Source organism: Paenibacillus terrae, from assembly GCF_005217525.1.
Taxonomy (GTDB): Bacteria; Bacillota; Bacilli; order Paenibacillales; family Paenibacillaceae; genus Paenibacillus; species Paenibacillus terrae_C.
In genome coordinates this window covers 243,400-299,697 of sequence record NZ_PNXQ01000001.1, presented here as the reverse complement: position 1 = coordinate 299,697, position 56,298 = coordinate 243,400, and the positions used below count along the sequence as shown (strand labels likewise).

Below are 56,298 nucleotides of genomic sequence, written 5' to 3'. Positions count from 1 at the left end.
GGCTTTCATGTTATAATGTATGGCAATGACAGCCCAAGCTTATCAGAAAGAAGGTCTATGCCATTGTCTAGAAAAGTGAAGGAAGCCAAGCCCGACTGGATTCGTATTAAACTCACGACAGGCGATAATTATCAGGAAATCAAGAGCATGATGCGTTCCAAGACATTACATACCGTATGTGAGGAGGCGCGATGCCCTAATATATATGAATGCTGGGCTAACAGGACAGCTACATTTATGATTTTGGGTGATATTTGTACGCGTGCGTGCCGTTTTTGCGCAGTGAATACGGGAATGCCTACGGAACTGGACTTACAGGAGCCTGAACGCGTCGCGGAAGCGGCTGAAAACATGAACTTGAAACACTGTGTCGTAACCAGTGTGGCCCGCGATGATTTGAAGGATGGGGGAGCCACTATATTTGCAGAAACGGTGCGTGCGATTCGCCGCCGATTGCCTTTTTGTAGCGTAGAAGTGTTGATTCCCGATTTTATGGGCGATATCGAATCGCTGCGTATAGTCATGGATGCCAAGCCAGATATTTTGAATCATAATATTGAAACGGTAGAGCGGATGTCCGATAAAGTTCGGGCCAAGGCTAAATACCGTCGCTCCCTGGAGCTTCTTCAAAATGCAAAGCAATTAAATCCGTCTATCCCTACCAAATCCAGTATCATGCTGGGTGTCGGAGAAGAGTGGAACGAGATCTTACAAACCATGGATGATCTGCGTAAAGTCGATTGCGATATTATGACAATTGGACAATATTTGCAGCCATCCGAGAAACATTTGTATGTGCAAAAATATTACCCACCGGAAGATTTTGCGAAGTTAAAGGAAGAGGGATTACAACGGGGGTTCAGCCACGTGGAATCAGGTCCGTTGGTCCGCAGCTCCTACCAAGCGCATGAGCAGGTGAAGTCTGCCGCTCAGCATAAGGAAGAAGGCGCCCTTTCGCAGGCTTGATCCGGGAAAGGCGGTTAGATTAGCTTGTTTCATATCGGTGGTAAAAACTATGAAGTGTTGCAGGATCACAAGAACGGGTGGAATCCCGAGGCTTTTCGTGACCGGTATAGTGAAGTGCTGGAGCGCTATGATTATATTATTGGTGATTGGGGCTACAATCAGCTACGTCTAAAGGGCTTTTACCGTGACGGGCATCCCAAGGCCAACAAAGATACATCCATAGCAGTACTGGACGATTACATTAATGAATATTGTAATTTCGGTTGTGCTTATTTTGTACTGCTTAAGAGCCGCGAAGTGCTCAGCAAGAATGAAAACAATGATGAATCCGTATCGTCAGATTATCAACAGTTGGCGGAACCTCAAGCGGAACCAACGGAAACGGCTGAAGCCGGCGAGCTGCAAGAAGTGCTGCACCCCGCAGACGAAGAAGAACGGGAATGGCCGGAGCCACGACCGCGTGAAGCTCAGGAAATTCGGGAGTCACGGGAGCTACAACAACCGGAACCAAGGGAAGTTCAGGAACTGCGTGAGCGACAGCCACGGGAACTCCGTGAAAGCCGTCCGACCAGAGAAGGACGCGAAGGGAATCGGCAGCGTGAGCCACGAGAAGCACGTGATTCGCGTCAGCCGAGGGAACCGCGTGAGGCAAAGGAGGGACGAATTTCCGGTGAAGGGCAGCAAGCCCGCGAACCACGGAAACAGCGTAATCAGCAAGGGAATTTCGAGAAAAAGGAATCCCATGGCCCACGCTATGAGCGTCAATCGAAGGAAAACCGGGAGGGACGGCAAGTCCGCGTCTCACGTGATTCCAGAGGCCAGCGTCAGACGCAGCCTGCTGCCAAAGCCGAAAGAGCTGAGGAAAGCAAAAAGAATAAAACAATTACAGCTCCACAACAAAACGGTTCCTGAATTTCAGGAGCCGTTTTTGTTGATCGGTGACAAGATCAACTATGGATTGAGTTGGCCCTATCATACAAAAAAAGAGCCAAGGTTGGCTCTTTTGCATGTTCTAGTGCTTTTCAGTTCTATGTGTATTTCAAAGCAGCTTGCCTAATTAAGAAAGGCAATGCGTACCCGATCCCAAAATGGAAAGGGACGATAACGAGCGAAGCTGACTTTGTGACTGGAGACCTGACAACGAACAGAGATCAAATCATCCACAGGGAAGTTCAGATGATCTACCGTCAGCAGAAGACGCTGATCTTTTCTCGAAAAAATATCACAATGATGGTGCTTGGGTAGCAACAATGGCGATCCAAGTGTCCGATACACCCGGTTGTTAATGGAGGCAATCTCAGTTAATTGCAACGCTTCAATAGTGGGGTGAACCATAGCTCCGCCGAGTGCTTTGTTATAGGCAGTCGTACCTGAAGGGGTAGAAACGCATATTCCGTCTCCACGGAACATTTCGAAAGTGACATCGTTAATATCCACTTGCGCAACGACAGTGCCATCGACCCCTTTTAACGTAAATTCATTCAACGCAATAAAAGAGGCATTTCCAGACTTCTTGTGAATCTCCAGCTCGATCAATGGATACTTGACGATTCTCGGTTTAAGGGGTCCCTCAGCTCCGCTTTGGCTCATCAGGTGGATTAGCTCCTCCAGCTCGTCCGCACGCCAATCGGCATAAAAGCCCAGATGACCGGTATGTACACCAACAAAGGCTATATCCGAAAGTCGGTCGATGAAGGTATGAAACGCATGAAGCATAGTACCGTCGCCTCCAATTGACACGACGATTTCCGGCGATTCGGCATCCAGCTTGAAATTCTTTTCTTGGGCAAGACGGTGAAACTGCTGACTCAAGTCCATGGAGTGCTGATCCCCGCGATCCAGAACATAATATCTCAAGATGAAAAGCTCCTTTGTCATGGGTATATACCGATCATAATCAATTATGAGCAAGAACACAATCGTTCATTCCCTGGACGCTCCCCTCAGACGTGCGAATAAGCGGCTTGTGCCTACACTCAACCAAGAGAGACAGAGCATTACTGTCAGCAGGCAGGCAAGGAATAGCAGGCTTTGCCACAGCACAGTGGGTGAAAAGCCGGGAGACCAGGTGATAACATGTATCGGAGAAAAGACTGGCGAGCTTCCCTGACCCATGAGCGGACGCCATAGCACGAGAGCTAGCAGAGCAGAGATGATGCCGTGCGCAGCGCGGGCCAGCACAAACGGCAGGTACCGGAGATTCGTCGTATTCAAAATGCTCGCGACCTGAGCATGAACCGATAGTCCGCCCCAGGAGAGGACAAAGGCTGCTGCGGCTACCTTGAACGGCAAAGCCGCTCCCGTGGCTTTACCAGCGGCTTGTGCCCCCAAAGTGACCTCGAAAATACCGCCTACAATGGAATCGGTTAACGTAGGAGGAAGGCCGCAGGCGGACAAGAAGCTTGCTGTAAGCAGGCGAAGCCCGCTCATTAAACCGGAGTTCGTCAAAGCTTCCAGAATGACGCAGAAGAATACAACCAGTCCCCCTACGACAATAATAAGACGGAGAGAGGAAGCAATGGCTTGACTAAGAAGCTCGCCAAACGGACGCCCATCTTCCAAGCGTGCTGTATGCATGGCATATAACGCTTGGCGCAGTCGTCCACTTCGTTGTGCAGAGGACATATCTAATTTGGAATTTGCAGCTACAGCGAGGGATGTTGGTCTAGGCTGCCCGGTGTGGCCTGCTGCGGTTGCAGCAGACTGGAGACGGTTGCCGTGAATATCAGCGTCCCCCGAACGGGAACCGTGAAAGCGCATGAGCAGGCCGATGATCAGCACGCCACCATAATGGGCAGCGCCTAGCACCACTGCAATTTCAGGTTGATGGAAGAACCCGACGGAGACGGCACCGATGAGGAATATTGGATCAGAAGAAGTTGTAAAGGCGACCAGCCGTTCTCCTTCGATGCGGGTGATCCATTTTTGCTCCCACAGCTTGGCCGTTAATTTGGCTCCAATCGGGTAGCCGGATGCACAACTGACGGCGGCGACAAAGCCTCCGCAACCGGGTACACGGAACAAAGGCTGCATGAGCGGGTCCAGCAGTGCCCCCATAAAATGAACGATGCCAAAACCGAGCAGCAGCTCGGAAATAACGAAAAACGGGAATAAAGACGGAAACAGTACGTCCCACCAAATGGCTAGACCACGAAGTCCGGCATTCACAGATGATTGTGGGTGCGCCGCCATAAGTATGAATAGGAATAGCAGCATAAGAATGAACAAAGGGAGTGAGTAACGGCGGTACAGCGGCATAGAGGCCCCTCCTTTGGAGTTCTACTTTTATTTCTATGGACGAGGATGGACAAAGAGTACCAAAAAGTTAAGAAAGCGTTTGCGCGAAATGCTGTATTTTTGTAAAGATTATGTTAAAATCAAAAAAACAACGATCCATAACCTTAAGGATGGAGTGATCAGGATGAGTATCGTTGCCGGTCTACTGGTGTGTGCTTTTGTGTATGTTATTCGTGCCTCTCTCGTCCATCCCGGTGAAGAGGATTGGCGGAGTTATTAGGTGTGCTTGAATATTGCGGACCTGTTTGTAAGTCGTGCAAGCTTGTCTGTATATGTGAAATGATGAGATGACGCTTATTCTTAGCGTCATTTTTTGTTTTTTGTTATAATACGGGTGTATATTTATTACCATAGCACAGAAAGTTGGGGGAAAAGTGAATCCTAGCCTGAGCATTTATGACAATCTTGGGGGTGCGGAAGGTGTTCGTGCTATTATTGAGGCCTTCTACCCGAGAGTTTATAAAGATCCGTTGTTAAGTCCGCTGTTTCCTGAAGACATAGAGTCGGTCAAGGAAAGACAGTATATGTTCCTGAGCCAGTTTTTTGGTGGACCGTCCCTGTTTTCAGATGCTTATGGTCACCCAATGTTACGTGCCAGACATATGAAGTTTCCCGTAACGGAGGAGCGAGCAGAAGCGTGGTTGTCCTGTATGGCGAGTGCCTTAACGGATACGGGCATTGAGGAGCCGCTTCGTTCATTTATACTTAATCGATTGTCTGGTCCTGCGCATCATTTTGTAAATACCCCGTAAGCTTGCGGGGATTGCCGAATTTTGGAGAGGGTTGTAAAAACATTGGAACTTGAACCGTTATATCAGATTAAAATCTCTTGTCCTCTTTGTGAAGAAGAATTTCAGACATCTCGTGTCAGACCGAGCCTAAAGAAGGCAATTCGTACGGATTCAGACTTCTGCGCGTATTACAAGAATGAAAATCCCGATTTTTATGTCGTACGGGTTTGTCCTCATTGCGGATTTACCTCAACAGAGCATTCTACCATTCAGTTAAGCGATCAGCAGAACAAGCTGTTTAAGGACAAAATTGGTAATCGATGGCAATCCCGTGAGTATGGCGGACATCGCAACTGGGAAGAGGCGCTGGAAACGTACAAGCTGGGTTTACTGTGTGCGCAGGTCATCGGGGAAAAGGAACGGGTGATAGCCAGCCTGTTACAGCATATCGCGTGGATGTACCGATACCAGGGGAACGAGGAGCAGGAGCTTCGATTTCTAAAGTTTAGTCTGGACTCCTATATTCGAGTCTATGAGCTGGAAGGCGTCGGGGCGAATAATGCCAAGCTTCTCTATCTGATAGGAGAATTGTATCGACGTACAGGCAACTTTAACGAAGCGGTTCGCTGGTTTTCACGTGTCATTAATGACAAGAAAATTATGGACGCGGCTATGATTCGGGCTTCTCGTGAACAATGGGCTGTATTAAGAGAGCAAATGCTGGCTAAGGATATTCAACTGCCTGAGGAAATGCAGGACGTAAGCTCCTCCTGATAAAAAAGGTGTGCACTATGGCCAGCTTAGGCTCATGGTTCACACCTTGTTTATCAACAACGGCTACCTTTTTCTAAACAGACTCATCAATTAATGATGGCGCAGGGTGGTATCTGACAGCAGATAATCGTTGTCACAATCCACCAAAGTAATCCTGCTGTGGCAGCATGGGAATACAAGCAGCTTTTTCATGCCTTCATGTATAAGCTTAAGTTCTTTGGGCTTTAGGGGGAGCAGGACGTTCTCTTGGTCGCAAAACGGACAAGATTGTACATAAACGTCCCCCATGACAATGTCATAAGGCCAGGTTTTGTGAAAAGGGATCATGATTTGTCCGATTCACCGCCGTTCGGGTCAGCGGTTTCTTCTTTGGCCAGCTCAGCCAGCTTTTGCATCAAAATATGCTGGGGTGTATGCATGAGATGTTCCAGCGGAATGCCAAGTTTTTCGGATAATTTCACAGCCGTTTCCGGCGAAATTTGTAAAGGTCTCATCCTGTATTCCTCCTAATTGTAGTGATTTTACCATCACGATGTAGCTTTATTGTATATGAAACCACATGAATTCGCCAAAAGAAAGGTGGAACTGCTATGAAAACACCGTTGAAGCAAACATGGGATTTGGAATCCATATTTAGTGGGGGGTCTTCCTCTCCCTCATTTAAAGCATTTTTGGAGGAGCTGGAGAGCAAGGTTCAACAATTGCAGTCTCAGCTTAAATCAGCCAAAGTACCGCAAACGGTATTGGATACCGAGCGTCTGGATAGTGTGCTGAATGCTATGCAAGAGATGTTTAACGGAGCATCGCAAGCAGGTTCTTTTGTTTCCTGTCTAACCGCTCAGAACCAACATGACAAGCAGGCTGTTGAACTGGGCGCACGCATAAATACGCTGTATGCACAGGGGAAAAGTACTTTGGTATCCTTCCAGAACTTGCTGGCACAAACGAGTGAAGACATTTGGCAGAAGTGGATGGAACGGGAAACGATTAGGCCGATCTCTTTTGTCCTGAATGAATATCGGAACGAGGCTCGTGAGAAAATGGCACCTGAGCTGGAAAGTCTGGCATTGGATTTGGCTGTGGACGGCTACCACGGTTGGGGTGATTTTTATGACACGATTGTCAAAAATATGACGATCCCTGTTCCAGAGAATGGAGAAATCGTAAATTTGTCTGTAGGGCAGGCTGCCAACAAGCTGGATGAACCGGATCGTAGTGTGCGTCAAGAAGTGTTCACGCGTTGGGAAGAAGCATGGACCAAGGTTGAGGACTATTGTGCGGATACACTTAATCACTTGGCAGGCTTCCGTCTCAAGCTGTATGAAAAACGGGGCTGGACTGACGTGCTTAAGGAGCCGCTGGAAATCAGCCGGATGTCGGCACAGACGCTGGATACCATGTGGCAGGTCATTAATGAAACGAAGCCTGTACTGGTTAAATATCTGGAGCGGAAGGCGAAGCTACTGGGCTTGGAGAAACTGTCGTGGCATGACGTTGAGGCCCCACTGGGAACGTCTACTACTAAAATCCCATACGACGATGCAGCCGTAACGATTGTTGAGCAATTCGGTAAATTCAGTCCAAGAATGGCCCATTTTGCTGAAATGGCTTTTGAGAAAAGCTGGATTGAAGCAGAAGATCGCCCTGGCAAACGTCCTGGTGGATTCTGTACTTCTCTTCGCCTTAGCAAAGAGACCCGTATTTTCATGACCTACGCCGGATCGCCTTCCAACGTTTCGACACTGGCCCATGAGCTTGGACACGGTTACCACCAGCATGTGATGAATGAATTGCATCCATTGAATCAAAATTATGCGATGAACGTAGCTGAGACGGCTTCAACGCTGGCAGAGCTGATTGTATCAGATGCTTTGCTGGAGGCTGCGGAGGGGCAGGAGAAGGTTGCTTTGCTGGAGGATAAAATTCAGCGCGGCGTAGCCTTTTTCATGAATATCCATGCCCGCTTCCTGTTTGAAACCCGTTTTTACGAGCTACGAAAAAACGGAGTTGTAGGAGCGCAGCAACTGGGAGAATTAATGGAGCAAGCACAGCGTGAAGCGTTCAGCGGCGTTTTGGATGAGGCTCACCCTCATTTTTGGGCATCCAAGCTGCATTTCTATATTACGAACACTCCATTCTACAACTTCCCATATACGTTTGGGTACATGTTCAGTGCCGGGATTTACGCCTTTGCGAAGAAAAATTCACATGGCTTTGCCGAACAATATGATGCCTTGCTGCGTGATACGGGTCGCATGACGGTGGAAGATTTGGCTTCCAAGCATCTGGGGATCGATTTAACACAGGCTGACTTCTGGCGTAATGCCGCGCAAGTCACAGTTCAGGATATAGAGCAATTTTTGCAAATGACGGAATAACGGATATACACTCCAATCAGGTCTCCCGCAAGGGGGGCCTTTTTTGTAATTCTTGCAGATTATGAGGAATGAAGTCATAATGTGTCGAATTAGAGTTGGTATTACCTGTTGGTGAAATTTAAATTGATGGATATACTTAGAAATTAGTTATAAATGCCCATTTATGTTGTATATGATTGTAACGTTAAAAAGCTTCGCATATAATTGAGTCATAAGACCTATTAATGGTTTTGAAACAGGTATATAGGGGGATTTTTGTAATGAATGAAGTAGGTCAATTGTCGTTAGTAAGACAGATGGATATCGTATTTAAAGAACTGGATGATGAACTTGCGGGTTTGTCGTCAGGAACTGTATTTGTACAAATACGTAACAATGTGGTTGGAAAATTTGGTATCCGTCATAATCCGATTGCAGGTAAAGGAGGTACTTTTGGTGCAGTGGAGCCGGGGCTGTCTGTAGATCATCGGGCGGACTTCCGTCGTATGGCGCTGGACACACTAAATCACAAGCGGAGTTGGACTCATGGTGAAATTGCTTTCGATTTTGCTGTCAGACAGGGAACTATTCTGGTGGATGCTACGCTGGAATCGAACTATAACATGGCGAATCTCATGATCCGATATAATAAGCCTACATACCGAGCGGCTAATTCTGAATAATCATCCATAAAAAAAGGTAAAGAAAGGCGGCCTTCCTGGGGAAGACCGCCTTTGTTATATGCCCGAACTATCGTATTTTGGTTCATTGCGATGAACGGGATGCTTCATGTGGAATAATGACGCTTATTGACCTGAACGACCTGATAATTGCTGTTCGGCCAGCTGTACCAAGCGTTTAGTGATATAACCTCCCAGAGAACCAGCCTCACGGGATGGCATGTCACCATAATAACCGTCTGCCGGAATGGTAATGCCCAGTTCTTGTGCAGCTTCGTATTTCAATTGTTGCAGTGCATTGTTGGCTTGAGGTACAACCAGGTTATTACTACGGCGTCCTCTGCCTTGATTAGCTTCATACATGTGTAGTCACCTCCTTCGGCTGTGATGAGGTTATTATGCGACAGAGTTATGAAAATATGCGCCGAAGGAAGGAAAATGAATAGAGGGAAATTACGGATATATCATATGAACCTGAGTTTTCAAGTTAATGGACTGCTGAGGCTCCAATCGAATCAGTCCGCCCGTTCGCACAGGATCGTGCATATTGGGTGCATTAGGCAACAAGGTATAAGGCTCGATGCAAAAATACTGATCGCATTCCCCCTTGGTATACAACACCCAATACTTAAAGTATTGCTCATCTGCTGTGTAGCGAATCTGATAACCGTCATCACGGGTCAATATGGCCTCAGCAGGTCCTTCCGATGCTCGCAGCAGCGTATCCAGATTCGTTCCTTTCAGGGAAAGTCCCGTAGAAAGCGGCTCCAAGTCATTTAAAGGGGTGATTATACCTGTTGGGAGCTGTTCAGCGTCCTGCTCATATATGCCATTCACAGGCAGCTTCAGGCGCCAGCGCTCAGGCTCTCCGTCCACCATAAACCAGGTGTGGTATCCCAAGCCGAATGGGGCTGCTTTGTCACCCAGATTCGTTACACGCAGCGTTTGACTCAATACAGGTCCCTGCAAGCGGTAAGTCATCTCCAGCCGTAGGGGAATAGGAAATTGTTCCATCCAGTGCGGATCACTTTCCGTCAATAGCTCGGTGGTCACGCTGCAGCCTTCCTCATCTTCTTCAATATCACTGCAACGCCAGGATTGATTTCGGTGCAACCCATGTATATGATTGTCGTTGGCTGTATTCCGATCAAACTGATAGGGAACACCGTCAAACTCGAACTGTCCTTTGCGGATTCGGCCGGGAGGGATCAGAATCGGCAGGCCAAAATGATACGGCTTTTGCAAATAAAAGGCCAGTTCTTCCTCGCCAGGTCGCCGTACGATATCCCGGTCCAGCTTCAGATCACGCACCGAGATAATATTATTACCGAGGCGGGGGATCATCGTAACCTCCAGTTCAGGGCTATGTAAAACATACGTGTCGTAACCATTCCAATGTTCTTTGGTCACTTGTTTCATATCCATGCTCCTTTGTCCACTATAATCGGTTGAAGCTTCGTGTCATTATGATAACAGATTTTTGACCGCAGGGCACAATTGTCATTTGACAATTACAGGATGCGGAATTATCATAAATGTAGTTTACGATGTAATGACATGGATAATGCGATGATGAGGACAAGTAAGCCTTCGCATACGCTCTTCAGAAAGCCGGTGGTAGATGCGAACCGGTGAGCCTGCACTGCTGAATGGACCTTGGAGTGCCGTACAGAACAGGAAGCATTCTTCCTCAGTATGACGGCCGATTGCTCCCCGTTAACGGAGCTATAAGATTGCAAGCAGCCACGGGGCATGACTCCGACAAGTAACAGGCTGAAGGCAATGAATAAGGGTGGTACCACGGTCTCGCGTCCCTTGAGGATGCGGGGCCTTTTTGCGTTCAATTGTTTAAATAAATTTCAGGAGGAATGATAAATATGAAAACTGTACTTTCAGGTATTCAGCCCAGCGGACAGCTTACTTTGGGCAATTATATCGGTGCAATGAAAAACTTTGTCAAGCTGCAAGAGGATCATCGCTGTTACTTTATGGTTGTAGACCTTCATGCCATTACCGTGCCGCAGGAACCTGCTCAATTGCGTGAACAGTCGGAGGCCGTGGCGGCATTATTTATTGCAGCAGGTATTAACCCCGAGCAATCCAACGTCTTTTTACAATCCCATGTACCTCAGCATGCGGAGCTGGGATGGTTGATGACAACCCTGACCCATATGGGCGAGCTGGAACGCATGACCCAGTTCAAGGACAAATCGGAGGGTAAGGATTCGGTAGGTGCGGGATTGTTCGTATATCCAGCGCTGATGGCAGCTGATATTTTGCTTTACAATGCAGATTTGGTTCCGGTAGGTGATGATCAAAAGCAGCATTTGGAGCTAACACGTGATTTGGCTGGTCGTTTCAATCACCGCTACGGAGATTATTTCACTGTTCCCGAGCCGTATATCCCTGAGGTGGGCGCACGAATTATGTCATTGGATGATGCCTCCAAAAAAATGAGCAAGAGCAATCCGAATGCGGGCAGCTATATCGCTCTGCTGGACGAACCGAAAGTCATTCGCAAGAAAATCAGTCGCGCTACCACTGATTCCGGCAGTGAGGTTAAATATGACCCGGCAGGCAAACCGGAGATCAGCAATCTGATGGGCATTTACAGCCAGTGCACCGGCTTGTCGCTTCAGGAAGTGCAGAATCGTTATGAAGGTCAAATGTACGGTACGTTCAAAAAAGAGCTGGCAGAGGCGGTTGTAGCCACCCTGGAGCCTATTCAACAGCGTTATCGTGACATCCGGGAATCCGGTGAGATTGGACGCATTTTGGCCCAGTCCGCAGAGCGGGCGCAAGAGGCGGCTGAAATCACGCTGGCCGCGGTCAAAGAACGTATGGGGTTTCTGCCCCGCAAGCGCTAAGACAATCCGCAGGCCAACGCAATCAGGCGTTTGACAGGGAATGTCTTAGGAGCGACGTTGTTTGGCCTTGATAACAAAGCCCCAGCCGATGTTGCCGACAGAGAGAAGGCCCAGTAAAATGGCAAGCCAAGCGGAATAACTGATGGAAATGGCGGCTGCCGTCAGCAGGACAATAGATGAAACGGCAAACCACAGTGATAGACCTTTGCTCATGGAAAAAACCTCCAGCGTTCGAATGTAGAATTTTAGGGATAAGCAGGTGTAAGCGAGCCATAATAATCTTGCAAGCTTGCAATGAACCTCACTCACAAAGAACTGAAAGGAGATTCAAATATGAGCAGACGTCGTTCAAACAACCTGCAAGTACCGCAGGCCAACGCCGCTTTACAACAATTAAAATATGAGGCCGCTCAAGAACTCGGCATCACAATCCCTCAGGATGGTTATTACGGTAACGTCGTTTCCCGCGAAACAGGCTCTCTCGGGGGATACATCACGAAAAAGCTGGTCCAACAAGCAGAGCAATCCTTGTCGGGCAGTGGCCGTATGCAGTAATACACATAAACAACTCCATCTTGGAAGCTGTATTATGAGCAACTGTGATGAAGAAAATCCGGAGCAATCATGCTCCGGATTTTTTGCGCGCATGGCTTATGACCATTGTGAATCACACAAGTCCGCTTCGTCAAGAGGGCGCTTTCATGCAGCTCTTTATGGAGGGATGTTTTTTTTGGTGAACGGCAAAAGAATAGCAAGTTCCGGGGTCAGGGGAGACTTGCTGTTTTTTTGTCGTTCGCGTTGCTTGCTGATATGCTTTTTTAATTCGTATGCAGGGAGAGGCGTTTCTGCATCTTTTCATTACTGAGCCAGCCGATGTAGCTGTTGATCAGTCCAAACTGCTTATCCATGGCGACCACGGCCACGAAGGGATATTGCCTCCGATGCCGATACCGAACATCCGCCCAGCGTACAATGTAGCCCCATTCCAGCTCTTCCACCTCCGCAACAGCAAAGGAAGAAAAATAGCGGAATGCCTGCACGTCACGGTACGATTTGGATGCTTCTACGGCCGGATGTGTGGACGGAACCGCATGTTTTGTCCAAAAAAGATGCTTTCCGTTCAGTCCACCAATGTGATAACTTCCATTCTGATGAGCTTTTACCACATGCCACCGATTCCATGAAACCGTGGGAATGATATAATAGATATCGTCAGGCTGACGCTCGGTGTCCATATTACCTACCGCATTTCTGGTACGGAAATGACTCCAGCTGCGCCAAATATAGTACAGGCCTGTAATGATATACAACGTAATAAATAAGGGAGCTGGTGAAACCAGTCCAGTGATCCACAGTAGAATAGCAGCAACATGGGTGCCGAATATAAAGGGATCAAAGATGTGAATAATATTCCATGATATCCATTGGGGCGTAAACGGTCGAAATGCCTGTGTCCCGTACGTATTGAACAAATCTACAAACACGTGCAGGCAGACAGCAATCGTGACCCACAAAGCGACATGTTCGATAGGTACATCCCTGAAAATAAGGCCAATTAATCCTGTTATAGACAAGATCCATATCAACCAGAAGGGGATGGAGTGCGACAGTCCGCGATGATTGCGGATGTAGGCTGCATTGTTTCTTAATCGAAGCAAGGTGTCAAAATCCGGTGCCTGTGACCCTACGACCGTGGCGAGCAGTATGACCCCCGCCAACTTTGGATCTGCGGCGACGGCAGGATCGGTGTAGGCCAGCCCCGCCAACCCGACCCCCATGACAAAGTGTGTGGCTGTATCCATATCTGTCGCTCCTTTTTGTATTGTATCCTGTATTTATTACTACCCCAAATTACTGTAAACGATCAGCAAGGTCGATTCGTCATCGAAATTGTGAACGTTTTGTGCGTTTTCTGTCAAACTTTTTACGGGTACTATATGATAAAATTTATATCGGAGTTCAACTTACTCCCGAATTCATATATCTCTAAGGGGGAGTTACTCACTATGGACAATATTAGTTATAAGGCTACTTCAGATACGGCTACCTATTCGGCTAAATCCAAACCACCCGGTAAGGCGGGTACATGGAAAGATTTTATAACAGTCACTAAGCCAGGCATTCTCCGCACTAATCTGGTTGCGGCATTTGGTGGTTTTTGGTTGGCCTCACAATGGGACGTTGACTATATAAAGCTGATTCTGACGTTGCTAGGTACCATGCTGGTTATGGCGTCTTCTTGTGTTTTTAACAACTATTTTGATCGTGAACTGGATTTAAAAATGGAGCGTACACGCAATCGCTCACTGCCAACAGGGCGTTTGACTCCCACAACGGTATTGTCATACGCTATTATTTTGGGCGCTGTCGGGCTGGCTGTACTATTCCTTTTCTCTGGTATCAAGGCAGGTTTGCTTGGTGTACTCGGCATGTTCGTATACGTCGGTATTTACACACTTTGGCTGAAACGATCATCCACATGGAGTACATCCATTGGCGGTATTTCGGGCGCAATGCCTCCTGTGATCGGCTATGTGGCTGCTTCGGGCCGTATTGATATGGGCGCATGGCTCTTATTCGCTCTTTTGTTCCTGTGGCAGCCGCCTCATTTTTGGGCACTTGCAATCCGCAGGGTCGAAGAATACCGCGCAGCAGGATTTCCATTATTGCCTGTCGTGAAAGGTATTCAACGTACTAAAATTCAAATGATTCCTTATATCGTGTTGCTGATTCCGGTACCGATCCTGATGTATGCTTATGGATATGCTGGCATGATTTTCATGATCGTTTCCGTGCTACTGTCTGTGCTCTGGGCATTTTATGCCTTTAAAGGTTTTACCATTAAAGAAGAAGAGACGGATTCATGGGCTAAAAAAGTATTTTTCTTTTCCATTAACCATCTGACGCTCAGCTTTCTGCTGATGATCGTGGATACGGTTCATAAGTTCTAAGACCAAGACATTTTCAATAAAATTTGTTACGTGTAACATTTAGCTGTCCATCAGGCATAAAGCGGCCTGGCGGATAGCTTTTTTTGTGAATGGTTTTCATAACTGTGGTTTTCATAACTAGGGAACAGGCGGGTATAAAATATATTCTTCCAGTCCTGCTTTTTCCAATTGTGCGATGACATATTCATCTGGAGTACCTTCGACTCCTGCGTATCCTTTGCGAGTATACATATGATGCGCATCTGGAAAAGAGTCGGCAAGCACACCACGTATTTTTTTGCCTGAGCTGTCATTGTCCATAAACAAGTATATTTCGTCATGCTTGACCTGCTTGCGGAGGGACTCCAGTTTTACTGAGTTTAGCGTGCCGAAGGTGCATAAGATATGAACTTCGGGATCAAGTAAACGACGAAGTTTACTGCGGTCATTTTTCCCTTCAACGATAACGGTAATCGTCATCTTGCTCACCCCCTGCTTAAAGCCTGTGTTCGAAATTCCCCGGGAAATGAAAGAATATGTGTATAGTGTAGCTCCAAACAGGGTTCTCATGCAAAAAAGCAACAAAACAGCCTGCCGGGAGTGGCAGGCATGGGTACAGGGCGGCATGTTAGGGCAATTCAGACATTAAATCCAGCAAGTACGGAGAATAATGACGAGCAGGATATAAAGAACGAGAATGGTGCCGGTCGAAGTCCCAAATCCACCACAAGAAACAGGGCTTACAGGATGACAGTGGCTCACGGAATGCACCTCCCTTCATACATAAATGTTCAGTCAAACCAGTCTATGTTGATAAGGGATTTAAGTACTGTGCATTCGCCTTCTTGTAAGGTACTTTGGGCGTTAAAGGGGGAGCATCTCAAACGATCTAGGAATGATACGGCCCTGAAGTAGACAGCGGGGGTGCCGGGAATAACCGTTGAATGGGTATGAACAGCAGGCCGGTCATCAAAATCAGAAAAGCGATAAAAAAAGGTGAAAAATGAACGGGGAGCTGGCCTGCCAGCACCGGCCCGACAAAGGAGCCGATAGATGTTGCAATGGATTGCAGCGCAAAGGTTTTGCCCAAACGTTCTCCTCCAAGCCGTATAAAGAGTGAGGCCAACGCTGGAAAGGTGATGCCTTTGGCTGTTCCAAGTATAAAGAGTACGATTCCAATCATGGACTCGGGCAATGTGGCGAGGGCATAAAAGCACAGCGACATCAGTATGATGCCGCAAATCAGCCGTATCATCGGTGAATACTTGTTTAGAAAAAGCAGACTGAGTGTACAGAGCGCTCCCAGACTGATAATGGAAAAGAGCAGTCCTGTGGACATCATGGACGCAGTACCATTGTTGCGCAACGGGATGACATAAAATAAAATGCCTTGTCCGCACGCCAAAACAAAAGGCACAAGCAGGTAACGCCAATTAAATGGTAAAAGCGGTTGTGCCCCGGTCAGTGGAGCGGGTGCCGCATGTCCGTCAGATCGTTGAGCCTGGAGAGCGGGTGCTGTTTTAGGCAATGTAAAATAAGCCATGAGTCCTGTAATCACGAGAATGATGCCGAGGGAACGGAATGTTCCGCTAAAGCCAAAGCTGGCTACAATGAATGCGCCTGCCGCTGGAGACAGGACAGAGGCTAGCGTGTGAACGACGCCATGTCCCGACATATATTTGCCCTGCGTAACCGGATGATCGGATAGCTGGGCGAGCATAGTCATGCAAGCAGGGGACAAAAAGGCCAGCACAAAGCCGCTGATGGCACGAAGAAAAAGCAGTTCCCATGGCGTATGAATGTATGCCTGAATAATCAGGATGAGCCCTGCGGCTGTCAGACTGAACATAATATATCGGCGGCTGCCGTGTTTATCTACCCTTGGCCCCGCCATTAAATTACCGGGCAGATGAGTCAGGGAATATATGCCCAACATCCAGCCGATAAAGGTGGGTGCTGCACCCAGAGAGATGGCGAATGGTGTGAGAATAGGATATTGTGCATGCAGATCAAAAAAAGCGATGAACAAAAACAAATACAGCCAGAGAGCTGTTTTCAAGTAGATGACCCCCTTTCCCTAAATAGACTTTCTATGCTGCTAGTGGTATTAGCTCTTTCTAAGTTGTACGCTGGAGTGGACGAACATAGACCCTTTTTGTGCGAACAAGACGCGGAACAGAGCTAAGCTGACAGGGCGTTATGTAATCATGTATAATTACAGAGATGATTTTAGAATTCGAAAGATGCAGTTGAAAACGGGAGTGTAGTGAAATGGATAAGAGTGTCTGGACAGAGTTTTTAAAACATAACTGGCAGATCGTTCAGGATAACTGGCTATATATTTTAATTGGGCTTGTCCTATTGCTTGTTATATTGAAGATTGTGAGAACCCTTGTTAAATGGCTGCTTGTCATTGTGGTGGTTGTGGGCTTGCTAATCTACAGCGGTATTTCCTTTGATCAGGTCGGCAAGGTAGTTACCCAGGCGAAGGATGATGCAATTAACAAGTTTCAGAGCGAGGCCCTGAATATGATGATCAAGGAAGGACGGGATGCGAAATATACCTCTAACGGAGACGGTACGTTTTCGGTAACCAGCTCCAACCTGGAGGTAAAAGGCCCGTTCGATGGAGATAAGGTCAAGGTATGGTTTCAAGGCATGCCGCTGGGCGAGTGGAGCATGAGCGACACCGTCAAAAAATATATCGAAAGTGCAAAAGGCTCGACTGTAACACAACAGTCGCCGCAATCGCCGTAAAGACATGGGGAGCATGATGAAACCATCCTGGCTGGAGCCTGTCCTTCATTGGAATGGCGTGACGGTGTTGTTGATCGCTATCGTTCTTGTGTCGTTAATACAGGGCTGGCGGCGGGGAGCTTCCAGATCTGTAGGTGCGCTATTCGGTCTCATCGTGGATGGCATACTGACCGTTGCCGGAATTTTGTGCTCATTAGGGTTGGCTATGTGGCTTTCACCGAAGGTGCAGCAATGGCTGACCGCTTATATGGAGCATTTGCCGCAACGTGGACTGAGCGGAATTGAGCAATTTTATTATACGCTTGTAGCAGGGCTGGAGGGCTTTCCGCTGCTGCGTTTTGCCGTATTGTTCATGCTCAGCTATGCTGTCGCGCAATTTGTGCTGCGTGCAATTTATGTGATGGTGGTAGGGGGCAGATCGGATAACTCTCTACGTGAGCAGGAAAAGAAATCGGGCTTTTTCAGCAGGCTGGCGGGGGCCGGAATTGGTACCCTCATCGGTGGAGCACGCGCTGTGATGGTCATAGCCTTGCTGTTTATAGGTGTAAGCTTATACCCGGACAGCGGGTTTAGCAGCTATGTCCAAGCTTCACCCATTTATAAACAAGGAGCGCAATCGGTCATTGAACCTTTGTCCGGTACGCTGATTAAGGATAAGCTGCCCGTATTTACGCAGGCCGTCACCAAGGAATTGAACGGCATTTTGCAGCGTAAATATGAAATGATTGACCGGGATATTCCGAACGACATTGAGCAGGCGGCGACCAAGATTACAGAGGGGGCAAGCGGCGATGAGCAAAAGGCCAGAGCGTTGTATCAGTGGGTAGGCACGCGTATCAGCTATGATTACGGCAAGGTGGACGCCTATGAGCGGCGTGGTGACTGGCATGAGCAGACTCCCAGAGATACGTTTGATACACGCAAGGGTGTCTGTATTGACTATGCCCGCCTCTATGCAGTGATGGCCCGTTCTCAGGGACTTCAGGTCAAGGTGGTGACCGGGCTTGGCTACAACGGTCAAGGAGGCTACGGTTCACATGCCTGGAATGAAGTGTACTTGAGCGGGCAGCATCAGTGGGTACCGTTAGACCCGACCTGGGCACAGAGTGGAGACTGGTTTAATCCGCCTGGTTTTGCCCAGACACATATCAAGGATAAAGTGATTTAAAAAGGAGTGGAAAAGGGCACATGAGAAAGATGGACCACGAGCAAGGAAAAGACAACGAGACGTCCGACCGAAAAAGATTCAGCTTCCGGATCAATCTGTTCTTTTTCAGCTCCTTCATTATATTTACGGTCATTATCGTAAGACTGGCGATACTTCAATTTGTGGAGGGCCCTCAGCTTAAGCAGCAAGAGGCTAGTAATGTCACTAAAAATGTACCGCTTACACCGATTCGCGGAACGATCTACGATTCAACCGGACAGAACAGGCTAGCATATTCTACACCAGTACAATCGCTATATATCACGCTTTCCAAGAACTACAGTGACAGCATGGAAAAATTGCGTGATAATGATAAAAAAATGTTGCCTGAGCTGGAAAAAATGACGCAAAAGCTGGCAAATCGATTTGCCGAATATGGCGATAAAAATGAGCCCAAAATGACGGCAGCGCAAATTATGGATGCTATGGACCGTAACTATCAACGGTTTAGCGGTTTTACGCCCCGCCTGATTAAAACCAACCTTAATAAAGATGAAGTTGCCTATTTTATGCAGCATAAAAGTGAGTTTCCAGGGGTAGATGTTGTGGAGGAAACCGTACGTCATTATGATCCTGATACGGTGGCTGTTCAAACGGTTGGTTATATTAAAAGCTATAAAAGTGCCCGTGAAAACCTGGGTAAATATAAAGACATTCAAAAATCCATGTCAGCGGAAAATGATCCCGGACTCATCTATATGGATAACGAATCCGTTGGTTTTGATGGATTGGAATTTCAATATCAGGAGCAGTTACGAGGGAAAAATGGCTACAAAACGGTCCCGATTGATCCGCGTAATATGCCAGAGGGTGTAGATTCCGTTACTCCTCCGCAAAAGGGAAACAACATTTATTCCACCATTAACAAAGAGATTCAGGTTAAAACAGAAAACGCCATTATGGATCAATTGAGATGGCTCCATTCCCATGCTGTATCTGGCAAGACTCATCCTTATGCCAAGACAGGCTTTGCTGTAGCCATGGAAGTGGACACAGGGAATGTAGTGGCGATGGCCAGTATGCCGGACTATGATGCGAACTATTGGCAGACCGGAAATATATCATCAGATAACTACAAGAAAATTCAAAATGTATATTTGAATGGTACTATACGCTCCTTCGGCTCCGGTCAATCGGGTCAACATCCAGAGTCGGTTGTATTGCTCGGTTCCACGATCAAACCGCTATCTGTGTTGGTGGGCTTAGAGGAAGGGCTATTCAGTACATCGTCCTATTATCAGGATACCGGAGCGGCTTATTTTGGACGTAATAATTCGTCACGGGTTCAGAACTCTTCAGGACATGTGTATGGCGGGCTGGACCCGGCATCTGCCATTCGACATTCTTCGAATGCATTCATGGTCGACATGGTAGGCAAAAGACTATACAACAAATACATTAATAATGCCAAGGAAGATCAAGGTGTGAATGTATGGGACCGTTACATGAAGGAGTTTGGACTAGGCGTGTCTACGGGGGTAGATTTGCCAATGGAATATCCTGGGTTAAGAGAGTATGGACCTAGAAGCAAGGAGTCGTCACTGTCCAAGTTGGCGTATGCTTCTTTTGGTCAGCAAGGGAAGTATACAGCACTCCAGCTTGCACAATATACAGTGGTGTTGGCTACCAAGGGCAAACGGATGGAGCCACATTTGGTCAGCCAAATTAAAGATACCAACGGCAATGTAGTCCAAACGATTAAGCCGAAGGTGCTGAATGAAGTGAAATTCCCGGATGCTTACTGGAATGAAGTCATACGCGGGATGGCTACAGATGTCAGCGCATTTAATGGTTTCCCGTATGACTATGCACGTAAAACAGGGACATCACAGCAAAGCGTAGGCGGAACACTAAAGGATAACGGGGTATTTATTGCCTTTGCGCCACGCCAGAATCCCAAGCTGGCTGTAGCGGTTGTCATTCCTGAAGGAGGCTTCGGGGCCTGGAGCGCGGGACCTGTGGCACGTAAAATCTTTGATGCCTATGACGAAGTGTATGGATTGGACGGTGTTCCGAAGAAAAAGGATGCTACAACATCTGATTCCAATGTAGTCAAGCAGCCATAATAACATACTACGTATAATTTCATTAAAGCTTCTCTTAGCCTTAGGGCTGAGGGAAGCTTTTTTATGCTTTTTCTACGTTTTCTTACAAAATTGTCATCTTGGAATTCATCGTTTATTGCTTTGGATATGGTAGGATCAGGGATATGATAACCCGGTGAAAGGAGTAATGACCTGCTAATATGGACAGAGGCAGTTTGGATAAGAAGTTTTCATTCAAAAAGAAAAGCCATGAAGAAAATGAAGAGGCACAAAAAAAGCGGACGGTTTTTCGGACTAATCTTCTTTTTTTCAGTGTTTTTGTGTTATTTGCCATTATCTTTATCAGACTGGCGGTCTTACAGTTTGTGCAATCGGCAGAGCTGAAAGAGCAGCAGCAATCCATAAATACGAAAAATGTCCCGTTAGCCCCGAGACGCGGCACGATTTATGACTCTTCGGGTCTCGTCAAGCTGGCGTATTCTACTCCGGTACAGTCGCTGTATGTGACCTTACCCAAGGATTATAGCAAACAAGCAGAAAAGGACCGCAAGCCGGAAAAAAAGCTGCTCCCAGAGTTTAATGCTTTTGCTGAAAAGCTTGCTGTCAAGCTGAATGAGTTAGGCAGTACAGAGGGCGAGCAGCTTGATGTAGAGAAAATTAAGGAACGGCTGGACAAGGACTACACTCAATATAGAGGCTTTACTCCGCGCCTGGTCAAATCTGACTTGAATCGTGAGGAAATCGCATATTTTTTGGAGCATCGGCAGGAGTTCCCCGGGATTGAGGTTGTAGAAGAAAGTGTGCGCCATTATGACCCGGATCGGGTGGCGGTGCAAACGATTGGATATATGTACAAGTTTAAAGGAGCGCGCATCAATCGGCCAAAGTACAAGGAGCAATATGAAGCCAATTCGGAGGTCCAAAGACCCGAACAGGTTTACTCGGAAAGTGAGACCGTAGGATATGATGGCTTGGAGCTTCAGTATCAGGATGAGCTGAGAGGAAAAAACGGCTATAAAACGGTAGAGGTAAATCCGCGCAGCATGCCGGAAGGCATAGAATCCATTACTCCTCCGAAAAAAGGATACCATCTGTATTCCACCATTAACAAGGAAATTCAGCAAAAAACGGAACAAGCGATTGTTGATCAGCTTCGTTGGCTTCATACCCATCCGGTATCGGGTAAGCTCCACGGTGATGCCACTACCGGCTTCGCTGTAGCGATGGAGGTCGAGACAGGGAATGTCGTAGCGATGGCCAGTATGCCGGACTATGACTCCAATGTATGGAAGACGGGAAGTACATCGCCTTCGGTATATGACGAAATTCAGCATAAAATGGGGAACGGAACGATTAAATCCGTACCTAGCGGAAAAGCGGGTCCGCACCCGGAATCCTCGGTGCTGCTGGGTTCAACCATTAAACCTCTAACTGTGCTGATCGGGTTGAAGGAAAACTTATTTTCTCCCGGACAAACTTATCTGGATACGGGGAGCGCATACTATGGTAAAAATCGATCAAGTCGGGTCGGTAATTCGAGTGGACATGTATATGGTCCTCTGACACCTAGCAAGGCAATCGAGTTCTCGTCGAATACTTTCATGGTGGATATGATCGGCAAGCCGCTGTATGACAAATACGGAAGTAATGCAGGGGTGCATCAGGGAATTGATGTATGGGACAAGTATATGAAGGAATTTGGGTTAGGCGTACCGACTGAAGTCGATCTGCCAGGCGAGTGGGCAGGCAGACTTGAGTATACGAGCAAGCATGAAAGTGCGCTGACACGCTTGGTACAGGCTTCCTTTGGTCAACAGGGGAAATATACGGCGATGCAGCTTGCCCAGTATACAACTGTGCTGGCAACGAAGGGCAAGCGTATGCAGCCGCATTTGGTCAGTAAAATTGTGGATGATCAGGGCAACCTCGTGCGTGAGTTCAAGCCCAAGGTGCTGAATGAGGTCGCTTTTTCAGATATGTACTGGAATACGGTGATTCGCGGTATGGCTACGGATGTTAAAGCATTTAACGGGTTTCCGTATGATTATGCCCGTAAAACGGGGACTTCCCAGCAGGTGGTAGGGCGTGCGGTTAAAGATAACGGGGTGTTCATTGCTTTTGCTCCACGTCAAAATCCGAAGCTGGCCGTTGCGGTCATTATTCCCGAAGGGGGCTTTGGCTCGACGAGCGCTGGACCTGTGGCGCGTAAAATATTTGACGCTTATGACGAGGTTTACGGGTTGGATGGTACTCCAAAAAAGCCGCAGGCAGCGAAGTGAGGACTTGAATTCTTTTGTGGGCTTCTCTTTTTCATGGTAAAATGTCGTTGGACATAAGGGACATACAGGAGGAAGAGAAACCATGGGAGAAAACCAATATAAATACAAGCTGCTTGCGCTCGACATGGATGGAACTTTATTGAACGACAATCAGGAAATTACGCTGGAAACGATCAACTGGATTAATAAGGCGATTCAAGAGGGGATTCACGTGTGCTTGTCTACCGGACGGGCGGCGATGCATGCCTTGCCTTACGGGCAACAGCTCGGCCTGGATACGCCTATGGTAACGGTAAATGGCAGTGAGGTATGGAAATCCCCGCATGAACTGTGGCGCCGTTATTTGCTTGATAAGGAGCTAGTTCGGAAAATGCACCAGATTGCTGTAGAAACAGATTCCTGGTTCTGGGCTTACTCGACGGAGGAATTATATAATAGAGATCGTTGGCCGGATACGTTGGATACACAGGAATGGCTAAAATTCGGTTATAACACGGAAAACGACGAAATTCGTCATCAAATTTTGCTCAAGCTTCAGGACATGGGTGGACTTGAAATTTCCAATTCATCCATGACGAACTTGGAAATCAACCCGGTTGGTATATCGAAGGCCAGTGGGATTGCTGAAGTATGCGATTTGCTTGGAATTACAATGGAACAGGTAGTTGCAGTGGGTGATAGTTTGAATGATTTGGCTGTGATTCAAGCGGTTGGACTGGGTGTTGCGATGGGTAATGCACAGGATACGCTAAAAGAAGCGGCTGATCTGGTCGTCGCTTCGAACAATGAAGATGGCATCGTTGAAGTTATCCGCGATTACGTACTTGTCTAAGAGAACGAATGATGAAGCATATAGGATAATTGGACGAGAAGGAGGGAGCCAATGGACATTGTAGGCTGGATTGTTATCGTTGCGCTGTTCATTGTTGGCATGGCCGGGGCAGTATATCCCGTATTGCCAGGGGCGCTCGCCATCTACTTTGCATTTTTTGTGTACGGCTGGTTTTTCTCGTTTGCTCCATATAATGTATGGTTTTGGATCATACAGACACTAATAGTAGTTGCACTATTTGTTGCAGATTATGCCGTCACTGCGTGGGGGGTCAAACGATTTGGAGGCTCGCGTCTGTCCACGATTCTTAGTACCATCGGGATTATTATCGGCCCTTTTGTTATTCCGGCGTTTGGTCTGATTTTAGGGCCGTTTATTGGCGCTGTGCTGGGTGAACTAATGAGCAAGGCCCCGCTGGATCGGGCGATTAAAGTGGGCTTTGGTTCTGTATTAGGGCTGTTTACCAGCACCGTGATGAAAGTAATTTTACAGCTTGTCATGATTCTTGTATTCTTGATTTGGGTGTTCTAGTTTAACATCCTATGCTTGTGTTTTGCAGAGACAGAATCGACATGCGGCTCCGCACCGGTGATGGCTCAGGCCATGACTGCTTTGCGGAGCTTTTGCATGCGTGTCAACAGCAAGAAAGAAGGGAACGTATTTTGTCCAATAAAGAAACATTTCTTAGAGGCACGCTTATTTTGGCCGCTGCTGCGCTGGTGGCGAGAGTGCTTGGTCTGGTGCAGCGTGTTCCGTTAGAGCATCTGCTCGGTTCTGTGGGGAACGCCTCGTTTACGATAGCGAACAATGCCTATTTAATGTTGCTCACGGTGGCTACAGCGGGTATTCCAAGCACGTTGAGCAAAATGGTCTCCGAACGCTACGCGCTGAATCGACCTTCGGAAGCACGACGTGTATATCATGCGGCGTTGTTGTTTGCGGCGGCGGCGGGCATTATCATTACGGTGGTGCTATATTTTGGTGCGCCTTATTTTGCCGAGAAAGTGGCAGGGGTTCCGCAATCGGCTTTGGCTATTCAGGCATTGGCTCCAGCCTTGCTGCTGTTTCCCGCCATTGCCATGATGCGCGGGTACTTCCAAGGGCGAGGCAACATGACCGCAGGTGGTATTTCACAAATTGTGGAGCAAGTCGCACGGGTGGCTACTGCTATTTTGCTCGCCTTTATTATTTTGAAGCTCGGTTATGGAGATCGCGAGGTTGCGGCCGGGGCATCGTTCGGTGGGGTCATGGGAAGCATTGGCGCACTTGCCGTTATGCTGTATTATACGTTTAAAATGCGTCGCCAGGATCGACAAGATCGACAAGAGCAATTCCAGGAGGAAAGCTCCGCGCTGCCGATGATGCGCATTTACAAAGACATTTTTACGCTGTCTATCCCAATTGTATTGTCTTCTTTGACGGTCCCGGCCGTTAACTTTATTGATACGTCGATTGTGGTCAGATTGCTATCCGTCCAAATCGGCTTGGATCAGGCGACCACCCAGTTGGGTTATTTGGGAGCACGTGCGCAGAGTGTCGCGGGGATTCCGCCGATTTTGGCTATCGCCCTCAGTCAATCGCTCATTCCGATCATTTCGGCGGCTTTTGCCCGCAAGGATGAACAGCATTTGCAAAATCAGATGACGCTGGCCTTGCGGATCTCTATTTTGACTGGAATGCCGATTGTGCTGGCCTTGTGTGTAACCGCCTATTCCATCAATGGCTTACTGTTCAGTTCGCTTGGAGGCAGCGGAATAATCGCTGTTCTGACACTCGGAACGATATTCCAGATCACGATGATGACCTCTAACTCGATTTTGATCGGTATGGGCAAACCGCGTATTTCAATGGTTAATGTCTTGGTCGGTATCGTTGTTAAGCTGGCTGCGAGCTGGTTGCTGGCTGGTTGGCTCGGGATTTACGGCATCATTGCCGCAACCGGATTATGTTTCCTCGTGATTACGCTGCTGAATTTGCATGTGCTTAAAGGCATCGTATCCTTCTCCATCATGGGTCGTCGCTGGGCGGGTTTTCTGACCGCAGTCGTGCTTTCGGGAGCCATTGGATACGGTGTGAATGAGGCTTGTATTCTGCTGATTCATATTATGCCTGCACGTGTGGCCTTCTTCATCGCGTGCTGTATTGCCGGGGCGGCTGTACTGGTATGCTATTTGGTGCTGCTGGTTGTGCTGCGCGTACTGCGCAGGGACGAGTTGGGTAACTACCCGCGTGTGTTGCAAAAGGTACTGCGTCCACTGATGCGTCTCCAGCGTGAGTCCACAGGGCAACGAGGCTAAAAGAAACATAGGCAGCCCTCCAGCTTTTTTAGTGGAAAGGCCGGAGGCTGGCATGGGCATCATGGGCCATCGCTGTTTTTTGGATGCCATGGCGGTGCTCATGGCGCATGGCAAATAACAGCGGTCGTCTTGGTTCGCTGAGATGTCCAAGCGTAGATCCGTCATGAAACCAGTCGTAACGGGGGATCGGATCATAAGCCGTATCCGACCAGACGGCGTTCAGCTCGGGGCTGTACAGGCGTTGTCCTTGCGGCAGCCATTCATGCGCCAGGAGCGCTGCACTCTCTTCAGGGGAGCGCAGCGCTTTTTGTTTGTCCGAAGTGAACAGTCCCGGCCAATAGTCGCTGCGTGAGCCAGTGTGGGGCACGCTGGTAGCGAATGCTGTTACTTGATCCAGCACCTGCTGGTGTCCGAACAGCATGGCATACAGGCTTTTACCAAAGCCGATACGCTCATCCAGATGGCCAAAGCGCTCCATCACAAGCCCGGCGAGGCCACCATTCAGCCCGAGCGGAAATATGATCTGATTCAACTGGAGCCAATCGTGCAAATAAAAGCCCGGCTTGTGCGTCACAAATTTCTGGAAATACGGATCTTTCACCACTCGTCCTTCAATATAGTTTTGTTCATTGATGATGAGGGCTATGCTTAAGAGAGAGCTGTCCCGCCAAGCCCAGAAACGTTCCCAGAAGGGTCTCATGAATGGTGATACATGAAAATGCGGCAGCAAATGAAAACAGCTTCGGCCCAGATGACGGCTGTGCATGTATAGCTGCAGTTGAGGGTAGGCGTCCTGAAAAATAAGGGCATTACAGCGCTCCAGCAGCCGATATAACCATTCCTTCTCCTGTTCGCCGAACAGACTGTCGATCAGACCGCCCTTCAAATCGGTCATGTTATATCCACCATTGCGAGAAACCAGGTGAGCCAGCAGCGCCCAATGTAACTCGGGATAGCCATGATAGCACTCCAGGTAAGCGGCTGTACGGGTGATGTTGCTGCGATTTTCCTGTGCCGTATCGTTCTTGATCCGCTCAACTAGCTCGCAGTCCGTTTCACATAAGGGCATATTCAGAGAAGAGGGACGGGTTGCAGGTCCATTCACCAGCATCAGCGCTTCGGCTTCATCCATAGCGGCTTGCGCGGTATGATAATCCCACGGTAACTCACGTAGCGGATAGCGCAGTTTGCGGGACTCAGTCCAGGCCGCCCGCTTGCCTTCCCAAGCTTCCTCCGCAGCACGTGGTACGGAACCGAGCAGCTTTAGCCCATCCTGAAGCTGACGTGATGCCACATGGAACCATTCGGTGAGAGACATACTTGATAACCTCCTTTCAAAAATGAGAACACTTCGTACCCGTAAAGTACATGGGGATGCTCTAAGTGTGTTCTTAGGTTATATGGTTAGTATGTCTCGATGGATGGGCTTCCAATCGGTGATACGGGAATAATAGGGGAGTGTGCAAAAGCGCCGCTTGGCGTTACAATAGAAAGCACAAACTCTTTTTACAAAACAGAATTCAAGGAGGAATTATCCATGCAAAAGATCGTCTCTCATGAAGACTTTAATAAGGCAATATCCGCTTCTGGCGTAACGGTGGCTGTGTTTAAGGCAGACTGGTGTGGGGATTGTCATTTCATTGATCCATTCATGCCTGATGTAGAGCAGCAATATGCAGACAAGCTTACATTAATTGAGATTGATGTAGAGCAGGCGGAGAGCGTTAGCCAGGAGCAAAATGTACTGGGTATTCCCAGCTTTATCGCTTACAGTGAAGGCCGCGAGCTGGTGCGTCTGGTGAACAGATTGCGTAAATCTCGTGAGGAAATCGAGCAGTTTTTGGACCGGGCTGTGGAAGTACACGCCAGCTTGGCTAAATAATTGATGTTGTGCATGGCATGAGGGTTCCGAGGGGAATTCTATTCATATGGGTATTCAGAGAGCCGCTTCCTTCCAAAGGGGGCGGCTTTCTAACGGGACACGTTCACATTTTGTCAACAAAGCGCGTATGTCAAGGAACGATATATCAGTTATAATTATTTTAAGTGATCATTTCACAACATATAAGGATAATAAATATTTTATCTGGAAGGATATGGTGAGTTCGTTGAACAACAAAATTAGAATATTAAAGTGGCTTGCACTCGTAACATGTATTGTCATGTTTCTGGCTACCTTTGGCGGAGGTGTCGTGACGCGGACGGACTCGGGGCTAGGCTGCGGACGTGAGTTCCCGCTGTGTAACGGTAAGTTGGTTCCAGCACATACGATTGCATCCATTATCGAGTTTACCCACCGCTCCGTCAGCACGATGGCCGGGTTACTTTCTATCGCCTCTTTTGTTGGCTTTCTGCTGTATATGAAGCATCGGAAGGATTTGCAGCTGTTCTCGTTGCTGACGCTACTATTTGTCATTATACAAGGAGCGATGGGGGCTTTAGCTGTGGTCTTTTCCCAATCTGCTCCGGTCATGGCGCTGCATTTTGGCTTTGCTCTGATCGCCTTTGCCAGCGCGACTATGATGACATTGGGAGCCTGGAAGGAGCATGCGGATTCGCGCTTTAACCCGCGTTTGCCCACCGTGCCTGTCAACCGGGGCTTTCGTAATTTTATATGGTTGTCGACGATCTATACGTATATTGCGGTTTACTCGGGCGCACTGCTCAGTCACTCGGTCATTCAAAAAGTTGTAAATCTCGGCGGTATTATATCTCCGTTGTTGCTTCACCAGCTTTCATCGGGATTGCTGTTCGTGGTCATTTTGGCCGTGGGGCACTATTCTTATCGCTATCATCCAAATCATCGGGATATTCGTGTACTGGGTGTCGTTGCGGTGGTATTGATTATGCTTCAGGTCGTTATTGGCATTAGCCTGTTGTACGTCACCAGACCGGAAATTTACATGTTTGTAGTACTGGCACACATGCTGGTCATTGCAACGCTGTTCTCCATTTTGTGCTACATGAGCTACCGTGTGTGGCAATTGTCACCAGATCGCAACATCGTTCGGACACGCACACAGCGTACCTAAGCATTTCATTTGTGATGAACGAAGCTGTGATGAGTTCAACGGATATTTTGCCCAAGAGACGCTTAAGCACGTATAATAGCATATAAGGATTTTGCAAAATCCGGTATAAGAAACAAACCTGGCCCGCGAGTTACTCGAGGGCTTGATTTGCTTAGGAGGAATCGTCCAGTTGATCTACCAGAATTTGCGCCAATTTATTGAAGCGCTGCGTAAAGAAAATAATCTTCAAATTATAGAAGCACCCGTCGATCCTTATTTGGAGCTGGCCGAGATTCATCGGAGAGTTATTGAGGAGGAAGGCCCCGCATTGCTGTTCACCAATGTAAAAGGTACCCCGTTCCCTGTAGCCAGCAATCTGTTTGGCACAAACCGTCGTGTGGACATGGCCTTTGGCCCTCGCCCGGAGCAATTGATGGATGCGATTGTAGGGGCGACCAAAACATTGCTTCCACCCACACCCAAGGCATTGTGGAATGAACGTGGGCTGATTAAGGACATGCTAAAAGTAGGGCTGAAAACGGTATCTCATAGCGAGGCTCCTGTATTGGGAGTTCGCCGTACGGATGCTCCGCTGGCTCCACTCCCAAGAGTGACGAGTTGGCAGGACGACGGGGGGCCGTTTATTACGCTTCCGCTCGTATATACCGAGAAGCCGGGTCAGTCCAAGGATCATAATTTGGGCATGTACCGTATCCAGATTTATGATGATCAGACGACCGGGATTCATTGGCAAATTCATAAGGGCGGCGGCTTTCATTATCATGAAGCTGAGCTGCGTAATGAGCCGTTGCCAACGACAGTTATTATCGGCGGGCCACCAGCCCTGATTGCGTCCGCAATTGCTCCGGCACCGGAAAATCTGCCTGAGCTGCTGCTTGCCTCGCTCATTATGGGCGGCAAGCTGCCGATGACGGAGGACCCGCTCGGCGGTCACCGGATTCCGGCAGAGGCCGAATTTGCGATCAGCGGTTATGTGCCGCCTCATGAACGCCGTCCGGAAGGACCGTTTGGCGATCATTTTGGCTACTACTCCTTACAGCATGATTTCCCTGTATTTCATGTCAAGCATATGTACCACCGCAAGGATGCCATTTATCCAGCAACCATTGTAGGTAAACCACGGCAGGAGGATTATTATCTCGGCGAATTTTTACAACGTCTGCTGTCACCTGCCTATCCGCTTGTAATGCCTTCCGTCAAGTCGCTGTGGGCTTACGCAGAAACGGGCGTACATGCGCTGGCAGCGGCAGTTGTTCGTGAAAGCTATTCCCGTGAAGCACTGGTCTCAGGCTTTACCATTTTGGGACAGGGCCAATTGTCATTAACCAAATTTCTGATGCTGACAGATCGGGTGATTGATTTATCCGACTTTAACCTGCTGCTGGAAACCATTCTGGAGAGATTTAATCCAGCGACAGATTTGTTTATTTTCAATCATACGTCTCACGATACACTTGATTACACGGGCCGTAAGCTGAATCACGGTAGTAAAGCGATCCTGATGGGTGTAGGTGAGCCTATACGTGAACTGCCCCACGCCTATGAAGGAGGCGACCTGCCGGGTATCCGCGAGATTGAGCCGTATTGCGGAGGTTGTCTCGTCGTATCGGGTGCGTCCTTTGAGCAGGAGCCTGAGCTGGCGGCGCGTGTATTGGAGCGTTTGGCTGCGGGTGAGCAGGAATGGCCGCTTGTCTTTATTGTAGATGATGCCAAGGAAGTCGTCCGCTCACAAGCATCATTCCTGTGGACGGTGTTTACGCGATTTAACCCGGCTACGGATATGTACGCAGACAGCGAGGTGCGTTTGCATCATCTGAACTACAAGCTGCCAATTGTGGTCGATGCACGCATGAAGCCGGGCTACCCGGATGAAGTACTGCCGCGCGAGGATATTGTTAAGCTTGTAGACCAACGGTGGACGAGTTATTTTGCCTGACGCCCTGACCAACCCAACAACCTGATTTTACATTATAAAAGGAGGCGTTAGCATGATACGCAATCTGCTAGGCGAGCCGCCGCGTGTGAACAAGGGCATTCTACTCGATGCTATGAATAGCATGTCAGACATGCTGAAAATGCTGGAGCGGCATATTCAGGCCAGCGGAGATCCGACTCATGATTTTCGCAAAGCGGATATTTTGACACGCGGCCTGATGTCATCTCTGGATGAGCTGGAGCAGAGCCATCATGCTGCCGCCTTTTTCCGAACGAAGGTCAAAGCCGGTTATGCCGAGGATATGAGCGTTGATGAAAAATCGGATTACGCGCTGTACGTATTCTTTTATAAGGATGGGTTTGTGAGGGTATTTTCCATTTTGGATAAGCTCGGGAATTGGCTCAATGATCTGTATGATCTGAAAACAGGCGAGTATAAGCCGCATTATTCTTATTTTACAGTGCTGCGGCAATTCAAATATTTGAAGATGCATCCTGTAATGACGGACAGCTTAAATGATATCAAGGACTCATACACTGACGCGATCAATCGGCTGCGCAAGCGTCGGAATACGGAAATACACTATATGAATACGGAGATGCAGGATGATCTCTGGCAGCGGCATCGCGCTTTGTACGGCAAGATACAACTGGAGGATTTGGATCATCATTTGGAGGATCTGAAGCAAGGACTGGAAATGGTGAATCGTTCCTTGGCAACAGCCTTTCGTTATACGGTCAAACATTGGGAGAACCGGGCAGTCCGTCCATAATTATGTTAGAAAATATCCTTTGACAAAGCTATGTAAACTATCTATACTGAAATCTAGTTTCAGAAAAATGCTTGAATTATGATTTTAAATATAAATTTAACGGACAGCTAAAGCTGGAGTTTAACATATTTTTCTTATCCAGAGAGGTGGAGGGACTGGCCCGATGAAGCCCGGCAACCCGTTCTTTTCCGGTGTGGTACATCGGAAGGGAACGTTATGGTGCTAATTCCTACAAAACCGCTAGAGTTATAGCGGTTTTGACAGATGAGAACAGGTTCGTATGATGGGGGCCCTTTTCATTCTGTGAAAGGGGCTCTTTTTGTATCATCATAGAGATGAAAGTCGCTTAAAAGGGTAAGGAAGAGTGAAGGGGGTCGCAGCACGTTGATAGAGCTTAAACAATTAACCAAGCATTATGGCAAAGGCAGCCGACGCGTTAGTGCGCTGTCCGGTTTGAATCTTTCCATAGAGCGTGGTGAAATATTTGGAGTCATCGGTCATTCCGGAGCGGGTAAAAGTACGCTGATCCGCTGTATTAATTTATTGGAACGTCCGACCTCGGGCGAGATATGGGTAGATGGCGTGAATCTCGCCACGGTAAGCCAATCCCAGTTACAGAAACAGCGTCGTAAAATCGGAATGATCTTTCAGCATTTTAATTTATTATCCTCGGCGACGGTGTATGACAATATTGCCTTTCCGCTGCGTCTGGTGAATACGCCGAAGCAAAAGCTGGACCAGAAGGTTCGTGAACTGCTGGAACTGGTCGGTCTGGAAGAGCACAGCGCTAAATATCCGTCACAGCTCTCGGGCGGACAGAAGCAACGGGTAGGTATTGCACGGGCGCTTGCCAGTGATCCTCATGTACTTCTGTGCGACGAGGCGACCTCGGCGCTTGATCCACAGACGACAGGGTCCATCCTCAAATTGCTGTTGGACATTAACCAGCGTTTTAATTTGACCATCGTGCTGATTACGCATGAAATGCATGTCATTCAAAGCATCTGTGATCGTGTTGGTGTCATTCATCAGGGCGACATCGTGGAGCAAGGTCCGGTGGCAGAAGTATTCCTCAAGCCGCAGCATCAAGTAACCAAGGACTTTATCCAGCGGGAGTCTGAGCATCCCGAGGAGCTGCAAGCAGCCATTGCAGCTGCGGGTGGCGGCGAATCGGCGCATGTTGTACGGATTTCATTTTTGGGCAGCAAGACATATGATGCGATTCTGTCACGTACAGCCCGTAGCACCGGGGTTGATTTTGCGATCTTGCAGGGAACTATCTCCACGATTAAAAACGTACCCTATGGGCAGCTTATCGTCCGTTTTGAAGGAAATCAGGAGGATATTGAGCACACGCTGCGCGAGGTGTCCGGTCAGGGACTTGATGTGGAGGTGATCGGACAATGAGTGAACTTGATTTTTCGCAAGTGAGTTGGGAAGAACTAGGTAACTCTACTTTAGAGACACTCCAGATGCTCGGTGCATCTGCGTTGTTCACTCTTATTATTGGTCTGCCGCTTGGGGTTTTATTATTTCTGGCAAGCCGCTCCTCATGGAGTCTGATGAAGGTGATATACGTTGTACTTTCCTTTATCGTTAACATTTTGCGGTCCGTACCGTTTATTATTTTGATTGTTGCACTGATTCCTTTTACACGGTCGCTGGTGGGGACTTCCACGGGAGTGCTGGGTACGATTCCACCGCTGGTCATTGGTGCTGCGCCATTCTTCGCCCGTCTCGTGGAGACGTCATTGCGCGAAGTGGACAAAGGTGTTATCGAGGCTGCACAAGCCATGGGCGCCTCTACAGGGCAGATTATCCGTCGGGTGCTGCTGCGTGAGGCCCTGCCGGGTCTGCTCGCCGCATTAACGATTACCGTCGTTACGCTGGTATCCTATACAGCAATGTCCGGTATGATTGGGGGCGGTGGTTTGGGTACACTAGCTATCAACTACGGATACTACCGTTATGAAACGGCTGTCATGATCGTTGCGGTCATACTGATGGTCGTACTGGTGCAATTGCTGCAAATGGCGGGAGACCGTCTGGTGCGGCATTATACTCGAAAATAGGGAAACCATATAGAAATCCTTATTGATCAGGGCGTCTGAATCCTGAACATTACAATTCATTGGAGGGGTAATAACATGAAAAAATGGGTATTGGCCGTATTAAGCTTGACATTAATTGCGGTACTGGCAGCTTGCGGTACGAAAAGCACGACATCCGATACAAACAATGCGACCCAAAATACAGGCGGGTCACCACGCGAAGTTGAGCTGAAAGTTGGCGCTTCTCCTGTACCGCATGCGGAAATTTTGGAAGCGATCAAGCCACAGTTGGAAAAAGAGGGCGTTCGTCTTCAAGTCGTTCAGTTTAACGACTACGTACAACCAAACGTACAATTGTTCGACAAGCAACTGGATGCTAACTTCTATCAACATGTACCATACATGGATGTTATGAACAAAGAGCGCAAAATGGATCTGGTATCTGTAGGCGCGGTTCATCTGGAGCCATTCGGTATCTACTCGCAAAAATATAAAAAGCTTGATGAAATTCCGGATGGTGCAACAGTTGCCATTCCTAACGATGCTACCAATGGAGGACGTGCATTGCTGTTGCTGGAGAAACAAGGTCTGATCAAGCTGAAAGACGCAAGCAACATCGAAGCTACAGTAAAAGATATTACAGAAAACCCGAAAAACCTGAAATTCAAGGAGCTGGAAGCGGCTATGCTGCCACGTCAGTTGCCTGAAGTGGATATTGCTCTGATCAACACAAACTATGCTCTGGAAGCGAAGCTGAACCCGACGAAGGATGCACTGGCACTGGAAGACAAGGATTCCCCATATGCCAATGTTTTGGTAGCGCGTCCTGATAATAAAGATTCCGAAGCGATTCAGAAGCTGATCAAGGCTTTGCAATCCCCGGAAACTAAAAAATTCATCGAAGACAAATACCAAGGCGCGATTATCCCGGCATTTTAAGCTGGACACAAGAACGCATTGAACCCAAACCCCGATTCTCTTGAACAAGAGGATTTGGGGTTTCTTTTTACTTGGAGTTGTAGGCGAAGCCTAAATATTTTATACTTGGGGGTGACCGTTCTCTGTGAAGAGGAGGAAAACTGTTGAGACACAAAGTCGCGCTTATAACGGGCAGTGCCAAAGGATTAGGTAAAATGACCGCTCTGCGTCTGGCTGATGAAGGTTGTGACATTGTACTAAACTATGTGCATAGCCAAACTGAAGCCGAAGAGCTTAGGCAGGTGATTGAAGCCAAGGGAGTACGCTGCCTGTCTTTGCAAGGAGATATTTCGATTCAGGAGGATATTACAAGGCTGATCAGTGCAGTACAGGATCGGCTGGGCGGCGTAGATATTATGGTAAATAACGCCGGACCGTTTATTCGGGAACGTCGCTTGTTTGCAGATTACAGTGTAGCCGAGATTCATACCATGATTCAGGGGAATCTGGTGGGTACGATGCTGCTGGATCATCTGGTATTGCCTCATATGCGGAACCAGCAATGGGGACGTATTATTCATTTTGGCTTTGGTCATGCTGGAGAAGCACGAGCTTGGCCGCATCGCGCCGTGTACGCAGCCGCCAAGGTGGGGCTGGTTTCCTTTACAAAGTCACTGGCTGTGGAAGAAGCTCCTTATGGTATCACGGTCAATATGGTTTGTCCCGGGGATATCCGGGGGGCGAACAAGGAAAAGTCAATTGCCGACGTCATCGGCTTGCAGGATAAAGAGACACCTCGTGGACGTCCAGGCAGTGGAGAGGACATTGCACGAGTGATTGCTTATTTGTGTGATGAGGATTCGGATTTTATCACAGGCAACATTATGGATGTGTCAGGAGGGCTGGACCCGATTCGGCCGATCATATAAGGGATTAAGATCGAGTATGCCTCGTCACACAAAAAAGAGTCTTGAGCTTCGTTATCGAAGTCAAGACTCTCATGATCATTATGCATCAAGCATTAGAATACTTGTACCACTTCTTGGACGCCGTCGACTTCTTCGAGAAGAGCGCGTTCAATCCCTGCTTTCAGCGTGATTGTGGAACTTGGGCAACTGCCGCAAGCGCCTACCAGCTTCAGCTTAACGATGCCGTCTTCAACATCAACCAGCTCAACGTCGCCGCCATCGCGTTGCAGGAACGGACGAAGCTTATCCAGTACATCTGCTACTTCATCATACATTTGAACGCTTTGTGTTTCGCTCATTAGAATTCAACTCCTTTCCTATACCTTTTTATTATATTACAAAGCGGGCCAAATTAAAATGCCCGTCGTCCAAAGCAGGTGAAAAAATGTTAAGACCCATCATTGAATTTTGCACCAGCAATATGCATTTTGGAACCGATGAGATCATGTCCAGACTGGAGCAAAATCCGGATTATGACGTCATTGAATACGGCTGTCTCAGCAATTGTGGTCAGTGCAATGCAGAACCGTATGCGATGGTCAACGGCGAGATTGTATCTGCCGATACAGCCGAGCTGCTGTACGAAGTGATTATGAACAAAATCAAAGAAGCCGAGGCGTGGGATAACCTTGATCTCGACTAAGATGTAATCCTTTGTCAGCCTGCTTTGTTCTGGCTATGATATAACGAGCCTTCCATACCATGCCCAAAACAAAAAAGAACCGCTCCCAGAGCGGTTCTTTTTTGTTTGTTATACCAACAGATTATCCAAAATGCCGTTTGGACTTCCAGAGCACACCGCTTTTGAGCAGGCGTGGTACTCGTCCACGCAAAGATGTACTGCCCATAAAGCCGTAGCCGAATCCAGCCTTCTTGCCAAGCGCACCCAATGTACCACGCAGCTTCAAAGGATGCGGGTGAGGCGTGTGGCCTTTCCACAGGTCGTGTACAATGTGTGCAATCTGTTCACCTTGCACCTCCGCTGCCTGGGCACTTGGAGAGTAGGGGAGACTGGCACAGTCTCCGACCACGTACACCTCGGGATGATCCGGGATTTGGTAATATTCGTTTAGTACAATGCGGCCTTGAGGGTCTTTGGGCACAGCTAAATCCTGCACGATTTTCACGGGTTGAATCCCGGCTGTCCATACAACCGCATCCGTCACAATTTCTTCATCATGATTGTAAATAGCACCCGGCTCAATGCGGGAAACCCCGACATGATTCAATGCATCGACTTGATGCTCCTTAAACCAGGCATGCACATAGGCAGACAAACGCTGCGGGAATGCCGACAGCACCCGCTCGCCCCGATCCATAATTGTAATATTCAAATCTGTGCGGCTTTCGCGCAATTCCGCCGCAATCTCAACACCGCTCAGACCGCCACCTACAATATGCACATGTCCGTAAGGCTTGATTTCATTCAGGCGCAGATACGTTTGACGTGTATTGTTAAAGGACTGGATGGTACAGCTATGCTCTTCGGCACCTGGAGTATTGTGAAAACGGTCAGTACAGCCCAGTGCAATCACAAGCTGCTCATAGGGCAACGGCTCGCCATCCTGAAAATGTACGATTTTATTTTCCAGATCCATTAAAGTAACTTCCCCATATTTGCGAATGAGCCGTTGTTCATCGGGAAAATGCACACGTAAATCAAAATCAGATACCGTCCCGGCCGCAAGGGCGTAGTATTCTGTTTTCAATCCCTGAAAGGGCATCCGATCCACTAAAATAACTTGGACATCATCGGGAATATGCTTATTCAGTAATTCTTTGGCAATGGTAAGGCCACCGTAGCCGCCTCCCAGAATAACGAAATTTTTCATCAAAATCCGCCGTCCTTTCGCTGCCGTGTCCCCGGCAAATGGTCTGGTGCCTCATCAGGAAACCTTGTTCGCCTTCAAATTACGCCTTATCCCGACGACATGCAAATTCAATGTTTCCGATCAGACACAGGTTTTTTGTTGTTGTAAAACCGGGTTCCCGGCCCGCCTATAGGCAGACAGACCAGAAAATTCCGGGGCAGCTTATGGGAAATCCGATATGGCTTTTATTCGAAAACTTCGATTTCGTTATAGAAGGTGTCCCGTTCAACCGGGATGCGTCCTGCACCTTTGACCAGCCAGATCAGCTCTTTACGGGTCAAACCCGCCGGGGTCAGTGCACCTGCGGCATGGCTGATTTGCTCACGCACAATCGTACCATGGACGTCCGATGCGCCGAAGGTCAGTGCGACCTGCGTCAATTGCGGACCAATATTAATGAAGTAAGCTTTGACATGGTCGATATTGTCCAGCATCAGGCGGCTGATCGCAATGGTTTTGAGATCCTCGTAAGCAGAGTTGCGACGCATGATGTTGGCATTTTTGCTTTTCGGCTGCATGGACAGTGGAATAAATACCATAAATCCGTTCGTTTCGTCCTGCAATGCCCGAATTTGCAGCATATGTTCAATACGATCCTCGTAGGATTCAACCGAACCGTACAGCATTGTCGTATGGGTTCTCATGCCGAGATTGTGAGCCGTGCGATGAACCTCAAGATAGCGATCTACATTCGCTTTGGTGACACGCATTTTTTGGCGATACTCATCTGATAAAATCTCTGCGCCACCGCCGGTCAAGGTTTGAAGTCCTGCCTTTTGCAGCTCCTGAAGCACTTCTTTAATGCTCAAGCCGCTAATACGTGTGAAAAAGTCAATTTCCGCTGCGGTGTAAGCTTTGAGTGTAACGTTGGGATACTTTTCATTCAGCGCCTTCAATGAGTCTACATAGTATTGGAAAGGTACATGATTATTATGACCGCCAACGATATGGAATTCTCTCACGCCCGGATGGATATGCTGCTCAACATAATCAATCATTTCTTGCCCGGACAAAGTATAAGAGCCGTCTTCCCCCTGATCCTTGCGGAAATTACAGAACGCGCAGCGCGCTTCGCATACATTGGTGAAGTACAGGCTCATATTCTCAATAAAATAAACCTTTTTTCCGTTCTTGCGTAAATTCGCTTCGTTAGCTAACTGACCCAGTGTGAGAATATCGTCAGTTTCGTACAAATATATACCATCTTCAAGGTTCAAACGGATGCCGTTCTGTACCTTTTCTACAATCTCCGCCATTCTGCGGTCTGTAAAGGGTGTAACTAATGTGGACATGCCTATTCCTCCTTCAAGTTGCTCTGTGCGAGGCTGTCCGCCCTATAAGCGGCACAAGCGCTTAATGCACACAGGATGTCCCGTTCCGTCGGTACGAATCCGGCAGCGCGGATATATGATATGTGAAAAATGTTACAATGCCAAGCTACAATGATGAATGTCTCAGAACATCGCCTATGAAATGACAAATTTCCGACAGTTTCTTTTACACACTCTTCACCTATTATAAACCTCACCTCACAGGTGTTCAATACAAACGAACAGAAAAACAGGTCTTTTAGCCTGTTAGGGAAGGACATTTCATGACTTGAGCACCCGCAAATAGTGGAGTATACTGAAGGAGAACATGAAGTAAAAGAGGAGGATGGAGTCATGATTAACATCACCGATTCCGCTGCCGAGCGCTTAAAAGATATGCTGGAGCAGCAGGAAACGCCGAATATGTTTTTGCGTCTGGGTGTTACGCCGGGCGGTTGCACCGGATTCTCGTATGCCATGGGCTTTGACGACAACGAGACGGATCAGGATATATATATGAACGTACAGGATATGAAGATTGTAGTGGAAAAGGAAAGCATCCGCTACCTGGACGGTCTGGAAATCGACTTTGAAGAGTCTGGTATGTCAGGCGGCTTCACGATTCATAATCCGAATGCAATCGCTACCTGTGGTTGCGGTTCAAGCTTCCGTACAGCTACGGATGCAGGGAAGCCGAACGAAGAACCTTGTTAACACACGTCGCGTCAACGTTTTGTCTTCCGGTGATCTGTTCGGGGGTAGATGCGTTAGCCTAGCGGAATAGGTGTTCGGGATAGTGGATAACGGCCTTTGTGACGGGATTTATTCGTTGCAGAGGTCTTTTTTGTGTTGTTTTTTTTTTCTGTTTATTATCATCATTTGCTTTTGAGATGCCGATATAACATGGAGTTCTGGAGAACTATTTTCTACATAAATTTTACCTGAAGGAAGTGGCAAGAGATGTTGAAAAAGAAATGGCTTATCACTCCGCTGGTTGCGGTGGCACTGTTTTTTAGTCAATCCGCATTCGCGGCAAATACGTTTACTGATGTGAACGGGACAAAATATGAATGGGCTGCTGAATCTATTCGTTTGATGGTCGACAAAGGTGTTGTCAAGGGCTATGAGGATGGGACCTTCAAGCCAGGCAAAACCATAACGAAAGCGGAATTTGTAAATATGTTTCACAAGCTTTTTCCAGAGATCAATCATTCGTCCGGAAAAGCTTCAGAATTTGTTGATGCGCGTAAGCACTGGGCGAATAAAGATTTTGCAGCATTATTCAATGGGGATTATGTTTGGGGCTTCACTGAAAGAGTAGGGGGCAAATATCCAAACTATCAATTCTATATCAATCCCGACAAACCGCTGACCCGCTGGGATGTTATGATGATTGCTTCCGTTCGGACGGATTATACGAATCAGACTCTTCATCCTGAGATCAAGGAAGTAATCTCTGCAGCTGCGCAGTATAAGGATATAAAAATTCGTCAGGCGGATTACTATGACAATTTCTCGATCAACTATCCAGTAATATACATCGACACGACTCAAGAGGAGCCCTATTATGATGGAGATTCCCAAGATCAAAAGGCAGAAGCATTCTACACCCTGACTAATATGGGCGTCCTTACCGCCAATGATGGATACCTTCACCCCAAAGCGCTAGTCACACGTGCTGAGGCGGTTACCATTTTACAGCGTTTGTACGAAGCCACAAAGCAATCGAAGTGATTTCTAAAGCAATCGAAGGATCAGAACGAAAGCAAAGAAATGATCCAACTATAAATGAAGGCCTCTATAGCGGTATAGTCGCGTACTATATGCTATGGAGGCCTTTTTGAATGTGTTGAAGAAACTTTATTTAAGATCATTATCACTACACTATATAAAGTGATTACCCTGGCATGACTTATAAAGCAGTGGAGCAACCAATCAAAAGAACGAATATATAAATGGAACTTAAAAGAAATGGAACTTAAAAGTTACTTTAGTGTCACTCCGCAGACGGATGGTGCTTCCCATCGCCACCGCCCCCGGATTTCTTGAATAAAGCTTATAATTAGGTAGAAATCCGGGGACAAAAGCGACCGCTTCGCTTGTACAGCACCATTCCGTCTTCTCCGCTTTTCATGTACATTTCTTACTATATAGCAAAAAATAGAACTAATTGATCGCTTCCTTATGCAGCGGGTAGATTAACAATAGGAAAATATAGTTAATAAAAAAGGAAGAGCGCTATCCTCTTCAAAAAGGCTAGCGCTCTTTTTCTGTATCTAATGGTTGCTCCTTTATAAACTCTACAACCTCTTCAATTTTACAATCTAATTCCTCACAAATGCGTGCAATGACACTCATAGCTACAAATTCCCCATTTGACATTTTCGCCAAAGTAGATGGTGAAATTCCTAATTGAGTACGAAGGTAAGTTCGTGTTTTATCTCGTTTAATTAGAGTGATTTCCATTGGTTTATAACTTGGTTTCAATCCCATGAGCAATCCCCCTCAACTTATTATATGTACTCAAATCTTAGAGAAGTCAAACTTAAATTACAATAATGCGTACATTTTATTCGATAAGTGTTGAAAATATGAATGTGAAAGTGTATTATATGTATAAGAAGTCGTATATTAAATACATATAAACATATTTTATGTTCTTTATTTGACAAAAAAACTAATCAATACAGAAGGAAGGATTTATTTATGAGCGAATCTGTTGAATTGAAAAGAGTTGCCATGGTATATGGACCTGATGATGATCCTCATATGTATGAACTATTTGAGGGAGTCCTGTATGATCGTAGCTATTTCTTTTATCTTGAACATGGAATATTGTATCTGCGACATGTACGAAAGGTAGAACAACCGGATCATTCACATCTTTATGTGGATGGGGAAAGTGGGGGGCTACAATTAGCGGAGAATGTACAACGTGAGATTATGGAAGTCGTTACAGAACTGATCGAGCGTTTGCGTAGCAAGGATGGATTAGCATTTTTACTGGATGAACTGCTATGGCTACATGGTAGAAGTCACATTGAACTTAGCCTCGTGAAAACAAAGGGAAATCTGTAAGCCAATATTGTTTTTCTTATGGTTCCTTCTATATTCCAATTATCCCATTTAGCTATAATGATTTGGACAAAATTACCGATGGGAAGATACGGCGAAGCTAGCTCAGTATAATCAACCCAGTATGTTGGTAAGTCAAATAGCCACCAGCATTACTTCACAAGAGAAGGGCGACTGGGAGCGGGCGGAACGGCGTTCATTTTTCCTAATGTTGGAACCAACATGGGCAGATGCGCATATACTTTCTATATACTAATGTCGGGAGGAGACAAACTTGTATCAAGTACCTTCTTATTGGAGAAATTCATACTATATGCGGGTCGATTTTGTACCTATCTGGAGCACAGGATTTCCGAAAGCAGTACAAATGATAAAGGAAGCGGTACAAGGGGAGCGTAACGATGAGCTGTTCTACGATGAATTAATCCATTTGGCTCCCTCACAAGAGCAGGTAGCTATTATTGAAAGCATCCGTAACGATGAACGTGGCCACAATAAAATGTTCAGAGAGATGTATCTGACTTTGACAGGACAGGAAATTACAGGCATCAGTAGTGAGCAATATGAGAGGGTGAAATCCTATACAGAAGGTCTACAACGTGCCTTGATGGGAGAATTGGGTGCGGTGGAACGATACCGCAACATCTGGTTTGGTTTGCCTGCTGGCATCTATAAGGACACGGTGTACGGTATCATATTGGATGAGCTTAAGCACGCTGCCAAATACAATTATCTGATTACGTTGAATCTCAAGTAGCTATTGACCGAAAGTCAATACTATTCAACATCAATTGGTTGCTGGATTTTATCCTTATATTCATCCACATAGAGCTGACCGTTGCTGCCTTTAACGGCATAGAATACGTCCTCTAACTTTTTGCCGCGAGCCTTCAATTGGGATAGCAGCCAGGTTTCGGGAATATGGTTGGAGTTTAAATTGCCATGCAAAAGCTGTCCGTCGATTACAAGTTCAATTGGGAACTGTGCGGCATTACCTGCATTCAACTGCAGATCTTTTAATGTCACGGCTTGCAGTTCCTTTTTCTTTTGGGCAGATAGTTTTCCGTTAATCTCAAGGAGGGCGTACTCCACTTCTTCTATATTAAAAATATCTTTCTCGCGAAGTTGCTGGTTTAAAGAATCCAATGTCATATTATTTTTTTTTAAGTTATCTTCGAGAATGAACCCTCCTTCTATGAGAACGGTGGGTGTTCCCTCTGTCCACATCTTAAAGTTTCTGAATTTCAAAAAAAGCTTGGCTAAAACATAAGAAGTAATTGTAAAAACGGACAGGGCTATTAATAGGTGGACAACTTCTATTTTTTCGTTAAATGCAAAGTTAGCAGCCATAGCTCCCAATATGACTGCCGTCACGAATTCATGAAAGTTCATATTGGAAAGGGTTTGCTTCCCCAATATTCTCCCAATTATCATAAGGATAACGAATGCAGAAAAACTTCTGATCAAAATAACGAGATGGTCCAATGTAAAAACCTCCTTGTTTAAAAATTGCAGGTATTCAGTATATAGGTTACCCGCTGCACTAGAATAATATACCAGTGGAATTAATGCATAAATGCTTTGGAACTGCTAACTGCTAATCCTATCAAAACAGCCCCGTCAAGAATTCTTTTTGAATAAATCCATAAACTTGATATACTCTGTTTACAGACATGACTAAGAAAGCCTTCTGTTTATACAGAAAGTTTCTGAATTAATATGGTATTTTACAGGCGATAAGGCTCGTTTTTACTAAGGATGGCGTAGAGCCATTTTCCACCTCACCCTGAAGGCAGGCTTGTAGGACTTTTAGAGCCGTTTCCGAGTAAAGGTCATAAAATACGGGTTCATATTCGGAGAATACCTGATCTAGCAAAGCCCAAGCATTTAGCTTTGCTTGCACGTATAAGGATGTTACAAATTCATGCTGTCTGGTCACATTTTGAAGCTCCGTGTGGGCTTCATCACATGCCCGATGCGGCTTTATATCACCGTGGTAGAACATTTCAGCTAAGTGCCAAGCGTCTGCTGCATCTGTCTTAACTTTGCGTAGCGTAGTCCCCCGAGCTCGCTTGGACTGCAAGGGATTCACAATGAAATGTGCAATTTCTTCTCGTATGAGAAATGCAACAAGCCCACGATGATTCGAACCTCATAGCTTCGCTTGTTATACGGGATCGCATGCCCCAACCAGCTCAAACATGGTCGTTGGTGATAGTGAGAGAATAGTTTTCTTGACGGGGTTATTTATTCCCCTAAAACCACCTAGTTCTTCCCGGCTATCGTCATCTTAAAACACCTATCAAAATAGGCCAACCAAAATTTTTGGTTGACCTAATAATACGAAAACCACCGGGAATAGGTTGGCCCCTGATCCGGTGGTTTTTCATACGCAGTATGAAATTCTCGCCGTGGTCGCCCACCGGCCTTTGTCAGAAAGTCGCGATGTGCAACCATCGCGGCTATTCTTATTTTACCCGGGTATAGCACATTTCATCTTCAATGGGTTCATTACCTACCGTTCCTCGTAAAGAAACGCGGGTCACAGTTACCGCAGTATCATCCAGCAGAATCACCTTTTGATCCAGAACTTGAATATCCGTAAAATGTAATACACCTGAACGGTGAGCTTCCAAATCTGCTTCTTTGTCCAACATCTGTCCAAAGTGATTTACAAATATAAGATCATCATAAATCAGTTCATCCAGGACCTTCACATCGCTGGATAACATGGCTTTACGAAGCTTTTCCTCGGATTCAATAATATGATTTTTCTGCATTTGAACAGACACCCCTTATGATTACGATCAGTAAGTATTTAAGAATAATTATGCATCTGCCAAAATCTCGTTACCAATGTCTCCTAATTTGTCACATCTGTAAACAGTTCCTGCGCAGTGCGCACAAATAACTGTACGGCCAGTGAAGCATTGTGCAGGGATGGCACGGCGATACCGATCTGGCGCGTAATCAGGGGTGTGGTTTCCTTGACAGTCAGATCATGGGGGAATGTGGACAAGGAGAGGGCAGAGACGATTCCCATACCTAGTCCCTGTCGAACCATGCTGACCAGGGTACTGACATTGTGAGTTGTGAAACGTGCCTGCAACTGGCTTTGTTCACGCTCAAAGCCTTCCATAATGGCAACCTCATGCCCGCCTTTACAGAAGATCATATCCTGCTGGTTCAAATCTCGAATGGCGATTTTGCTTTGTGATTGTAATGGGTGACCGTCCGGCAGGAGAATAACCATATTATCCTGACATAAAGGGATGACATCCACTTGCGGATCTGGCAGCAGAATGATACCTGCTTCAATCTCTCGGTTATGCAGCCATTCCTTGACTTCGTTGGTGGAGCCTTCATGCAGATCGAATATGAGGTTCGGGTAATGCTGACGAATATGATGTATGATGGGGGGCAGAAAATAGGCTGAGGCCGAAGGGAAGGCTCCGAGGGTGATGGTGCCAACGTCTAGCCCTTTTTCGGCGGCGACCTGCTGCTCTACTTTTTCCATGCTTTGCAGCATCATGCGGAATTGCAGTAGTACCTTTTGCCCGATATCCGTCAGCAGTACGCCTTTTTTCCGGTCACGCAACAATAGCTGGACACCTAGTTCACTCTCAATACTGGCGATGGCATGGCTGACTGCGGGTTGCGTCATATGCAGCTCATGCGCAGTTTGGGTGAAGTTTAGCGTTTCAGCTACACGTACAAAGATCATAATTTGGGTAATGGTCATAAGCGAAAGGTTATCTCCCTTATCGAAAACATTCATTTTATTTATTAGTGCCCACAGTATACGCTAGTAAAGTGAAGCTTTGCAAATGGCTGTAAATGATTATAGCCGTATGAAATGAGCGATGATCATCGCTAGAGGAGAGGAAGACATCTATGAAAACATTAACACCTAAAGCTACGCTGTGGCTTGTATTGATATTAGTGATGGTGTGGGGAATTAACTGGCCGTTGACCAAGCTGGCTTTGCCGGATATACCGCCGATTTTATTTTCAGGCATACGTACGCTGCTGGGCGGGCTAATCCTGCTTCTGTTCGCTATGCGTCACAGGGAAACCCTGCGTTTGAGACAGAATGCGTGGACGTATCTCGTTCTGGCGATATTTAATATTGCCGGCTACTATGGCTTGCAGACGGTGGGGCTGCGGTATTTGCCTGCCGGGTTATTTTCCACTTTAGTATTCCTCCAGCCGATCTTGCTTGGATTGTTCTCCTGGTTGTGGTTGGGTGAGCGCATGTTTACGATGAAGGTCATTGGACTGGTTCTTGGCTTTGGCGGGGTGATCGTAATTAGCTCCGGCGGGATGGCAGGGCATTTGTCCGTCTTGGGTATCGTACTGGGGCTGGCCTCTGGACTGTGCTGGGCGCTCGGAACAATTTATATGAAGAAAAAAAGCAAGCAGTTGGACTCCATTTGGGCGGTGACGATGCAGCTCATTTTTGGGGGAATTATGCTGAATGGGATTGGACTTACGACGGAGAAATGGAGCGATATTCACTGGACCCCCTCCTTTATCGGTATCTTGCTGTTTATATCGGTATTCGTGATTGCGATGGGCTGGATGATTTATTTTAAACTGATTGACAACGGAGAAGCAGGAACGGTTGGCTCCTATACATTTATGATTCCGGTGCTGTCTACGATCTTTAGTATGGTGATACTCAAGGAGTCGCTTACCTTGACATTCGTGGTGGGATTGGTGTTGATCGCGGGCAGTGTGTATCTGGTGAATACGGCTTTACCTGGAAAATGGGGCAACCGAAGCTCGAAGGTCCATGAAACGGAAACCTGCACCCATGAATCCATTTCATAATACCCTCAGTAGCTTTAATCAAGAGTACATATAGATCAAAATGGTTTAGTTTGTCTATATGTAGTATACATTTCGTTGGCTTAATCATTTATGAAATGGATTCAAATGAGTAGGGAATGCGAAAGTAGGAAAAATATACTAGATTATAAAAGAGGGCCATAGTAAAATATGACTATGTAAATAGAGAGGAAGTTTGCTATGGGGGAATTAGGCAGTCATACTCAGTCTGTGGAGCCGCAACCACAGGCTGTTCGTAAGCTCGCGGTTGTAGCCACGGTCATTTCAGGAATAGCTGTACTCGGATGTATTACCTTGGCGTTATGGAATTATAATCTGACTGCAAAGGTAAATACTCTAACTACAGCGAATGCTTCACTCAACAAGACTACGCAAGCATTGACAAAGCAACAAAAGGATACAGAGGTGCTGCTGCAACGGGTTAGATTAGCAGCCAACCTGTCAGCCATAACGCATGTGTTAGAGCAGACATCTGTCGTTACCGATGATTTTGTATTGGAAAAAGTGACCTTTGATGTAGCAGAGAATGGTACATTGAAGGCTGTGCTTTTAAATGTGAACAATCAACCGAATCTTGGTTTGGGTGGTGCTTATCAGGGTTATGGTAAATATAATATGGCGTCTTCTACTTTGACGAAGAAGGCGGAGGAAGTCATAAACATAGCTATGAAAGAGTACGGTACATCTGACAAGCTTCCGGTATGGGATAAGAAGACGACGGTGGAAATGACGGTCCACAATTATCCGCTCGGAAAGCGGGAAGGCGGCACTTTCAAGCTTACCAGTCAGCAATAGGAGGTACCTTATGAAGGATTTTGATGTAACTAAAGCCAAGTATGATCCGAAGCAGGAAGAAAAGGTGAAAAAGGGATTTTTCAAAAAGGTGAAATCCACGGCCGGGAAGGTTCCCTTTGTGAAGGATGCGGTGGCCATGTACTATTGTGCGATAGATCCTGAAACGCCTCTTTATGCCAAAGGAGTGGCCTTCGGGGCCTTGGCATATTTTATTTCTCCATTGGATGCCATATCGGATGTTATTCCGATGCTGGGCTTCACAGATGATGCGGGTGTCGTGCTGGCGGCCTTAAAAGTGCTGGACATGCATATCAAGCCTGCCCACAGGGAGAAGGCGAACGAATTTCTTTCTTGAGGGTTGCTTGAAGAGCGGGGGAGCTAAAGAATGGATAGGTACACGCCTACAGCGAGGGAACGCTGGCAGATGAGACAGAGTGAGCCGCAGCCGCAGGGCTGGGTGCTTGCTTTGTTTGGCTGGATTTTTGCAGGATTGGGGCTACTATTAAGTATTTTAGTCATTGGTAATCTGTCGGCTATTCTGGGTTTAGTCTTCGGCATTTTGACGAAACGGATAGAGCAACGAGATACACAGGGCATCCTGATTATCGTTTTAAGCTCCGTTGGGATCGGCATCGGGTTGTTGATTTTTATTATTTTTGGAGCACAAGGTTTTGTGGAAGGCCTGATAAGAGGTTATAATGAGCATTATCAGTCAGGGAGGTAAACGGTATTGAGCGTCATTATTTCACAGCAGATATCAGCAACGGGCGTGAAGGAATATACGAAGGTGATTAAAACATTTGATTCCCATTTTACACCTTTGGTTGGACAGAAAATCAGGGATACGGCTTTTGGCGATATGCAATATTATGATGTCGAGGACGTGTTTATTGATCTGGCAGAGAACGAATATTGGGTGATTTTACCTGCGGTTCTGCTGCATACTGATGATATCGAGGATGTACGGGATGCGGTGCGTGAGTATCGTTCACATGGTTGGGAATGTACAAAACCTTTGTAAATGCATGCTGCATAAGCATCTATACGGAAACGTCTTTCTTTTGCGAGATAGGCGTTTTTTATGTATTTATGTATAAAATCTTCCTAATGATTGGCATGAAAAGAAAGAATTAATGCTGAAAATGCGTAAATTGTATCATTTTTTATCATAAAACGACAGGTTGGGAAATGAAAACGGACTTAATGTGTTATACTTAGTATATCAAAGGACAAGAGTCTAAAACGACCGGTAAGGCCCTTTCTTTGAAGAGCCTCGTAAGGTTCAACGTTTATCCAAAATAAATGGTCAAAAGGAAAAGGGGAAATGCTAACGTGAGAGTGAATTTGAAATTTACGAACAAAGGGCAAGTTGCAGTCGAGAAGTTCAACAATGAGGAACTTATCGAAATCTTTACCCGCTATATTAAAACGTTAAGCAAGAAGTATGATATCTCGGTTACTGTACCGGAAGATCTGAATGAGCAGATCTTGGCAGAGGGCACGGTGAAGGTCGTGTTGGATAAGATTAATTGTGACATGGACGCTTTTTTCAAAGAGCTAAGCCGGGATATCAAGGTGCCACTGGTCAAAAGATTGGGTACCAAACTGGATAACGTGTTTAAGACCGAGGTCGTGGAGCAGGAACAGAACTAAGGACAAGGAACCGGCGAGTCTGAATGATGATTCGCAATATGAAATCATAAAACCTCCCGAATGGGGCGCATGGCTAGGCAATGTGCTCGTTCGGGAGGTTTTATATGTTTAAGCTGCTCTATTCAGCAAGAAAACATGCAATGTCGGCCCGTTAGCGGGTGGTGGACGCAAGGCGCAGCTTGGCTAAATCAAACGAAGGAACCAGCCCTTCCTGTGCGGCGCGTCCGAGCAGTGCTTCGATGGCCGCGTATCCACTGTCGCCCAGATTGGCGGTAAAGTCGTTCACGTACAGGTCGATATGTGATTGGGCCACATCCGGAGACAGCTCCTGCGCATGGGACAATACATACTCGCGTGAGGCCTCGGGATGCTTCCAGGCATATTCGACAGAAGCGTGTATCCAGCCTGCGATCGCATCGAGATCCAGAGAACGACGTGCAATAATGGCTCCAAGCGGAATCGGGAGCCCCGTATCTTCTTCCCACCAGTTGCCCAGATCCACTTGCTTGCTGAGACCGTAGGATGGATACGTGAAACGTGCCTCGTGAATAACCAGCCCGGCATCCATATGTCCATCACGGACAGCAGGCATGATCTGGTCGAACGGCATCACGACAATTTCACCAACCCCTCCCGGCACATGCTTGGCCGCCCACAGGCGGAATAGCAGATAGGCCGTGGAGCGTTCGCTCGGCACAGCCACGCGCTTGCCGGACAGTGCTTCCGGTCCTTCCGCTGTGGTGCCTTCCTTGGTCAGCACGAGCGGACCGCAGCCCCGGCCGAGCGCGCCGCCGCAAGGCAGCAGGGCGTATTCTTTCAGCACCCAAGGGAGTGCAGCATAAGAGATCTTCATGACATCCAGCCCGTTTGGCGTTACCGCCAGATTGTTGGTGATGTCGATATCGGCGAATGTGATGTCCAGCGAGGGTGCGCCCGGAATTAATCCATGCGCCAAGGCATGGAAGACAAAGGTGTCGTTGGGACAAGGTGAAAAAGCAATTTGCATCTATATAACCTCCGTTAATGTAGAGAATACGGCTTCCAACGCTTGCAAGGCCTCTTTGATCCGCCAGGCAGCGCGGTCACGTGGGCCAACTGCATTGGAAATCGTGCGGATTTCCATCACGGGCAGCCCCAGCTTGTTCGCCGCTACGGCTACCCCGTAGCCTTCCATTGCTTCGGCAGCGGCTCCGGGAACGCGCATCACCAGCCGTTCTGCTGAAGCCGCTGTACCTGTCGCTGTCGTGACGGTCAGGATCGGCCCGGCGACAGCTGTCTGTCCGGCGGCGCGTAGCGCCTCAACGAGCCGCTGCGTGGTTGCGCCGTTCACGGCGATTCGGCTGGAGCCGAATCCCAGCTCGTCCACGCTGCTGAAGCCTTCCGCCGTCTCGGCTCCAAGATCGACCGCGATGATCGCGTCAGCGACGACGACGCTCTCCAGTGCGGCGACATCCACGAATCCGCCGCCGATTCCGGCGCTGATGACAAGGCGGTAGCCACCGCCAGCCAGCGCCAACGCGGTCGAAGCTGCTGCGGACGGAGCGCCCACACCAGCCAGTTCTACTGCAAAGCGGCTGTCGCCTTTCAGCCCGCGCAGCACGGCTTCCCGTTCGCCCTCAACCGCGGTTATGATCAGGATGCGTCCGTCTGATGTTGTATGCTCCATCGGTTGATTCCCCTTTTAATTTAGATCATATGCTACTTCATCATACTGCTTTTTGAAATTATGTTCAAAAAATAACGACAAAAAAAGCGCTCTGTGGCGCCTTTTGGATAAACCTGCAATATGTTCACAAATTGAAAGCCAGCAGAATCGCTGCCTTAAATAATAACGATTACCCTGTGGTAACAGTTGGATATCAGTTATTTTCAAGGTGAAAAAGCAATTCTAATCTGGAAGAACAGTACAGGCATAGCATATAATAATTATATCGGCTGATCCTTGGTGATCAACTGAAACATCGTGATATTGCGGTCATAATGGCTTTGGGTCCCATCCTGATTGCGCACCCGAATCATCTCGCTACTGAACAATTCGATATATCCGCTGCCAATCTCGCAGTATACGCCCGTCGGGTCCTCCTGCCAGACTGAAACGAGATGCTGAGACAGCGCCGCGGTGAAAAATTCGATGTTTTTTTGCAGTACGCGTGGCGTTTTCTTGGGTTCCATAACGTAAATCCTCCTATATGATGCCATTTGAAAATGAAGCAATTGAACGTGGCTGGTATGTGACAAGTAACAACATGATAAACATGAAAAAAGTACGATTCGACAATCTATCTCAATGAAACAGACGTAAACACTGTACCCTTTAATACTATTTTTGTAAAGTATCCGAGTGACCTTTTCAACATCAGGCTGCGTTTTACACACATTTTACATTGTGTTTACACAGCTATGATGCTAGTGCGTTTCATCTAATAGTACAATAAAGCATAACTATACTGCATGATTGATGGAGGCCATATGTTGATAGAGAGTCAGAATAAGGATAAAGATAAAGATAAAGATAAAGCCGGGTCAGAACGCTACTTTAATCGGGATTTAAGCTGGATTGAATTTAATCGCCGTGTGCTTCAGGAAGCGCAGGATACAGATACACCGTTGCTGGAGAGAGCCAAATTTTTGGCGATTGTGTCCAGCAATCTGGATGAATTTATGGCTGTTCGGGTGGCAGAGACGCGGGAGAAGATCAAGGCCGGTTTTATGCAAAAGGACTTCACCGGATATACCCCCTCTGGTTTGTACAAACGGCTGATCAAGCGCACAGTCTCAATGGTATCGGAGCAGTATCGAACCTACCGCGAAATTTCCCGCCTGTTGACGAAAAAAGGGATTTTGCTGCTTGAATATGAGGGCTTGAATGCGACACAGCGCAAGTCTCTGGATACCTACTTTCATGAAATTATATTTCCGGTGCTGACGCCGATGGCGGTCGATCAGAGCCGTCCTTTTCCACTGGTTCATAATAAATATGTATATTTGGCAGTTGTACTGAGACGTCAAGGGGATACGGAGGAGGATAAGCCGTTTTTTGCCATCGTGCAGGTGCCTTCCAATATTCCACGTGTCGTGTCTGTGCCGTTGCGTTCCAATAGCAAGAAGAAATCATTCATTTTAATTGAAGAGCTGATCAAGCATCATATTCAAACGCTGTTCACAGGTTATGTGCCAGAATCGGTTCAAGCCTTTCGTGTCACGCGCAATTCCGATTTGTCCATTAATGAAGAAGAAATCGAAGATTTGCTCGAAGAGATTGAAAAAGAGCTGCGTCGCAGAAGACGCGGTGCGCCAGTAAGGCTGGAAGTGGAAAAAGGGATTAATCCCTTTGCTCTGATGGAGCTTCAGCGCGAATTCAAGTTGTTCGATCATGTGTTTGAGATGGACGGGCCGCTGGATTTGACATTTCTATCGTCCTTTGCCGATCAATTGGAAGGGTATTCGCATTTGAAGTTTCCGGCAATCAAACCGGTGTATCCGGAAGAGTTGCCCCCACAAGAGGATATCTTCAACGTACTTCGCAAACAGGACGTGCTGGTATATCATCCGTATGAGTCGTTCGATGCGGTAACGGATTTTATCATTGAGGCGTCAGAGGACCCTGATGTGATGGCGATCAAAATGACCCTGTACCGGGTCAACGGGGAATCCAAGCTGATACCGGCACTGGCACGTGCGGCCGAATCAGGCAAGCAGGTCACGGTGGTGGTGGAATTAAAGGCCCGTTTTGATGAGGAGCGTAATATTGCTTGGGCGCGTACGCTTGAGAAAGCAGGCTGTCATGTGGTGTACGGGCTAGTCGGTTTGAAGACGCACGCCAAAATCATTCTCGTGGTACGCCACGAGCGTAACATGCTCAAACGATACGTGCATGTGGGGACTGGCAACTACAATGAAAGCACGGCTCGCGTATATACGGATATCGGGTTATTCACGTCAGACCCGGTCTTGGGCGAGGATGCCTCCGAGCTGTTTAATGAAATCACGGGCTTCTCCGCACTCAAGACGCTGCAAGCTTTTACGGTGGCTCCGACGGGAATGAAAAACAAGCTGTTCGAGCTGATCCGCAGGGAAGCGGAGCAAGCACTTGCAGGCAAGCCCGCCCGGATTATCGCCAAAATCAACTCCTTATCCAGTCAGGAGATGATTGATGAGCTGTATGCTGCTTCTCAAGCAGGTGTGAAGATTGATTTAATCATTAGAGGGGTCTGCTGTTTGCGTCCCGGGGTGGAAGGCTTCAGCGAGAACATTCGGGTTATCAGTATTGTCGACCGTTTCCTGGAGCATTCCAGACTGTTCTATTTTGAGAATGCGGGGAATTCGGAGCTATTTCTCTCCAGTGCGGATTGGATGACTCGTAATTTGACTCGTCGGATTGAACTGATGTGCCCGATTTATGATGACCGGATCAAGGGAATGCTGTCGGACATTTTGCATTTGTCCTTGAGGGATAATGTGAAGGCGCGGCAGCTTCTGTCTAATGGCAGCTATCAGTTTGTGACAAGAAACGACGAAGAGGCCCCTATGAGGAGCCAATCCGAAGCCATGAAGGTTAGAAATTGGAAGAAGGAAGAATGGACCACGACAACGTAAGGTTCCATGCTTTTTGAAAATCTTTGGCGACAGCCTCCAGCTCCCGCTGTTCCAGAATCGGTTCACCCATGCTTTCCAGACGAAGATGCAGCGCATCGTCACCTGTGGTGGGATTGATGCTGGTGATGATGCCGGATTCGCTCCGATCCATGCCGATCGCAAGCTGGAGCAGGGAGCCCAACCGATGTACACGTTCTTCGTCGGAAGGCTCCAGAATATCGGCATGTGTGCGCAACAGTCGGGGCGTCCGATTCTTGGGATGGTAGTCTGCGATCAGCGCAGCCAGCACCGTTTCCTGATGGGATAAACCGCCGATGCCCGCATGTAGGATCCAGAACACGGAATGCTGGCGGAAATGATAGTAATTTAAGGCTGCTCCGGTTTTGTACAGCGTTGCGGCGGTCAGCAGCAGACGTTTGTCCATCGCTGAGGATGATACGTCAGCCCATACGTCAACGAGTTCGTCATAGAGTCGGACAGCGTACTCGTTAACCCGCTTGACGTGCTCTTCGCTAACCGGGACAGCGAATGAAAGTATATTGCGGATCGACGCGATGAGCGGATTGTCGACCACAGGCTTTTCGGAATTGACCAGTTCATGAAACAAACCGTCACGCAAACCCGCTCCGCTGACCCAATAGGTGGAACCATGAGCGGCCTCGAATATCGTTTTCAAGATAACTAGCCCCGGTACAATAATGTCGGCTCTGTCTTTGGACAGGCCGGCTGTTTTTTTGCGTTTTTCATAGGGAAGATGGGGCAGACTGACATAAAAATAATCGACATCTTCTGTCGTCATTTCGTAATGGTGCGTCACGGGCAACGAGTAATCCTGCCGCTTCTGATTGATTTTGGCCAAGGTACGCAAGGTACCGCCCAGACCGATGAACGGCAGGCCCGGATTGGAAAAGATCCAATCATGGTTTTGAAGCGAGGAACGGACGAAGCTCTCCAGCTCCTCGATCTGCTGAGAGGACCATTCACCATTCCTGACTTCCTGGCCAAAGCGCGAATTCGTGTTGACCGCGCCAAAAGGAAACGATACGGTATGAAGCCGCTGTCGCTCGCGGAACAGCGTAATTTCGGTACTGCCGCCCCCGATGTCAATAATAATGCCGTCGTTTACATTCATGGTATTGACCACGCCCAGAAAGCCCGCATAGCCCTCTTGCTCTCCGGTCAGTATTTCCAGCGTTAAGCCCGTTTCCTCCGCGATCCATTGGACGATCTCATCTGAATTCGCCGCATTGCGGATGGCTGCTGTCGCTGCTGCACGCATACGAAGGACCCCGTGCATACGGCATACTGCCTTAAATTGATTCAGTAATGGAGCAATGCTCCGAACAGCTTCTCGTTCCATACGTCCATTCGCCCCGACCTTCTCGCTCAGTCGTGCAGCTTCCTTGCATTCCTGCACAATCCGATAGGCGCCTGTCTCTGTCATTTCATAGATTACTAGACGAATGGAGTTTGATCCAATGTCCATGATGCCGATTTTGCTGTTCATGGTATGACCTCCTTGTCGAAAAAAACGATTTGAGCGTAAATTTCGCTGCTCTGTGCAAATGGTAGTCAGATTATTGTCATTGTACCAGTGATATCAGGTGCATGCTACCGTTGTCGATATGGACTTGGTCCTTGGACGATCATACAAGAATAGCTGGTTGCTGTTGAGTAGTATAAGTATACCTCACGGCGAAAGGAGAAAGGGTATGATGAGACAACTAGCAAGCAAATGGTTAAAGACAAAGGCGCTGCTGCACCATCCACATACCGCTGTTTATATACCGGAAACCAGTCTGTATAACGAGGAACAGTTGCGTATGATGCTACGACAATATGCTTTTGTATTTATAAAGCCCGTGAAGGGCGGCGGTGGAATCGGAGTCATGCGTGTGGCTAGGGGTCGTAGGGAATACACCTGCACACATATGGAACGCACATACCGGTTCAGCAGCTTTCAAGCGCTGGCTGTAGGAATCGGGAAGCTCCGGCTCCGGCGTCCGTATTTGATTCAGCAGGGTATTTTGTTGGCTACGATTCAGGATAGACCTGTGGACTATCGGGTAAAAGTGGTGAAGGAGGGGCAGAAATGGTTTTTCCGATCCGTGGTTGCCCGTCATGCCCGTCCCGGACTGGTCATTACGAACCTGTGCAAAGGGGGAACTCTGATCAAGGGAATGGATGCACTTCGGAAGATTTATCCCCGTCGGTTGGCTATCCGAAAGCGTCGTGAAATCGTTAATCTTACACAGCGATGCATTCCTGTACTGGAAAAAAGATTTCCAGGGATTGGACAATTGGGATTTGATTATGGACTTGATCCGAATGGACGGATATGGATTTTGGAGGTAAACACAAGACCCCAATAATCCTTTTTTATTGAATTTAATCCCATAAAATTCAATTTAGTAGATTGTGAATATAATATATTTGTGTAAACAATGAAAT

Annotated in this window: 60 protein-coding genes, 1 pseudogene, 1 riboswitch and 1 other annotated feature; of the genes and pseudogenes, 37 read left to right on the top strand and 24 right to left on the bottom strand. The window is 47.4% G+C overall.

Annotated elements, in window-relative coordinates:
• Positions 1–63 precede the first annotated feature (63 nt).
• Both lipA and C1I60_RS01420 read left to right on the top strand, forming a co-directional pair.
• Positions 64–966, top strand: a complete 903-nt coding sequence (gene lipA, locus C1I60_RS01425; RefSeq protein ID WP_170970717.1) for a lipoyl synthase — start codon at positions 64–66, stop codon at positions 964–966.
• 24 nt (positions 967–990) lie between these two features.
• A complete protein-coding gene (locus tag C1I60_RS01420) occupies positions 991–1,878 on the top strand; it encodes a YutD family protein (RefSeq protein WP_137060170.1) in 888 nt (295 codons plus the stop codon).
• Between the two features lie 141 nt (positions 1,879–2,019).
• Here C1I60_RS01420 and C1I60_RS01415 read toward each other — a convergent pair whose 3' ends face one another.
• Together C1I60_RS01415 and ylbJ are read right to left on the bottom strand one after the other, a co-directional pair.
• Positions 2,020–2,823, bottom strand: coding sequence for an NAD kinase (locus C1I60_RS01415; RefSeq protein ID WP_137060169.1), 804 nt, complete (start codon positions 2,821–2,823; stop codon positions 2,020–2,022).
• Between the two features lie 66 nt (positions 2,824–2,889).
• Entirely contained in the window at positions 2,890–4,224 is a 1,335-nt protein-coding gene (gene ylbJ, locus C1I60_RS01410; protein WP_137060168.1) for a sporulation integral membrane protein YlbJ, read from the bottom strand.
• 413 nt (positions 4,225–4,637) lie between these two features.
• Between ylbJ and C1I60_RS01405 the strand changes: the two genes are divergently transcribed.
• Positions 4,638–5,015, top strand: coding sequence for a globin domain-containing protein (locus C1I60_RS01405; RefSeq protein WP_137060167.1), 378 nt, complete (start codon positions 4,638–4,640; stop codon positions 5,013–5,015).
• 42 nt (positions 5,016–5,057) lie between these two features.
• Positions 5,058–5,768, top strand: a complete 711-nt coding sequence (locus C1I60_RS01400; protein WP_170970716.1) for a DUF2225 domain-containing protein — start codon at positions 5,058–5,060, stop codon at positions 5,766–5,768.
• Between the two features lie 90 nt (positions 5,769–5,858).
• Here the strand turns inward: C1I60_RS01400 and C1I60_RS25060 are convergent, their stop codons facing one another.
• A complete protein-coding gene (locus C1I60_RS25060) occupies positions 5,859–6,095 on the bottom strand; it encodes a hypothetical protein (RefSeq protein ID WP_137060165.1) in 237 nt (78 codons plus the stop codon).
• Positions 6,092–6,262, bottom strand: a complete 171-nt coding sequence (locus C1I60_RS01390) for a YycC family protein (protein ID WP_014277894.1) — start codon at positions 6,260–6,262, stop codon at positions 6,092–6,094. Before C1I60_RS01390 ends, C1I60_RS25060 begins: the two co-directional genes overlap by 4 nt.
• 96 nt (positions 6,263–6,358) lie before the next feature.
• Between C1I60_RS01390 and C1I60_RS01385 the strand changes: the two genes are divergently transcribed.
• Together C1I60_RS01385 and C1I60_RS01380 are read left to right on the top strand one after the other, a co-directional pair.
• Positions 6,359–8,146 carry a M3 family oligoendopeptidase gene (locus tag C1I60_RS01385; protein ID WP_137060164.1) on the top strand — a complete coding sequence of 596 codons (1,788 nt, stop codon included), beginning with the start codon at positions 6,359–6,361 and terminating at the stop codon, positions 8,144–8,146.
• A 260-nt stretch (positions 8,147–8,406) separates the two neighbouring features.
• The gene (locus C1I60_RS01380) at positions 8,407–8,808 is read left to right on the top strand and encodes an O-methyltransferase (protein WP_137060163.1); all 402 of its coding nucleotides are present in this window, start codon (positions 8,407–8,409) and stop codon (positions 8,806–8,808) included.
• 123 nt (positions 8,809–8,931) lie between these two features.
• Here the strand turns inward: C1I60_RS01380 and C1I60_RS01375 are convergent, their stop codons facing one another.
• Entirely contained in the window at positions 8,932–9,168 is a 237-nt protein-coding gene (locus C1I60_RS01375; RefSeq protein WP_137060162.1) for an alpha/beta-type small acid-soluble spore protein, read from the bottom strand.
• Between the two features lie 90 nt (positions 9,169–9,258).
• A complete protein-coding gene (locus C1I60_RS01370) occupies positions 9,259–10,224 on the bottom strand; it encodes an aldose 1-epimerase (protein ID WP_137060161.1) in 966 nt (321 codons plus the stop codon).
• Between the two features lie 141 nt (positions 10,225–10,365).
• Positions 10,366–10,624: a binding site (T-box leader), on the top strand.
• A gap of 58 nt (positions 10,625–10,682) precedes the next feature.
• On the opposite strand from C1I60_RS01370, the gene trpS reads away from it, so the two are divergent.
• A complete protein-coding gene (trpS, locus tag C1I60_RS01365) occupies positions 10,683–11,672 on the top strand; it encodes a tryptophan--tRNA ligase (protein WP_137060160.1) in 990 nt (329 codons plus the stop codon).
• A 45-nt stretch (positions 11,673–11,717) separates the two neighbouring features.
• Here the strand turns inward: trpS and C1I60_RS24345 are convergent, their stop codons facing one another.
• Positions 11,718–11,885, bottom strand: coding sequence for a hypothetical protein (locus C1I60_RS24345; protein ID WP_014277888.1), 168 nt, complete (start codon positions 11,883–11,885; stop codon positions 11,718–11,720).
• A gap of 120 nt (positions 11,886–12,005) precedes the next feature.
• Here C1I60_RS24345 and C1I60_RS01360 point away from each other — a divergent pair, with 120 nt between their 5' ends.
• Positions 12,006–12,227, top strand: a complete 222-nt coding sequence (locus tag C1I60_RS01360; protein WP_025686385.1) for an alpha/beta-type small acid-soluble spore protein — start codon at positions 12,006–12,008, stop codon at positions 12,225–12,227.
• 263 nt (positions 12,228–12,490) lie between these two features.
• Here C1I60_RS01360 and C1I60_RS01355 read toward each other — a convergent pair whose 3' ends face one another.
• Positions 12,491–13,474, bottom strand: coding sequence for a metal-dependent hydrolase (locus tag C1I60_RS01355; RefSeq protein ID WP_137060159.1), 984 nt, complete (start codon positions 13,472–13,474; stop codon positions 12,491–12,493).
• A gap of 204 nt (positions 13,475–13,678) precedes the next feature.
• Here C1I60_RS01355 and cyoE point away from each other — a divergent pair, with 204 nt between their 5' ends.
• Complete coding sequence (gene cyoE, locus C1I60_RS01350) at positions 13,679–14,623, top strand: heme o synthase (RefSeq protein WP_137060158.1); 945 nt, start codon at positions 13,679–13,681, stop codon at positions 14,621–14,623.
• Positions 14,624–14,740: 117 nt separating this feature from the next.
• Here the strand turns inward: cyoE and C1I60_RS01345 are convergent, their stop codons facing one another.
• The 3 genes from C1I60_RS01345 to C1I60_RS01340 all read right to left on the bottom strand — a co-directional run bounded on the left by C1I60_RS01345 (position 14,741) and on the right by C1I60_RS01340 (position 16,661).
• Positions 14,741–15,082, bottom strand: coding sequence for a toprim domain-containing protein (locus C1I60_RS01345; RefSeq protein WP_137060157.1), 342 nt, complete (start codon positions 15,080–15,082; stop codon positions 14,741–14,743).
• A 165-nt stretch (positions 15,083–15,247) separates the two neighbouring features.
• Positions 15,248–15,364, bottom strand: coding sequence for a sporulation protein YjcZ (locus tag C1I60_RS25055; RefSeq protein WP_235332204.1), 117 nt, complete (start codon positions 15,362–15,364; stop codon positions 15,248–15,250).
• 127 nt (positions 15,365–15,491) lie between these two features.
• Complete coding sequence (locus tag C1I60_RS01340) at positions 15,492–16,661, bottom strand: MFS transporter (RefSeq protein WP_137060156.1); 1,170 nt, start codon at positions 16,659–16,661, stop codon at positions 15,492–15,494.
• 212 nt (positions 16,662–16,873) lie between these two features.
• On the opposite strand from C1I60_RS01340, the gene C1I60_RS01335 reads away from it, so the two are divergent.
• From C1I60_RS01335 to C1I60_RS01305, 7 genes are all read left to right on the top strand, one after another.
• On the top strand, positions 16,874–17,359 hold the full coding sequence (locus tag C1I60_RS01335; protein ID WP_137060155.1) for a hypothetical protein: 486 nt from the start codon (positions 16,874–16,876) through the stop codon (positions 17,357–17,359).
• Positions 17,360–17,375: 16 nt separating this feature from the next.
• Positions 17,376–18,527, top strand: a complete 1,152-nt coding sequence (locus tag C1I60_RS01330) for a transglutaminase domain-containing protein (RefSeq protein ID WP_137060229.1) — start codon at positions 17,376–17,378, stop codon at positions 18,525–18,527.
• Positions 18,528–18,547: 20 nt separating this feature from the next.
• Entirely contained in the window at positions 18,548–20,632 is a 2,085-nt protein-coding gene (locus C1I60_RS01325) for a peptidoglycan D,D-transpeptidase FtsI family protein (protein WP_137060154.1), read from the top strand.
• A 179-nt stretch (positions 20,633–20,811) separates the two neighbouring features.
• Positions 20,812–22,890 (top strand): peptidoglycan D,D-transpeptidase FtsI family protein, encoded by a 2,079-nt coding sequence (locus C1I60_RS01320; RefSeq protein ID WP_137060153.1) that lies wholly within the window; start codon positions 20,812–20,814, stop codon positions 22,888–22,890.
• 82 nt (positions 22,891–22,972) lie between these two features.
• Positions 22,973–23,722, top strand: a complete 750-nt coding sequence (locus C1I60_RS01315; protein WP_137060152.1) for a Cof-type HAD-IIB family hydrolase — start codon at positions 22,973–22,975, stop codon at positions 23,720–23,722.
• Positions 23,723–23,773: 51 nt separating this feature from the next.
• Complete coding sequence (locus C1I60_RS01310; RefSeq protein WP_137060151.1) at positions 23,774–24,253, top strand: DUF456 domain-containing protein; 480 nt, start codon at positions 23,774–23,776, stop codon at positions 24,251–24,253.
• Positions 24,254–24,384: 131 nt separating this feature from the next.
• The gene (locus C1I60_RS01305) at positions 24,385–26,019 is read left to right on the top strand and encodes a putative polysaccharide biosynthesis protein (protein ID WP_137060150.1); all 1,635 of its coding nucleotides are present in this window, start codon (positions 24,385–24,387) and stop codon (positions 26,017–26,019) included.
• Positions 26,020–26,047: 28 nt separating this feature from the next.
• On the opposite strand, the gene C1I60_RS01300 is transcribed toward C1I60_RS01305, so the two are convergent.
• On the bottom strand, positions 26,048–27,337 hold the full coding sequence (locus C1I60_RS01300; RefSeq protein WP_137060149.1) for a DUF2515 family protein: 1,290 nt from the start codon (positions 27,335–27,337) through the stop codon (positions 26,048–26,050).
• A 219-nt stretch (positions 27,338–27,556) separates the two neighbouring features.
• Between C1I60_RS01300 and C1I60_RS01295 the strand changes: the two genes are divergently transcribed.
• From C1I60_RS01295 to C1I60_RS01260, 8 genes are all read left to right on the top strand, one after another.
• A complete protein-coding gene (locus C1I60_RS01295) occupies positions 27,557–27,901 on the top strand; it encodes a thioredoxin family protein (protein WP_137060148.1) in 345 nt (114 codons plus the stop codon).
• 217 nt (positions 27,902–28,118) lie between these two features.
• Complete coding sequence (locus C1I60_RS01290; protein WP_137060147.1) at positions 28,119–29,051, top strand: COX15/CtaA family protein; 933 nt, start codon at positions 28,119–28,121, stop codon at positions 29,049–29,051.
• A 169-nt stretch (positions 29,052–29,220) separates the two neighbouring features.
• Positions 29,221–30,987 (top strand): UbiD family decarboxylase, encoded by a 1,767-nt coding sequence (locus C1I60_RS01285; RefSeq protein WP_137060146.1) that lies wholly within the window; start codon positions 29,221–29,223, stop codon positions 30,985–30,987.
• 52 nt (positions 30,988–31,039) lie between these two features.
• Positions 31,040–31,759, top strand: coding sequence for a Cthe_2314 family HEPN domain-containing protein (locus C1I60_RS01280; RefSeq protein WP_137060145.1), 720 nt, complete (start codon positions 31,040–31,042; stop codon positions 31,757–31,759).
• 131 nt (positions 31,760–31,890) lie between these two features.
• A riboswitch (SAM riboswitch) is annotated at positions 31,891–32,030 on the top strand.
• Between the two features lie 113 nt (positions 32,031–32,143).
• Entirely contained in the window at positions 32,144–33,166 is a 1,023-nt protein-coding gene (locus C1I60_RS01275; protein WP_137060144.1) for a methionine ABC transporter ATP-binding protein, read from the top strand.
• Entirely contained in the window at positions 33,163–33,831 is a 669-nt protein-coding gene (locus C1I60_RS01270; RefSeq protein ID WP_137060143.1) for a methionine ABC transporter permease, read from the top strand. Before C1I60_RS01275 ends, C1I60_RS01270 begins: the two co-directional genes overlap by 4 nt.
• Before the next feature lie 75 nt (positions 33,832–33,906).
• Complete coding sequence (locus tag C1I60_RS01265) at positions 33,907–34,749, top strand: MetQ/NlpA family ABC transporter substrate-binding protein (RefSeq protein WP_044645446.1); 843 nt, start codon at positions 33,907–33,909, stop codon at positions 34,747–34,749.
• A gap of 143 nt (positions 34,750–34,892) precedes the next feature.
• Positions 34,893–35,657 carry an SDR family oxidoreductase gene (locus C1I60_RS01260; protein WP_137060142.1) on the top strand — a complete coding sequence of 255 codons (765 nt, stop codon included), beginning with the start codon at positions 34,893–34,895 and terminating at the stop codon, positions 35,655–35,657.
• Positions 35,658–35,749: 92 nt separating this feature from the next.
• On the opposite strand, the gene C1I60_RS01255 is transcribed toward C1I60_RS01260, so the two are convergent.
• Complete coding sequence (locus C1I60_RS01255; RefSeq protein WP_013311836.1) at positions 35,750–35,995, bottom strand: NifU family protein; 246 nt, start codon at positions 35,993–35,995, stop codon at positions 35,750–35,752.
• A gap of 86 nt (positions 35,996–36,081) precedes the next feature.
• On the opposite strand from C1I60_RS01255, the gene C1I60_RS01250 reads away from it, so the two are divergent.
• Positions 36,082–36,339: a YuzB family protein gene (locus tag C1I60_RS01250; RefSeq protein ID WP_137060141.1), complete on the top strand. Its 258-nt coding sequence runs from the start codon at positions 36,082–36,084 to the stop codon at positions 36,337–36,339.
• 121 nt (positions 36,340–36,460) lie between these two features.
• Here C1I60_RS01250 and C1I60_RS01245 read toward each other — a convergent pair whose 3' ends face one another.
• Together C1I60_RS01245 and mqnE are read right to left on the bottom strand one after the other, a co-directional pair.
• Entirely contained in the window at positions 36,461–37,528 is a 1,068-nt protein-coding gene (locus tag C1I60_RS01245) for an NAD(P)/FAD-dependent oxidoreductase (protein WP_137060228.1), read from the bottom strand.
• Positions 37,529–37,752: 224 nt separating this feature from the next.
• Positions 37,753–38,859 (bottom strand): aminofutalosine synthase MqnE, encoded by a 1,107-nt coding sequence (gene mqnE / locus C1I60_RS01240; RefSeq protein WP_014277863.1) that lies wholly within the window; start codon positions 38,857–38,859, stop codon positions 37,753–37,755.
• Between the two features lie 372 nt (positions 38,860–39,231).
• Here mqnE and C1I60_RS01235 point away from each other — a divergent pair, with 372 nt between their 5' ends.
• Together C1I60_RS01235 and C1I60_RS01230 are read left to right on the top strand one after the other, a co-directional pair.
• On the top strand, positions 39,232–39,591 hold the full coding sequence (locus C1I60_RS01235; RefSeq protein ID WP_014277861.1) for a HesB/IscA family protein: 360 nt from the start codon (positions 39,232–39,234) through the stop codon (positions 39,589–39,591).
• Positions 39,592–39,837: 246 nt separating this feature from the next.
• A complete protein-coding gene (locus tag C1I60_RS01230; protein ID WP_137060140.1) occupies positions 39,838–40,611 on the top strand; it encodes an S-layer homology domain-containing protein in 774 nt (257 codons plus the stop codon).
• A gap of 522 nt (positions 40,612–41,133) precedes the next feature.
• Here the strand turns inward: C1I60_RS01230 and C1I60_RS01225 are convergent.
• Positions 41,134–41,370 carry a helix-turn-helix domain-containing protein gene (locus C1I60_RS01225; protein ID WP_014277858.1) on the bottom strand — a complete coding sequence of 79 codons (237 nt, stop codon included), beginning with the start codon at positions 41,368–41,370 and terminating at the stop codon, positions 41,134–41,136.
• Positions 41,371–41,583: 213 nt separating this feature from the next.
• Here C1I60_RS01225 and C1I60_RS01220 point away from each other — a divergent pair, with 213 nt between their 5' ends.
• The gene (locus C1I60_RS01220) at positions 41,584–41,955 is read left to right on the top strand and encodes a hypothetical protein (protein ID WP_137060139.1); all 372 of its coding nucleotides are present in this window, start codon (positions 41,584–41,586) and stop codon (positions 41,953–41,955) included.
• 310 nt (positions 41,956–42,265) lie between these two features.
• Entirely contained in the window at positions 42,266–42,709 is a 444-nt protein-coding gene (locus C1I60_RS01215) for a ferritin-like domain-containing protein (protein WP_137060227.1), read from the top strand.
• Between the two features lie 20 nt (positions 42,710–42,729).
• Here C1I60_RS01215 and C1I60_RS01210 read toward each other — a convergent pair whose 3' ends face one another.
• The 4 genes and pseudogenes from C1I60_RS01210 to C1I60_RS01195 all read right to left on the bottom strand — a co-directional run bounded on the left by C1I60_RS01210 (position 42,730) and on the right by C1I60_RS01195 (position 45,694).
• Complete coding sequence (locus tag C1I60_RS01210) at positions 42,730–43,437, bottom strand: DUF421 domain-containing protein (RefSeq protein ID WP_252361504.1); 708 nt, start codon at positions 43,435–43,437, stop codon at positions 42,730–42,732.
• Positions 43,438–43,732: 295 nt separating this feature from the next.
• Positions 43,733–44,104: pseudogene (locus C1I60_RS01205) on the bottom strand (IS110 family transposase); the annotation flags it as partial.
• Positions 44,105–44,420: 316 nt separating this feature from the next.
• Complete coding sequence (locus tag C1I60_RS01200; RefSeq protein WP_137060138.1) at positions 44,421–44,732, bottom strand: nuclear transport factor 2 family protein; 312 nt, start codon at positions 44,730–44,732, stop codon at positions 44,421–44,423.
• Between the two features lie 83 nt (positions 44,733–44,815).
• The gene (locus tag C1I60_RS01195; RefSeq protein ID WP_137060137.1) at positions 44,816–45,694 is read right to left on the bottom strand and encodes a LysR family transcriptional regulator; all 879 of its coding nucleotides are present in this window, start codon (positions 45,692–45,694) and stop codon (positions 44,816–44,818) included.
• A 152-nt stretch (positions 45,695–45,846) separates the two neighbouring features.
• On the opposite strand from C1I60_RS01195, the gene C1I60_RS01190 reads away from it, so the two are divergent.
• The 6 genes from C1I60_RS01190 to C1I60_RS01165 all read left to right on the top strand — a co-directional run bounded on the left by C1I60_RS01190 (position 45,847) and on the right by C1I60_RS01165 (position 49,251).
• Positions 45,847–46,785 (top strand): DMT family transporter, encoded by a 939-nt coding sequence (locus C1I60_RS01190; protein ID WP_137060136.1) that lies wholly within the window; start codon positions 45,847–45,849, stop codon positions 46,783–46,785.
• A 198-nt stretch (positions 46,786–46,983) separates the two neighbouring features.
• A complete protein-coding gene (locus tag C1I60_RS01185) occupies positions 46,984–47,598 on the top strand; it encodes a hypothetical protein (protein ID WP_137060135.1) in 615 nt (204 codons plus the stop codon).
• Positions 47,599–47,608: 10 nt separating this feature from the next.
• Positions 47,609–47,953 carry a YkvA family protein gene (locus C1I60_RS01180; protein WP_137060134.1) on the top strand — a complete coding sequence of 115 codons (345 nt, stop codon included), beginning with the start codon at positions 47,609–47,611 and terminating at the stop codon, positions 47,951–47,953.
• A gap of 30 nt (positions 47,954–47,983) precedes the next feature.
• Positions 47,984–48,322, top strand: coding sequence for a hypothetical protein (locus tag C1I60_RS01175; protein WP_137060133.1), 339 nt, complete (start codon positions 47,984–47,986; stop codon positions 48,320–48,322).
• A 6-nt stretch (positions 48,323–48,328) separates the two neighbouring features.
• Positions 48,329–48,619: a hypothetical protein gene (locus tag C1I60_RS01170; protein ID WP_025682160.1), complete on the top strand. Its 291-nt coding sequence runs from the start codon at positions 48,329–48,331 to the stop codon at positions 48,617–48,619.
• Between the two features lie 311 nt (positions 48,620–48,930).
• Positions 48,931–49,251 (top strand): hypothetical protein, encoded by a 321-nt coding sequence (locus C1I60_RS01165; protein WP_014277849.1) that lies wholly within the window; start codon positions 48,931–48,933, stop codon positions 49,249–49,251.
• A gap of 151 nt (positions 49,252–49,402) precedes the next feature.
• Here C1I60_RS01165 and C1I60_RS01160 read toward each other — a convergent pair whose 3' ends face one another.
• The 3 genes from C1I60_RS01160 to C1I60_RS01150 form a co-directional block, all read right to left on the bottom strand.
• Positions 49,403–50,257, bottom strand: coding sequence for a 1,4-dihydroxy-6-naphtoate synthase (locus tag C1I60_RS01160; protein WP_137060132.1), 855 nt, complete (start codon positions 50,255–50,257; stop codon positions 49,403–49,405).
• On the bottom strand, positions 50,258–50,917 hold the full coding sequence (locus C1I60_RS01155; protein WP_137060131.1) for a futalosine hydrolase: 660 nt from the start codon (positions 50,915–50,917) through the stop codon (positions 50,258–50,260).
• 260 nt (positions 50,918–51,177) lie between these two features.
• Entirely contained in the window at positions 51,178–51,423 is a 246-nt protein-coding gene (locus tag C1I60_RS01150) for a hypothetical protein (protein ID WP_044645463.1), read from the bottom strand.
• Positions 51,424–51,720: 297 nt separating this feature from the next.
• Here C1I60_RS01150 and ppk1 point away from each other — a divergent pair, with 297 nt between their 5' ends.
• A complete protein-coding gene (ppk1, locus tag C1I60_RS01145; protein WP_137060130.1) occupies positions 51,721–53,847 on the top strand; it encodes a polyphosphate kinase 1 in 2,127 nt (708 codons plus the stop codon).
• Here ppk1 and C1I60_RS01140 read toward each other — a convergent pair.
• Positions 53,807–55,354, bottom strand: coding sequence for a Ppx/GppA phosphatase family protein (locus tag C1I60_RS01140; RefSeq protein WP_137060129.1), 1,548 nt, complete (start codon positions 55,352–55,354; stop codon positions 53,807–53,809). The genes ppk1 and C1I60_RS01140 overlap by 41 nt on opposite strands.
• 208 nt (positions 55,355–55,562) lie before the next feature.
• Here C1I60_RS01140 and C1I60_RS01135 point away from each other — a divergent pair, with 208 nt between their 5' ends.
• The gene (locus C1I60_RS01135) at positions 55,563–56,219 is read left to right on the top strand and encodes a YheC/YheD family protein (protein WP_137060225.1); all 657 of its coding nucleotides are present in this window, start codon (positions 55,563–55,565) and stop codon (positions 56,217–56,219) included.
• Positions 56,220–56,298: the final 79 nt, after the last annotated feature.

Coding starts and splice junctions, on each gene's coding strand:
- ylbJ (WP_137060168.1), bottom strand. CDS start 4,224: ATGCCGCTGTACCGCCGTTACTCACTCCCTTTGTTCATTCTTATGCTG.
- C1I60_RS25060 (WP_137060165.1), bottom strand. CDS start 6,095: ATGATCCCTTTTCACAAAACCTGGCCTTATGACATTGTCATGGGGGAC.
- C1I60_RS01390 (WP_014277894.1), bottom strand. CDS start 6,262: ATGAGACCTTTACAAATTTCGCCGGAAACGGCTGTGAAATTATCCGAA.
- C1I60_RS01385 (WP_137060164.1), top strand. CDS start 6,359: ATGAAAACACCGTTGAAGCAAACATGGGATTTGGAATCCATATTTAGT.
- C1I60_RS01380 (WP_137060163.1), top strand. CDS start 8,407: ATGAATGAAGTAGGTCAATTGTCGTTAGTAAGACAGATGGATATCGTA.
- C1I60_RS01375 (WP_137060162.1), bottom strand. CDS start 9,168: ATGTATGAAGCTAATCAAGGCAGAGGACGCCGTAGTAATAACCTGGTT.
- C1I60_RS01370 (WP_137060161.1), bottom strand. CDS start 10,224: ATGAAACAAGTGACCAAAGAACATTGGAATGGTTACGACACGTATGTT.
- trpS (WP_137060160.1), top strand. CDS start 10,683: ATGAAAACTGTACTTTCAGGTATTCAGCCCAGCGGACAGCTTACTTTG.
- C1I60_RS24345 (WP_014277888.1), bottom strand. CDS start 11,885: ATGAGCAAAGGTCTATCACTGTGGTTTGCCGTTTCATCTATTGTCCTG.
- C1I60_RS01360 (WP_025686385.1), top strand. CDS start 12,006: ATGAGCAGACGTCGTTCAAACAACCTGCAAGTACCGCAGGCCAACGCC.
- C1I60_RS01355 (WP_137060159.1), bottom strand. CDS start 13,474: ATGGATACAGCCACACACTTTGTCATGGGGGTCGGGTTGGCGGGGCTG.
- cyoE (WP_137060158.1), top strand. CDS start 13,679: ATGGACAATATTAGTTATAAGGCTACTTCAGATACGGCTACCTATTCG.
- C1I60_RS01345 (WP_137060157.1), bottom strand. CDS start 15,082: ATGACGATTACCGTTATCGTTGAAGGGAAAAATGACCGCAGTAAACTT.
- C1I60_RS01335 (WP_137060155.1), top strand. CDS start 16,874: ATGGATAAGAGTGTCTGGACAGAGTTTTTAAAACATAACTGGCAGATC.
- C1I60_RS01330 (WP_137060229.1), top strand. CDS start 17,376: ATGAAACCATCCTGGCTGGAGCCTGTCCTTCATTGGAATGGCGTGACG.
- C1I60_RS01325 (WP_137060154.1), top strand. CDS start 18,548: ATGAGAAAGATGGACCACGAGCAAGGAAAAGACAACGAGACGTCCGAC.
- C1I60_RS01320 (WP_137060153.1), top strand. CDS start 20,812: ATGGACAGAGGCAGTTTGGATAAGAAGTTTTCATTCAAAAAGAAAAGC.
- C1I60_RS01315 (WP_137060152.1), top strand. CDS start 22,973: ATGGGAGAAAACCAATATAAATACAAGCTGCTTGCGCTCGACATGGAT.
- C1I60_RS01310 (WP_137060151.1), top strand. CDS start 23,774: ATGGACATTGTAGGCTGGATTGTTATCGTTGCGCTGTTCATTGTTGGC.
- C1I60_RS01300 (WP_137060149.1), bottom strand. CDS start 27,337: ATGTCTCTCACCGAATGGTTCCATGTGGCATCACGTCAGCTTCAGGAT.
- C1I60_RS01295 (WP_137060148.1), top strand. CDS start 27,557: ATGCAAAAGATCGTCTCTCATGAAGACTTTAATAAGGCAATATCCGCT.
- C1I60_RS01280 (WP_137060145.1), top strand. CDS start 31,040: ATGATACGCAATCTGCTAGGCGAGCCGCCGCGTGTGAACAAGGGCATT.
- C1I60_RS01270 (WP_137060143.1), top strand. CDS start 33,163: ATGAGTGAACTTGATTTTTCGCAAGTGAGTTGGGAAGAACTAGGTAAC.
- C1I60_RS01265 (WP_044645446.1), top strand. CDS start 33,907: ATGAAAAAATGGGTATTGGCCGTATTAAGCTTGACATTAATTGCGGTA.
- C1I60_RS01255 (WP_013311836.1), bottom strand. CDS start 35,995: ATGAGCGAAACACAAAGCGTTCAAATGTATGATGAAGTAGCAGATGTA.
- C1I60_RS01250 (WP_137060141.1), top strand. CDS start 36,082: ATGTTAAGACCCATCATTGAATTTTGCACCAGCAATATGCATTTTGGA.
- C1I60_RS01245 (WP_137060228.1), bottom strand. CDS start 37,528: ATGAAAAATTTCGTTATTCTGGGAGGCGGCTACGGTGGCCTTACCATT.
- mqnE (WP_014277863.1), bottom strand. CDS start 38,859: ATGTCCACATTAGTTACACCCTTTACAGACCGCAGAATGGCGGAGATT.
- C1I60_RS01235 (WP_014277861.1), top strand. CDS start 39,232: ATGATTAACATCACCGATTCCGCTGCCGAGCGCTTAAAAGATATGCTG.
- C1I60_RS01230 (WP_137060140.1), top strand. CDS start 39,838: ATGTTGAAAAAGAAATGGCTTATCACTCCGCTGGTTGCGGTGGCACTG.
- C1I60_RS01225 (WP_014277858.1), bottom strand. CDS start 41,370: ATGGGATTGAAACCAAGTTATAAACCAATGGAAATCACTCTAATTAAA.
- C1I60_RS01220 (WP_137060139.1), top strand. CDS start 41,584: ATGAGCGAATCTGTTGAATTGAAAAGAGTTGCCATGGTATATGGACCT.
- C1I60_RS01215 (WP_137060227.1), top strand. CDS start 42,266: ATGCGGGTCGATTTTGTACCTATCTGGAGCACAGGATTTCCGAAAGCA.
- C1I60_RS01200 (WP_137060138.1), bottom strand. CDS start 44,732: ATGCAGAAAAATCATATTATTGAATCCGAGGAAAAGCTTCGTAAAGCC.
- C1I60_RS01195 (WP_137060137.1), bottom strand. CDS start 45,694: ATGACCATTACCCAAATTATGATCTTTGTACGTGTAGCTGAAACGCTA.
- C1I60_RS01190 (WP_137060136.1), top strand. CDS start 45,847: ATGAAAACATTAACACCTAAAGCTACGCTGTGGCTTGTATTGATATTA.
- C1I60_RS01185 (WP_137060135.1), top strand. CDS start 46,984: ATGGGGGAATTAGGCAGTCATACTCAGTCTGTGGAGCCGCAACCACAG.
- C1I60_RS01180 (WP_137060134.1), top strand. CDS start 47,609: ATGAAGGATTTTGATGTAACTAAAGCCAAGTATGATCCGAAGCAGGAA.
- C1I60_RS01175 (WP_137060133.1), top strand. CDS start 47,984: ATGGATAGGTACACGCCTACAGCGAGGGAACGCTGGCAGATGAGACAG.
- C1I60_RS01160 (WP_137060132.1), bottom strand. CDS start 50,257: ATGCAAATTGCTTTTTCACCTTGTCCCAACGACACCTTTGTCTTCCAT.
- C1I60_RS01155 (WP_137060131.1), bottom strand. CDS start 50,917: ATGGAGCATACAACATCAGACGGACGCATCCTGATCATAACCGCGGTT.
- C1I60_RS01150 (WP_044645463.1), bottom strand. CDS start 51,423: ATGGAACCCAAGAAAACGCCACGCGTACTGCAAAAAAACATCGAATTT.
- ppk1 (WP_137060130.1), top strand. CDS start 51,721: ATGTTGATAGAGAGTCAGAATAAGGATAAAGATAAAGATAAAGATAAA.
- C1I60_RS01140 (WP_137060129.1), bottom strand. CDS start 55,354: ATGAACAGCAAAATCGGCATCATGGACATTGGATCAAACTCCATTCGT.
- C1I60_RS01135 (WP_137060225.1), top strand. CDS start 55,563: ATGAGACAACTAGCAAGCAAATGGTTAAAGACAAAGGCGCTGCTGCAC.